This is a genomic window from Shewanella holmiensis, assembly GCF_025370255.1.
In the GTDB taxonomy this organism is placed as follows: domain Bacteria; phylum Pseudomonadota; class Gammaproteobacteria; order Enterobacterales; family Shewanellaceae; genus Shewanella; species Shewanella holmiensis.
Genome location: NZ_JAMTCD010000016.1, coordinates 1 through 57,671, shown reverse-complemented (window position 1 = coordinate 57,671; position 57,671 = coordinate 1). Strand labels below are relative to the sequence as shown.

The 57,671-nt window shown below is 42.1% G+C and carries 43 protein-coding genes, 4 tRNA genes and 1 pseudogene (1 of these 48 running past the window's edge); 28 read left to right on the top strand and 20 right to left on the bottom strand.

What is annotated here, in order from left to right:
• The 3 genes from NE535_RS12670 to cutA form a co-directional block, all read right to left on the bottom strand.
• Positions 1 to 1,275, bottom strand: the 5' portion of a protein-coding gene (locus NE535_RS12670) for a cation:proton antiporter family protein (RefSeq protein ID WP_261298995.1). The gene continues 387 nt to the left of window position 1, outside the view; the window shows 1,275 of its 1,662 coding nt (coding positions 1–1,275); it begins with the start codon at positions 1,273 to 1,275; its stop codon lies off the left edge, out of view.
• Between the two features lie 184 nt (positions 1,276 to 1,459).
• Positions 1,460 to 3,319, bottom strand: a complete 1,860-nt coding sequence (locus NE535_RS12665) for a protein-disulfide reductase DsbD (protein ID WP_261298994.1) — start codon at positions 3,317 to 3,319, stop codon at positions 1,460 to 1,462.
• Complete coding sequence (gene cutA, locus NE535_RS12660; RefSeq protein WP_261298993.1) at positions 3,316 to 3,639, bottom strand: divalent-cation tolerance protein CutA; 324 nt, start codon at positions 3,637 to 3,639, stop codon at positions 3,316 to 3,318. Before cutA ends, NE535_RS12665 begins: the two co-directional genes overlap by 4 nt.
• A gap of 204 nt (positions 3,640 to 3,843) precedes the next feature.
• On the opposite strand from cutA, the gene NE535_RS12655 reads away from it, so the two are divergent.
• A complete protein-coding gene (locus NE535_RS12655; RefSeq protein WP_261298992.1) occupies positions 3,844 to 4,404 on the top strand; it encodes an FxsA family protein in 561 nt (186 codons plus the stop codon).
• Between the two features lie 62 nt (positions 4,405 to 4,466).
• Here NE535_RS12655 and NE535_RS12650 read toward each other — a convergent pair whose 3' ends face one another.
• Both NE535_RS12650 and NE535_RS12645 read right to left on the bottom strand, forming a co-directional pair.
• Entirely contained in the window at positions 4,467 to 4,850 is a 384-nt protein-coding gene (locus NE535_RS12650; RefSeq protein ID WP_261298991.1) for a hypothetical protein, read from the bottom strand.
• A 30-nt stretch (positions 4,851 to 4,880) separates the two neighbouring features.
• Positions 4,881 to 6,248: an MATE family efflux transporter gene (locus NE535_RS12645; RefSeq protein ID WP_261298990.1), complete on the bottom strand. Its 1,368-nt coding sequence runs from the start codon at positions 6,246 to 6,248 to the stop codon at positions 4,881 to 4,883.
• Between the two features lie 208 nt (positions 6,249 to 6,456).
• On the opposite strand from NE535_RS12645, the gene NE535_RS12640 reads away from it, so the two are divergent.
• From NE535_RS12640 to NE535_RS12625, 4 genes are all read left to right on the top strand, one after another.
• Complete coding sequence (locus tag NE535_RS12640; protein ID WP_188842565.1) at positions 6,457 to 6,747, top strand: co-chaperone GroES; 291 nt, start codon at positions 6,457 to 6,459, stop codon at positions 6,745 to 6,747.
• A gap of 57 nt (positions 6,748 to 6,804) precedes the next feature.
• Positions 6,805 to 8,442, top strand: a complete 1,638-nt coding sequence (gene groL / locus NE535_RS12635; RefSeq protein WP_261298989.1) for a chaperonin GroEL — start codon at positions 6,805 to 6,807, stop codon at positions 8,440 to 8,442.
• 397 nt (positions 8,443 to 8,839) lie between these two features.
• Entirely contained in the window at positions 8,840 to 8,965 is a 126-nt protein-coding gene (locus tag NE535_RS12630) for an HNH endonuclease (RefSeq protein ID WP_261298988.1), read from the top strand.
• Positions 8,966 to 8,996: 31 nt separating this feature from the next.
• A complete protein-coding gene (locus NE535_RS12625) occupies positions 8,997 to 9,338 on the top strand; it encodes a hypothetical protein (RefSeq protein WP_261298987.1) in 342 nt (113 codons plus the stop codon).
• Positions 9,339 to 9,529: 191 nt separating this feature from the next.
• On the opposite strand, the gene NE535_RS12620 is transcribed toward NE535_RS12625, so the two are convergent.
• The gene (locus tag NE535_RS12620) at positions 9,530 to 10,537 is read right to left on the bottom strand and encodes an NADP-dependent oxidoreductase (RefSeq protein WP_261298986.1); all 1,008 of its coding nucleotides are present in this window, start codon (positions 10,535 to 10,537) and stop codon (positions 9,530 to 9,532) included.
• 177 nt (positions 10,538 to 10,714) lie between these two features.
• Here NE535_RS12620 and NE535_RS12615 point away from each other — a divergent pair, with 177 nt between their 5' ends.
• Positions 10,715 to 11,632, top strand: a complete 918-nt coding sequence (locus NE535_RS12615; RefSeq protein ID WP_261298985.1) for a LysR family transcriptional regulator — start codon at positions 10,715 to 10,717, stop codon at positions 11,630 to 11,632.
• 479 nt (positions 11,633 to 12,111) lie between these two features.
• On the opposite strand, the gene NE535_RS12610 is transcribed toward NE535_RS12615, so the two are convergent.
• Positions 12,112 to 12,702 (bottom strand): excalibur calcium-binding domain-containing protein, encoded by a 591-nt coding sequence (locus NE535_RS12610; protein ID WP_261298984.1) that lies wholly within the window; start codon positions 12,700 to 12,702, stop codon positions 12,112 to 12,114.
• Between the two features lie 351 nt (positions 12,703 to 13,053).
• Between NE535_RS12610 and NE535_RS12605 the strand changes: the two genes are divergently transcribed.
• Positions 13,054 to 13,743 carry a zinc metallopeptidase gene (locus NE535_RS12605; RefSeq protein WP_261298983.1) on the top strand — a complete coding sequence of 230 codons (690 nt, stop codon included), beginning with the start codon at positions 13,054 to 13,056 and terminating at the stop codon, positions 13,741 to 13,743.
• Positions 13,744 to 13,799: 56 nt separating this feature from the next.
• Here NE535_RS12605 and NE535_RS12600 read toward each other — a convergent pair whose 3' ends face one another.
• The gene (locus NE535_RS12600) at positions 13,800 to 14,834 is read right to left on the bottom strand and encodes a methionine synthase (RefSeq protein WP_261299031.1); all 1,035 of its coding nucleotides are present in this window, start codon (positions 14,832 to 14,834) and stop codon (positions 13,800 to 13,802) included.
• Positions 14,835 to 14,924: 90 nt separating this feature from the next.
• Positions 14,925 to 15,902 (bottom strand): DUF1852 domain-containing protein, encoded by a 978-nt coding sequence (locus tag NE535_RS12595; protein ID WP_261298982.1) that lies wholly within the window; start codon positions 15,900 to 15,902, stop codon positions 14,925 to 14,927.
• 596 nt (positions 15,903 to 16,498) lie between these two features.
• Between NE535_RS12595 and NE535_RS12590 the strand changes: the two genes are divergently transcribed.
• Positions 16,499 to 17,479, top strand: a complete 981-nt coding sequence (locus NE535_RS12590) for a helix-turn-helix domain-containing protein (RefSeq protein ID WP_261298981.1) — start codon at positions 16,499 to 16,501, stop codon at positions 17,477 to 17,479.
• Positions 17,480 to 17,631: 152 nt separating this feature from the next.
• On the top strand, positions 17,632 to 18,933 hold the full coding sequence (locus NE535_RS12585) for an anaerobic C4-dicarboxylate transporter (RefSeq protein ID WP_261298980.1): 1,302 nt from the start codon (positions 17,632 to 17,634) through the stop codon (positions 18,931 to 18,933).
• Between the two features lie 159 nt (positions 18,934 to 19,092).
• Here NE535_RS12585 and NE535_RS12580 read toward each other — a convergent pair whose 3' ends face one another.
• Positions 19,093 to 19,584 carry a TIGR00645 family protein gene (locus NE535_RS12580; RefSeq protein ID WP_261298979.1) on the bottom strand — a complete coding sequence of 164 codons (492 nt, stop codon included), beginning with the start codon at positions 19,582 to 19,584 and terminating at the stop codon, positions 19,093 to 19,095.
• A 388-nt stretch (positions 19,585 to 19,972) separates the two neighbouring features.
• Between NE535_RS12580 and NE535_RS12575 the strand changes: the two genes are divergently transcribed.
• From NE535_RS12575 to NE535_RS12560, 4 genes are all read left to right on the top strand, one after another.
• Positions 19,973 to 20,599, top strand: a complete 627-nt coding sequence (locus NE535_RS12575; RefSeq protein WP_261298978.1) for a hypothetical protein — start codon at positions 19,973 to 19,975, stop codon at positions 20,597 to 20,599.
• 109 nt (positions 20,600 to 20,708) lie between these two features.
• Entirely contained in the window at positions 20,709 to 21,113 is a 405-nt protein-coding gene (locus NE535_RS12570) for a hypothetical protein (protein WP_261298977.1), read from the top strand.
• 608 nt (positions 21,114 to 21,721) lie between these two features.
• On the top strand, positions 21,722 to 22,891 hold the full coding sequence (locus NE535_RS12565; protein WP_261298976.1) for an MFS transporter: 1,170 nt from the start codon (positions 21,722 to 21,724) through the stop codon (positions 22,889 to 22,891).
• Positions 22,892 to 23,202: 311 nt separating this feature from the next.
• Positions 23,203 to 23,724 (top strand): DUF1993 domain-containing protein, encoded by a 522-nt coding sequence (locus NE535_RS12560; protein ID WP_261298975.1) that lies wholly within the window; start codon positions 23,203 to 23,205, stop codon positions 23,722 to 23,724.
• A gap of 95 nt (positions 23,725 to 23,819) precedes the next feature.
• Here the strand turns inward: NE535_RS12560 and NE535_RS12555 are convergent, their stop codons facing one another.
• On the bottom strand, positions 23,820 to 25,106 hold the full coding sequence (locus NE535_RS12555) for an acetyl-CoA hydrolase/transferase family protein (protein ID WP_261298974.1): 1,287 nt from the start codon (positions 25,104 to 25,106) through the stop codon (positions 23,820 to 23,822).
• A gap of 127 nt (positions 25,107 to 25,233) precedes the next feature.
• Positions 25,234 to 26,889: a SulP family inorganic anion transporter gene (locus tag NE535_RS12550; RefSeq protein ID WP_425347460.1), complete on the bottom strand. Its 1,656-nt coding sequence runs from the start codon at positions 26,887 to 26,889 to the stop codon at positions 25,234 to 25,236.
• Between the two features lie 248 nt (positions 26,890 to 27,137).
• On the opposite strand from NE535_RS12550, the gene NE535_RS12545 reads away from it, so the two are divergent.
• On the top strand, positions 27,138 to 28,625 hold the full coding sequence (locus tag NE535_RS12545) for an NAD(P)H-hydrate dehydratase (RefSeq protein ID WP_261298973.1): 1,488 nt from the start codon (positions 27,138 to 27,140) through the stop codon (positions 28,623 to 28,625).
• 56 nt (positions 28,626 to 28,681) lie between these two features.
• On the opposite strand, the gene NE535_RS12540 is transcribed toward NE535_RS12545, so the two are convergent.
• Positions 28,682 to 28,933, bottom strand: a complete 252-nt coding sequence (locus NE535_RS12540; protein ID WP_261298972.1) for a DUF2999 domain-containing protein — start codon at positions 28,931 to 28,933, stop codon at positions 28,682 to 28,684.
• 780 nt (positions 28,934 to 29,713) lie between these two features.
• Between NE535_RS12540 and dgt the strand changes: the two genes are divergently transcribed.
• Positions 29,714 to 31,192, top strand: a complete 1,479-nt coding sequence (gene dgt / locus NE535_RS12535) for a dGTPase (protein ID WP_261298971.1) — start codon at positions 29,714 to 29,716, stop codon at positions 31,190 to 31,192.
• A 207-nt stretch (positions 31,193 to 31,399) separates the two neighbouring features.
• On the opposite strand, the gene NE535_RS12530 is transcribed toward dgt, so the two are convergent.
• The 4 genes from NE535_RS12530 to NE535_RS12515 form a co-directional block, all read right to left on the bottom strand.
• Positions 31,400 to 35,902, bottom strand: coding sequence for an EAL domain-containing protein (locus NE535_RS12530; RefSeq protein ID WP_261298970.1), 4,503 nt, complete (start codon positions 35,900 to 35,902; stop codon positions 31,400 to 31,402).
• 171 nt (positions 35,903 to 36,073) lie between these two features.
• Positions 36,074 to 37,006: an acyltransferase gene (locus NE535_RS12525; protein ID WP_261298969.1), complete on the bottom strand. Its 933-nt coding sequence runs from the start codon at positions 37,004 to 37,006 to the stop codon at positions 36,074 to 36,076.
• A 6-nt stretch (positions 37,007 to 37,012) separates the two neighbouring features.
• A complete protein-coding gene (locus NE535_RS12520) occupies positions 37,013 to 37,948 on the bottom strand; it encodes an acyltransferase (RefSeq protein ID WP_261298968.1) in 936 nt (311 codons plus the stop codon).
• Positions 37,949 to 38,022: 74 nt separating this feature from the next.
• A complete protein-coding gene (locus tag NE535_RS12515) occupies positions 38,023 to 39,546 on the bottom strand; it encodes a YifB family Mg chelatase-like AAA ATPase (protein ID WP_261298967.1) in 1,524 nt (507 codons plus the stop codon).
• Positions 39,547 to 40,093: 547 nt separating this feature from the next.
• On the opposite strand from NE535_RS12515, the pseudogene NE535_RS12510 reads away from it, so the two are divergent.
• Positions 40,094 to 40,336: pseudogene (locus NE535_RS12510) on the top strand (transporter associated domain-containing protein); the annotation flags it as partial.
• Here the strand turns inward: NE535_RS12510 and ilvY are convergent.
• Complete coding sequence (gene ilvY / locus NE535_RS12505; protein WP_261298966.1) at positions 40,333 to 41,205, bottom strand: HTH-type transcriptional activator IlvY; 873 nt, start codon at positions 41,203 to 41,205, stop codon at positions 40,333 to 40,335. The pseudogene NE535_RS12510 and the gene ilvY overlap by 4 nt on opposite strands.
• Before the next feature lie 195 nt (positions 41,206 to 41,400).
• On the opposite strand from ilvY, the gene ilvC reads away from it, so the two are divergent.
• The 7 genes from ilvC to NE535_RS12470 all read left to right on the top strand — a co-directional run bounded on the left by ilvC (position 41,401) and on the right by NE535_RS12470 (position 51,437).
• Positions 41,401 to 42,882, top strand: coding sequence for a ketol-acid reductoisomerase (gene ilvC, locus NE535_RS12500; RefSeq protein WP_261298965.1), 1,482 nt, complete (start codon positions 41,401 to 41,403; stop codon positions 42,880 to 42,882).
• A 514-nt stretch (positions 42,883 to 43,396) separates the two neighbouring features.
• Complete coding sequence (gene ilvG, locus NE535_RS12495; protein ID WP_261298964.1) at positions 43,397 to 45,082, top strand: acetolactate synthase 2 catalytic subunit; 1,686 nt, start codon at positions 43,397 to 43,399, stop codon at positions 45,080 to 45,082.
• The gene (gene ilvM / locus NE535_RS12490) at positions 45,082 to 45,339 is read left to right on the top strand and encodes an acetolactate synthase 2 small subunit (RefSeq protein ID WP_261299029.1); all 258 of its coding nucleotides are present in this window, start codon (positions 45,082 to 45,084) and stop codon (positions 45,337 to 45,339) included. The genes ilvG and ilvM overlap by 1 nt, the downstream gene beginning before the upstream one ends.
• A gap of 71 nt (positions 45,340 to 45,410) precedes the next feature.
• The gene (gene ilvD / locus NE535_RS12485; protein ID WP_261298963.1) at positions 45,411 to 47,270 is read left to right on the top strand and encodes a dihydroxy-acid dehydratase; all 1,860 of its coding nucleotides are present in this window, start codon (positions 45,411 to 45,413) and stop codon (positions 47,268 to 47,270) included.
• Between the two features lies 1 nt (position 47,271).
• Positions 47,272 to 48,837 (top strand): threonine ammonia-lyase, biosynthetic, encoded by a 1,566-nt coding sequence (gene ilvA / locus NE535_RS12480; RefSeq protein ID WP_261298962.1) that lies wholly within the window; start codon positions 47,272 to 47,274, stop codon positions 48,835 to 48,837.
• 427 nt (positions 48,838 to 49,264) lie between these two features.
• Positions 49,265 to 50,401: a pyridoxal-phosphate-dependent aminotransferase family protein gene (locus NE535_RS12475; RefSeq protein ID WP_261298961.1), complete on the top strand. Its 1,137-nt coding sequence runs from the start codon at positions 49,265 to 49,267 to the stop codon at positions 50,399 to 50,401.
• A 271-nt stretch (positions 50,402 to 50,672) separates the two neighbouring features.
• Entirely contained in the window at positions 50,673 to 51,437 is a 765-nt protein-coding gene (locus NE535_RS12470) for a substrate-binding periplasmic protein (RefSeq protein ID WP_261298960.1), read from the top strand.
• Between the two features lie 46 nt (positions 51,438 to 51,483).
• On the opposite strand, the gene ubiK is transcribed toward NE535_RS12470, so the two are convergent.
• A complete protein-coding gene (gene ubiK / locus NE535_RS12465; protein WP_261299028.1) occupies positions 51,484 to 51,732 on the bottom strand; it encodes a ubiquinone biosynthesis accessory factor UbiK in 249 nt (82 codons plus the stop codon).
• Positions 51,733 to 51,875: 143 nt separating this feature from the next.
• On the opposite strand from ubiK, the gene rep reads away from it, so the two are divergent.
• Positions 51,876 to 53,888, top strand: a complete 2,013-nt coding sequence (gene rep / locus NE535_RS12460) for a DNA helicase Rep (RefSeq protein ID WP_261298959.1) — start codon at positions 51,876 to 51,878, stop codon at positions 53,886 to 53,888.
• A 429-nt stretch (positions 53,889 to 54,317) separates the two neighbouring features.
• On the opposite strand, the gene NE535_RS12455 is transcribed toward rep, so the two are convergent.
• On the bottom strand, positions 54,318 to 56,939 hold the full coding sequence (locus tag NE535_RS12455; RefSeq protein WP_261298958.1) for a sensor domain-containing phosphodiesterase: 2,622 nt from the start codon (positions 56,937 to 56,939) through the stop codon (positions 54,318 to 54,320).
• Between the two features lie 220 nt (positions 56,940 to 57,159).
• Between NE535_RS12455 and NE535_RS12450 the strand changes: the two genes are divergently transcribed.
• The 4 genes from NE535_RS12450 (at position 57,160) to NE535_RS12435 (ending at position 57,637) form a co-directional block, all read left to right on the top strand.
• Positions 57,160 to 57,236 (top strand) — tRNA-Arg (locus NE535_RS12450).
• A 49-nt stretch (positions 57,237 to 57,285) separates the two neighbouring features.
• Positions 57,286 to 57,361 (top strand) — tRNA-His (locus tag NE535_RS12445).
• A gap of 49 nt (positions 57,362 to 57,410) precedes the next feature.
• Positions 57,411 to 57,487, top strand: a tRNA-Pro gene (locus NE535_RS12440).
• A 73-nt stretch (positions 57,488 to 57,560) separates the two neighbouring features.
• A tRNA-Pro gene (locus tag NE535_RS12435) sits at positions 57,561 to 57,637 on the top strand.
• Positions 57,638 to 57,671: the final 34 nt, after the last annotated feature.

Genomic DNA, 57,671 nt, shown 5'->3' with positions numbered 1-57,671 from the left:
ATCAACTAACTCTTGTTTATGCTCAATCCCTAAAATTTCGCCATCAAAACGCAAACGAAGCTCGTCATACGCACCACTACCAATTCGCCCCATACCGAATATCAAAAAGCGAGGATTACCAATTTTAATTTGGCGGTCTTCAGGGTGCAGTGGATGTTTTTCCATTTTGACTAAATGGCGTTGAAAGCGCTGGTAGATCTTATTCACACTGGTGTTAAGTGGCGCAGCAAATAAAAAGCTAATGCTTAATGCCACAGCAATAATAATTAACCATGATGCTGGCAACCAACCTTTGTGGGCTGCAACGGCGGCAACAATCAAACCAAACTCACTGTAGTTACCTAAGTTGAACGAGGCTAGCAATGAGGTACGTGAACGTAACTTAAAGCGTGTCAGCAAGTAGATGAACATGACAATTTTTACGGGTACTAACAAGACTAAAATAGCGGCTAAACCTATGTCTGACCAAGTCGGTAAACCGTTAAGGCCAATGGTGAGGAAGAAGGCGACCAGGAAGAGTTCTTTAAAGTAATACATCGACTTGGCTAACTCAGACGACTTAGCGTGTCCGGCAAGTAAAATACCAATAATCAATGCACCTAAATCAGGTTTTAGTCCTACCGCTTCAAATAGCCAAGCGCCAACCACAAGTGCCATCACAAGGCCAAATAACACCAGCATTTCACTGTGACCAACGCGGTCAAAGACCTTGTAAATAAGTGGTCGAGTAAACGGCAGTAATAATAACCCCAGCGCCCAAATGGATGGGATATCACCTTTAGAGATAGTTAAAAACACCACGGCAAAGATATCTTGCATAATCAAGATACCAATAGCGACGCGGCCGTATAGCGACTTCATGTCACCATTATCTTCAATCACTTTTACTGCAAATACGGTACTGGAAAAACTTAAAGCAAAAGAGATCAGCAATAACTGGTTCAGGCTATAACCTTCCAGTTGCTCTAAGCCTGCCATGCCCAATAACTTTAAAACGGGAATAAAAAAGAGGATAGAACCCACTAAGTGGATACTTGATGTGGCCAACACCTCGGCTTTAAATAAACTTTTTAAATCCAGTTTTAATCCAATTGAAAACAATAGAAGGGTGACGCCTAAATCAGCAAGTTGCTTTAATAAAGGTAGGCTTGAGTCTTGAATGCCAAATGTGAATAAAACGAATCCTGCGCCTAAGTAGCCAATAAGTGGCGGTAACCCTACTTTACTCACAAGCAGGCCGCAAAGTAAGGTGATAATTAAGATTGCCGGTTCCATAGCACTCCATATTTAGCGATAAATGAAAGATAGCTAACATTGTATAAGAAAAATCGCCGAAGGGGGATTTTTCGTCACAATATAAAATAAGCACTTGGATGAAAATAGGTGCCTTTAAATACAAAACAAGCGCCTTTGTAGAAAAAGGCGCTTATTTTCATCAAGTAAAGTATTTGCTAAATAACTATTTCAACAGCAAGTCTAAGTGATTCGCGAAGTCTTTAGGCCCCATAAAACCAGTTACACGTAAATCATCGCGTATAGCGCCATTTTTATCGAACATTAATAATGTCGGTAAGCCCAATACTCCGTAATGCTCAAGTAACTCGATATCAACTGCATCACTTTTAGTGACATCGGCTTGCAGTATTACCATCTGATCCATGCGCTCAAGTACTGCGCCATCAGCAAACGTAATCGCTTCAAACTCTTTACAGGCCACGCACCAGTCAGCATAAAGATCTAACATGACAGTTTTGCCACTGATGCTGGCTTTATCCAGCTCAGTTTCTAAATCTGCTAATGATTTAATCCTGATAAAGTGATGGGCTTCAGCTTTTGCTGTGCCATTTGTTGCCGATTGGCTTATTGCTGGCGTTTGGAAGCCAAAGTGGCTCATTACCGCTTGAAAACCGTAAGAGAAACTCGCCAGTAAGGCCAGTAACAGCAACACACTGCGCACAGTTTGTTTCCAGTTAAATTGAGTGAGTTTGTTTTGGTGCATTAAGTAACCCACCAAGCTTACACCCCAAATTGCCCATAGCACATCAGAGACTAAACCTACCCAAATACGGCCAATCATCATGATAGAAACAGAGATCAGTAAGAAGCCGAAGATGGTTTTAATAATATCCATCCACGCACCGGCTCGAGGCAGAATTTTTCCGCCAGATGTTCCTAATACTAATAGCGGAACCCCCATACCCATGCTTAATACATACAGTGCTAGGAAGCCTTGTAGCAGATCACCACTTTGCGCCACGTAAATGAGTGCGCCAGATAAAGGGGCAGTGGTGCAAGGTGATGCCACTAATCCAGAAATAACCCCCATTAAAAATACGCCAACTAAGTTGCCGCCTTTTTGGTTGTTAGATAGCGAGTTCATTTTTTCTTGCCACTTTGATGGCAATTTTAAATCGTACATGCCAAACATCGACAAGCTGAGTAGCACAAACATTACTGCCAGAAATATCAAAATGGCCGGGTGTTGTAGCGCTGCTTGAAACTTCATGCCCGCACTGGCAACCACAAGACCAAGTAACGAGTAGGTAATTGCCATGCCTTGAACATAGGCCATCGACAGAGTGAAAGCTTTTGCCGTTGATAGCTTTTGCCCTTGGCCGACAATAATCCCCGACAAAATGGGATACATAGGGAACACACAAGGGGTTAATGCCAAACCAATACCTAAGCCAAAAAAGATTGCCAACGTCCATAACAGGCTGTCGTTTTGCAGCATTTGGCTTAAGGTATCTTGTTGGGTTATTGGAGTGGTTGAGCTGGAGGCATTATCAGTCTCGGATGCTTCAGGCGCACCGATGACTTTTTTAGCCTGGGCAACTTTGCCATCATTGGTTGCAACTTCAGATAAAATAACATCGCGAGTAGTAGGCGGGTAACACAGTGTGCCTTCAGCACAGCCCATAAAGGTCACTTTAAAGGTGGCTTCTTTACTGGCCTCTTTAATGCCGACGGGGATCTCTACAAATGAGTAAAAGACCTCTTGCTCACCAAAATATTCGTCGTTATGGGTTTTACCTCGGGGTAAATTGATATCACCAATCACCGCACCGTCAGCAGCAAACGTCAATTTGTCACGGTACATATAGTAACCATCGGCAATCACCCAGCTTATCATCAGCTGATTACCTTGCTGTTTAAAATCGAATGAGAAAGCCTCATTCACAGGCAAAAGTTCAGGTTCACTGCTTAAAAAATTAAATTTACTCTTACTAAATACCCCTTCACTTTGCGCCAAAGGGGCAATAGCAATAGAGGACACGAGTAGTAATGAGGTTAAAACAAAGGCGAATATTTTTTTCATGATGTAGTGGTTTCTTTTATCCATGTTAAATAAGGCGCAAGCCCATTGATAATAGGTGTCGCGATTAACTCTGGTACTTCATACGGGTGTAATTGGATCACCATTTGTTCAATTGCTGAGTAATGTAAGCTAAGACATTTGATTTGCAATTGCACTTCTTGTGACTGACACACTTGGTTATCCCAATAATAAACTGACTCAACTGATGGGCTAAGTTGCACACAAGCCGCCAATTTTGCATCCACTAATGCACGCGCAATGTGGTCAGCGGTGGTTTTATCAGGACAGGTTGAAAAAATCAGTAAAAAGTCTGCGGTCATTGTATATCTTCTAAACTTAACGTTAGCTTAAGCTAAAATGGGCAGTATTGGGTTACTTTACGGTTTTTAGATGCAGATTTCACTGTTATGTTTAAGAACCGTGACGTCTCTTGAAAATAGACCGTATAATCCCCATATAGTTTTCATTAACTTTCGATTATTTTATTAATTAATTCCGATAGTCACTGTTTAACCGAGGTTTACATGTTTTTGATTTTATTATTAGTGTTCATTATTGTGCCCGCGCTGGAACTGTCGGTATTAATTCAAGTGGGTGATGCCTTAGGGGTATGGCCAACAATCGGGTTGGTATTCTTTACTGCCATTGTTGGAGTATCACTGGTAAGAAGCCAAGGATTAAACACCCTAATGACAGTGCAACAAAAGCTGGCACGTGGCGAAGCGCCTGGGCAAGAAATTGTTGAAGGTATGATGTTAGCCGCCGCTGGTGTGTTGTTATTAATTCCGGGGTTTGTCACTGATGCGTTAGGGCTATTGCTACTGACCCCGTTTACCCGTGCACCGATTGCAGCCTTTATGTATAAGCGCATGCAGTTACAAGTGGTGGCAAATGGTGGTTTTAAGCCTGGGTTTGGCCAACAAGGGCCGTTTAATCAAGGGCCATTTGGACAAAATCCTTTTGATCCCACTCGTGGTCAAGATAGTCATACCTTTGAGGGCGATTTTGAGCATAAAGACGACCCAAGCCAAAAACGACCTGAAAGCCATCAAATCGATCATCAACAAAATGACGATCGTAAATAATTGAACAAAGCCAGCGAATCGCTGGTTTTTTTATCCAAGAAATATAATGCACCCGCTGCGGTTTATGACGCAGTCTTTTTTGCCACTAGATAAGCCGTAATAATACTGGTTAGCCAATTGGCAACAAATAGCCAGGTTATCCAAGTGCTTATTTGTGCCATATTACCATCAGGTGCCTGAGTAATTTGTGCGTAAATGGCGCTGTATTCTAATGCCACTTCACCAGCTAAAATTTTATCTGCAATAACCTGTGCCCGTTCAATGGCGAAGTTCATCATTACCGCCAAACATACAAAAGACAACGCCATAAACCCAATACCTTGCCATTTTTTTCCTAACCACATTTGGCCACTGCCGGGGCAAATAAGGGCCGACATCAGTGCAGCCTTTAATGGCCGTTTTATTGATGGGGGTTGATTTGATGTTGGGGTATTTGGGATAGCCATGGCATGCCTATACAGTGACGTTGCTAATAATTACTCGACAATGACTGCAGTCGTGTGATGGTGTTTAACGGGCTCGGTTATCTTAGTGGCTAAAATATAGCAAGCTATACCCATAATAGTATTGGTAATGGGTAACGCCAACATCAAGCCTTTTACGCCACCAATGTACGAGCCTAATGCCGCCAAGGGAAGCATTAACAGCATTAACCGACATAAATTAATGACCAGTGAACTCATCGGTCGATGGTATGCATTTAAGCTGGTGGCAAAAATAATCACAATACCTAAAGGGCCATAGGCGGCGGGTAAGGCAATAATATAAAAGGTCAACCAATCAATCACTATTGGATCATTTGAAAACTGCTGGGCAATTGGGTGGGCAAAAAAGTACATCGGAATATAAAGCAAGGTTTGAAACACCAGCACAAACCGCAGTGATGTCAATAATGCATCCTTGGCCCGCACATGCTGACCAGCACCTAAATTTTGCGCAATAAACGGCATCAAGCTAGATGATAACGCCATGACAACCAGTAACAGCACAGATTCTAAACGCATGCCCGCCCCAAAAGCGGCTACCCCCGCATGGTCAATTCTGGCAAGCATGGCCATTAAAATACCGTTAGCGATTGGGTTAATCATATTCATTAATGCGGCCGGTCTGGCAATGTGGGCTAACGCACGCCAATGGCTCACCATACGGTCTTTTACCAGGCTAGCACTGTGCAACAGTTTGCGTTTAACAATCAGTAACCGTCCGGCTAATACTAAGGCGATGACCCAAGACAACATGGTCGCAATTGCCGCACCTTGAACTTCTAAACGTGGAAACGGGCCCAAGCCAAAAATCAGTAAAGGGTCTAAAACCAAATTAACGATGGCGGCAAGCATCATTATTTTTGCCGGAGAGCGGGTATCGCCAGTGGCCCGCAAGGCTTGGTTTCCCACCATTAACAGCACCAGTGCTGGTGCACCGCAATACCACCACATCATATAGTCATGAATGTAAGGTAGGCTGTGCTTATTCGCCCCTAAAAGGCTAAATAATGGCTCAATCAATACGCCACCCAACACACTCAGCACAGTAATGATGGCCAATGTCAGCATTAAGGTATCAAACAAAAACAGCTTGGCTTGCTCAGCTTGCCCCGAGCCGATTAATCGGCCTAAGTTAGTGGAAACCCCCGCACCAATACCAATGCCAATACTGGTAATGACTAGGGTAATAGGGAAAGTAAAGCTGACCGCGGCTAAGGCTTCAGTACCTAACTGACTGATAAAATAGATATCCACTAAGCTACCGCCCAGAATGGTGAGAATACCAATCAGGTTAGGAAGGGTCATGTTAAACAGCACACGACCTATTGGTGCAGTAAGCAACCCGTGTTTATCTTTCATGGCGGCGTCAATTTGCAATATTAAGGAGGCGAATTCTATCAGGCTTTGGGGCGGTTTAATAAAAGAGACATAAAAATTCTGTAGTTTTTTTATGATTTGCCCTTGGAAGTGTGATGTGTCACCCCCATATAACTTCCATCAAAGGTAAAAGCCTTTTCCATAAAACCGCCTCGATTTTTGGGCATCAAATCATTAGGAGAGTTCATAGATGAATATTCGTCCATTACATGACCGAGTTATTGTTAAGCGTTTAGAAGTTGAATCTACTTCAGCGGGTGGCATCGTGCTGACAGGCAGTGCAGCTGAAAAATCAACTCGTGGCGAAATTCTTGCAGTAGGCAACGGTCGCATTTTAGAAAATGGCACAGTTAAACCACTTGACGTAAAAGTGGGTGATGTTGTGATCTTCAACGAAGGTTATGGCGTTAAAAAAGAGAAAATTGACGGTGAAGAAGTATTAATCCTGTCAGAAGCTGACCTGATGGCTGTTGTAGGCTAAGCCTCCAGTATCATTAGACTGTCCACTTAAACTATTCATTTAAAGGAACATCACAACATGGCAGCAAAAGAAGTATTATTTGGTAATGACGCACGTGTAAAAATGCTTGCGGGCGTTAACATTCTAGCCAATGCAGTTAAAGTTACTTTAGGCCCTAAAGGTCGTAACGTTGTTTTAGATAAAAGCTTTGGCGCACCGCTAATCACTAAAGATGGTGTATCAGTAGCCAAAGAAATCGAACTGACAGACAAGTTTGAAAACATGGGCGCACAAATGGTGAAAGAAGTTGCTTCTAAAGCCAACGATGCCGCCGGTGACGGTACCACTACTGCAACAGTATTAGCTCAGTCTATTGTTGTTGAAGGCTTAAAAGCGGTTGCAGCGGGTATGAACCCAATGGATCTTAAGCGCGGTATCGACAAAGCGGTTATCGCAGCAGTCGCTGAGCTTAAACTACTTTCTCAAGAATGTGCTGACACTAAAGCGATTGCGCAAGTAGGTACAATTTCTGCTAACTCTGATGAGTCAATCGGCGACATCATTGCTACCGCAATGGAAAAAGTCGGTAAAGAAGGCGTGATCACCGTTGAAGAAGGCCAAGCGCTTGAAAACGAATTAGACGTTGTTGAAGGTATGCAGTTTGACCGTGGTTATTTATCACCATACTTCATCAACAAGCCAGAAACAGGCAGCGTTGAATTAGACAGCCCATTCGTTTTATTAGTAGACAAAAAAGTCTCTAACATCCGCGAATTACTGCCAATCCTTGAAGGTTTAGCTAAAACCGGTAAGCCATTACTTATCGTTGCAGAAGACGTTGAAGGCGAAGCATTAGCAACGCTAGTTGTTAACAACATGCGCGGTATCGTTAAAGTTGCAGCGGTTAAAGCGCCAGGTTTTGGTGACCGTCGTAAAGCGATGTTACAAGACGTAGCTATCTTAACTGGTGGTACAGTTATCGCAGAAGAAATCGGTCTAGAGCTTGAAAAAGCGACCCTAGAAGATTTAGGTACAGCGAAGCGCGTTATCATCACTAAAGATAACACAACCATTATTGATGGTAACGGTGACCAAACTCAAATCTCTGGTCGTGTTAGCCAAATCAAACAACAAATTGAAGAATCAACTTCAGACTACGACAAAGAAAAACTACAAGAGCGTATGGCTAAACTAGCTGGCGGTGTTGCAGTAATCAAAGTTGGCGCAGCAACAGAAGTTGAAATGAAAGAGAAAAAAGCCCGCGTAGAAGATGCATTACACGCAACTCGCGCAGCGGTTGAAGAAGGTGTTGTAGCAGGCGGTGGTGTTGCACTGGTTCGCGTAGCAAGTAAAATCAAAGATGTTGAAGTGCTAAACGAAGACCAAAAACACGGTGTGGTAATCGCATTACGTGCAATGGAAGCGCCATTACGTCAAATCGCGACTAACGCTGGTCAAGAAGCATCAGTGGTTGCAAACACAGTGAAAAACGGTACTGGTAACTACGGTTACAATGCGGGCAACGACACCTACGGTGACATGTTAGAAATGGGTATCCTAGACCCAACTAAAGTAACCCGTAGTGCACTACAGTTCGCCGCATCGATTGCAGGTTTGATGATCACTACCGAAGCTATGATTGCTGAAGTACCACAGGATTCTGCGCCAGATATGGGCGGAATGGGTGGTATGGGCGGAATGGGCGGCATGATGTAATCTAACTGGTTAAAATGGGTTATAGCTGCGTTACTTTGCAGCTCGTGTAGAAAAACGCTACACGTCGCTACAAAAAGCCTTGCTTTAAGCCCATTTTTCCTGCGTTAGATGATTATTGTTGATGCTGGTCTGAAGCCTAAAAGCTAAAGCCTGAATTAGTTGTAAAAGAATTGAAAGCCCCGATACCTAACAGTATCGGGGCTTTTGTTATTGGTTATTTAGGGATTTAAGAAAAAGTTTACTCTGACCCCATTTATTGTTGATGCTGGTCTGAAGCCTAAAAGCTAAAGCCAGATTAGTTGTAAAAGAATTGAAAGCCCCGATACCTAACGGTATCGGGGCTTTTTGTTATTGGTTATTTAGGGATTTAAGAATAAGTTTACTCTGACCCCATTTATTGGGATGGAATGTCCATCATATTGTGGAAAGGGGGAAAGGTGGCAGTGATGAAATGGAGAATCTGGTGTTGTTGCACCCCAATTGTCATAGGCAATTACATGCTCGGAACTCTGCAACCTCATGATATAATGTGTTATCTATTGAGGAGGGTTATTATGAATAAACATGCTGAAACCTTGAAACTGTTAAGCAAAGAAGGCGATATCATAGAATCTATCTCGGATAAGTTCGAACACTTTGATTCGCTCAAATGGTTACATAGTGAGGGTTTCATAAATGGCAAGCGGTCAGTAACTGATACCAGTGATGCCTTTTGGCATGTATCTATAACCCAAGCTGGCATCGAATATATAGCTCGTTACAAGAAGTCTAACGCTCCGTGGTATAAGAAGTTGTTCTATTGGGATACCTTTGAGCGGCTGATGAAAACAACGAAGTTTATATATTGGTTCGTCTTTGTAATGGGTGTTGCAATCCTTAATTATGCAAACTCATAGACGCTGGTCTGTACTTAGGTACTGACTTATAAAGGCTTGAGCCGTATGCGGGGAAACTCGCACGTACGGTTCTTAGGGGAGGGACAAGTAGTAATGCTTGTTCCTTACCCGACGTAGAGTTAAAACTCTATAATTATAGCTCTAACTATTTAAAAGAAGCCCAAATATTACCATTTGGGCTTCTTATCTATTTAGTCAACAAAATTAATAACGATTTTTCCTTTAGCACGTCCTTTTACTAAACTATTAAATGCTTCTACGCTGTTATCAAACTTGTAAACTGAGTCAATTACTGGGGTGATTGTATTGGCAACATATAAATCAGCTAGGGCAGATAGTTGCTGACCATTAGGTGACATTAATACAAAGCGGTACAATGCTTTCTTTTGCTCTGCTGCTTTTGTTACTTTTCTAGCTTTTAAGGCGAGTAATCCGCGAATAAAAAAGCTTAATCCTAAATTTTTAGTTGTTTGACCATCAAGCTCACCAGAAACAGAAACAACGCGTCCACCCATTTTTATAACTTTAAATGCGTCTGCTGTGTAGTTTCCACCTAAAGTATCAAACACGACATCAAAGTCTTTAACTTCATTGAGGTAATTTTCAGTTTTGTAATCGATCACTTGGTCAGCACCAATTCTTTTGACTAAGTCAACATTTGCTGTGCTTGTTGTGGTTGCGACAAAAGCGCCTAAACTTTTTGCTAACTGAATGGCAACCGTGCCTAAGCCACCAGAACCTGCATGAATTAATACTTTTTCACCTGATTGCAACTTAGCAATATCGATTAACGCTTGGTATGCGGTTAGGCCAACTAACGGTATGCTTGCTGCTTCTTCATGGCTCAAATTGTTTGGCTTTTTAACGATATGATCGGCATCAGAAACAGCATATTCCGCTAGTGTGCCTGCATAAGGTTCAGCGACTCTTGAAAAAACTTCATCACCAATGGCTAGTCCTTTTACGTTTGACCCAATTTCTGCAACAACGCCACTGACATCACGGCCGATACCTGCAGGGAATGTAAGTTTTGAAAAAGCTTTCATATCGCCTCGCAACACTTTGTAGTCAATCGGATTAATACTTGCAGCATGCGTTTTGATTAATACTTGGTTGTTGCTAATTTGTGGTTTGGCTACCGTTTGAAATGCTAAGCTAGTATTTACATCGCCGTATTGGGTCATCATTAATGCTTTCATGTTTTTATTCCTAATTTAATATTTTATAAGGGAGCTAATGCATTGCTGCAACTCGATTGAGATGAATGTTACAGATAAGCTGTCTAAAGAAAAATAGGTAAAACGGCAAATCACTATTGTCTTTAAAACAACAATAGGGCATTGTTTGGCATTATTGATACAGGTTATGTGGGTATTATGGATAAAATGAGGGCTCTGCGTTACTTTAAACGTGTAGCGGAATTAAAAAGTTTTAGTTTAGCAGCGCAAGAATTTTCAGTGCCGTCTTCTTCTATTTCGCGACGAATTAAAGATCTTGAATCAATACTAGGGTTAGAGTTATTAAAGCGCTCAACCCGTATTGTTGAGCTAACAGAACTTGGCTCACTCTATTACGACATGATTATTGAGGGGCTGGAGAAGCTCGATGATGCGGATGAATTGATGATGCAGCGTATGAGTACACCCGAAGGGATACTAAGAATAAGTGCCATGCCTAGCTATGGTGAGCAAATACTGTCGCCTATATTAGAAAAATTCCAGCAAGATCACCCGTTAATAACCCTTGATTTAGACTACACTGATAGCCTGACCGTGTTAGGTAAAGACCCCATTGATATTGCTATTCGTTCTGGTTTTACACCTGATGAGCGCGTTGTGGCGAAACAATTAAGTAAAAATAACTTTAAATTAGTAGCGTCGCCAAAACTGCTGTATTCACTTCAACTTTTGTATAACAAAGAGGTGTTATCTTTTCAAGATTTAGAACATTGCCCGACCTTACAACATAGAGTCGCCAGTGGTGTGCTCCCTTGGTGGGTTAACGAAAACAGTCACTGGAAAAAAATTGCTATTAACCCTGTTGTTATTTGTAACAACGGGAAAACATTATTAAATGCGGCGTTGGCTGATCGAGGACTGATGTTAGCGCCGTCTTGGGGAGTAGATAAATATATTGAATCAGGGGAGTTAGTTGAAGTGGCAACTGACTTTCCAATAAATATTACTCAGCGTGCTGATGCCGGTATTTTTATATTGTATCAACGCTCAAAGTATCAAATTTCTAAAGTAAAACTATGCATAGATTTTATCATGCATCAACTCAATATTGATTAATTTTATTTAAATTTTTTAAAAAGTTATTGTCATCCTCCCTCTGGGCTAACCAGTGTTCTATCTCACTTTGGCCAATTAATGTAACTTATAACTCGGGGGCGTTATGCCTTATGAAAATAATACTTAACCTCAACTCGGGTTAATGAACGAGTATAAAATCCGTTAACTATCTAATAATTTAACAAAAAACAATTTATTGAATAAATGGAATGCAAGTAATTGGCTTTAGTTGGATAAGTATTTATATATAAAAATTTCAAATATAGCACTAAGAATAAGTGGGGTCAGATCAAACTTTATGCCTTTGCCTTAACATACATATCCTATGGTGAAGGTCGGTAATTCGAAGGTCATGTGGATGAGTAAATACCTCATAATGTCTATTGTGCAGACTAAAAAGCCAGCGTTAATTCTATAAAGCAGGGTAAGATCAGTTTAAAAGAGTCAAATGTTACACCCTCTTTCGCTATACCAAAAAATCAATTACACCACTGTCTTTCACACGGCACACCATCACCATCTCCATCCATTTCAGTATTTGGGCAATTTCTAATGTAAAAGGTAGCCTCTTCACATGAGCGCATGTGGCTACAGTGTGTTTTTCCTGCTTCACAGCGAAATGATTGTTTGATAATTGATTTTATAGGACTTGCTGTGGGTTGCCACTTTATGTTCTCTGCATCGTCATGAGTTATAACTGACGTGTCATTGAATTGTTGATACTTTGAATATCCAAATGCCGCGACGACGACAAGTGCAACAGGCATCAGTTTGGATATGAATGATCGAGGCTGGCGACTTTTGTATGCTTGATTACTACTATTAGTGCGAACGTGTTTGGTACTTGCAATAACTGCAACACCTTCGATACTGGCTTTAATGGCTTTTACTTTACCGTCAGGTTGCTGTTCACGCAGATACAGAATTTCATCACCGACTTTGGGTTTTCTTGCCATGTGTTTCAGTTCTGAGATATGAATAAACACTTCTGTTTTATCAATACTCATTGTCGGTTTGATAAATCCAAACCCTTTGTCATCTTTCCAGCGAATAAGCGTGCCTTTTTCCATGAATTCCTTTTCCTTAGTACCTTCTTCTACGAACTTACAGTATTTTTTAGGATATCGGTTAACTTGAGATAATGCGCTGCGAAATGGCAATTTAATGTGATTGAGTATTGATAAGCTTTTGCTAACAGCATCCATTCATAACTTGATAAAAATCATTACCATAATACCCAATTATAGATTGATAAAGCTATGATTATTGATTGAATTTGTATAAAAATAGCAGTCAATTTAAACCGTTAATAAAATCATCCTCAACGACACACATCCATGATCAAAGGCTTCGCGTAACTGTCAAAGGCTTTGGCTAAAAGCGGTGAGAGTTATACCAATGTTTATGGCATACTGGTTTGCATGCTATGGATCATTCTAATTATTGTCATTGCAGGCTGCGTGTTCTTGCCTGGCTTGTGGGTCAAGCACATCATGAGCAAGTACCAACAGCCCACCGATCGCTACCGTCAGCAAGGTAGCGGTTGTGAACTTGCGCGTCATCTTCTAGATAGTTTTGGCCTAAATGACGTTAAGGTTGAAGAGACGCCTGACGGTGATCATTATGATCCCGCGGCTAAGGCTGTTCGCCTTTCGCCGGATAACTATTCCGGTCATTCCCTAACAGCTGTGACTGTCGCTGCCCACGAGGTTGGGCATGCGCTGCAGGATTCTCGCGGCGAGTCTTTGTTTTTGATGCGGCAGAAGCTGGCTAGAGCTGCAATGGTCGGTGAGCGTATTGCCGGCATAATGATGTTCGCGGCGCCAGTGGTCTTAATGCTTACCCGTATACCACAGGCTGGCGCGTTGACCATGTTGATTGGCTTGCTGTCGATGGGGTTGAGCACTGTTGTGCATCTGGTGACCTTGCCGGTGGAGTTCGACGCCAGTTATGGCAAGGCGCTGCCCATACTAAAAGAGGGCAACTACCTGCACGATGGGGACCTAAAACATGCGGAGAAGATTCTCAAGGCTGCGGCGCTAACCTACGTGGCTGGCTCGCTGGCCAGCTTACTCAATCTTGGCCGCTGGATAGCGGTGCTGCGTCGCTAAAAGGTTTTATTTGCGAGCCTGTGTATCATGATTGTGTTCGACTAGTTAGCTAGTTGCTAGTTCGTTAAAGTAAGCTCTTTTCGAACAATATCAGCTCCTGCTGTTAATGCTTGTAACTTTCCTCTTGCGACATCTCGAGATAATGGCGCCATACCGCAATTAGTGCATGGGTACAGTTTATCTGCATCGACGTATTTGAGCGCTTCACGTAAGGTGTCGGCAACTTCTTCAGGTGTTTCAATGTTGTTAGTGGCAACATCAATAGCACCGACCATGACTTTTTTACCGCGAATAAGCTCAAGCAGTTCAATGGGCACATGGGAGTTGTGACATTCAAGCGAAATAATATCGATATTAGATTGTTGTAGCTTGGGAAAAGCTTGTTCATATTGGCGCCACTCAGTACCCAAGGTCTTTTTCCAATCTGTGTTGGCTTTAATGCCGTAGCCATAGCAAATATGCACCGCTGTTTCGCATTTAAGTCCTTCTATTGCTCTCTCTAAACAAGCAATACCCCATTCATTCACTTCATCAAAAAACACATTAAATGCCGGCTCATCAAATTGAATAATATCAACGCCTGCAGCCTCTAATTCTTTCGCTTCTTGGTTGAGAATTTTGGCAAACTCCCAAGCCAGTTTTTCACGGCTTTGATAATGGGCATCATAAAGAGTATCTATCATGGTCATAGGGCCAGGGAGCGCCCATTTGATCGGTTGATTGGTTTGTTTTCGCAGTATTTTTGCATCTTCAACAAACACAGACTTTGGCCGAGAAACCGCACCAACTACTGTTGGAACGCTGGCCTCATAGCGGTCACGAATTTTAATGGTTTTACGCTTTTCAAAATCCACACCGGTTAAGTGCTCAATAAAGGTGGTGACAAAGTGTTGGCGGGTTTGCTCACCATCGCTGACGATATCAATGCCAGCTTGCTGTTGCTCATGTAGTGATAAACGTAGCGCATCGTGCTTACCGTCAATCAACTCTTTACCCTGTAATTTCCACGGTGACCAAAGCGCTTCTGGTTCTGCCAACCATGAAGGTTTAGGTAAGCTGCCAGCCGTTGATGTTGGCAGTAATCGTTTCACTGTATTCGTTGTCATAAGTGCTGCTGTCCGTTTTGCTAAAAGTGTTTTGATTGCGCTTGTTTATTCATGCACTGTTATTAGTGCTGCTGATTACAGTGAGTAGCTAGCAGACCATTGCTCTAAAATGGCTTGATACGGTTTGATGAAGTATTCCTCAGCAAACTTACCCTGTTTAATGGCTAATTTACTGCGCTCATCTCGGTCATAAACAATCTGAGTTAATGAGTGATCTTGATTGTTCAAGTTAGGTTGATAACAGTTACCTGCGACAGCATTAGCATTATAAATTTCAGGGCGGTATATCTTTTGAAACGTCTCCATGGTGCTGATGGTGCTGATTAACTCAAGATTGCTGTAATCATTAAGTAAATCTCCAAAGAAATAGAATGCCAAAGGCGCCACACTTTTAGGCGGCATAAAATAGCGCACTTGTAGGCCCATCTTTTTGAAATACTGCTCAGTTAACGACGACTCATTTGGTTGGTACTCATAGCCCAGTAATGGATGTTGATTGCCTGTGCGCTGATAGGTTTTGTTATCTGACACACTCAGGCATATTACGGGTGTTTTTTTAAAGTGCTGTTTATAGGTGTCTGAATTAACGAAATACTTGAACAGCTTACCGTGTAAGTCGCCGAAGGTATCAGGAATGCTAAATTGGCTTTGGCCTTTATTATGCTCAGACAGTAATACGCTAAAATCGTAATCTCGCACATAAGAAGAGAAGTTATTACCGACTATGCCTTCAATACGCTCGTTAGTTTGATGATCAATAATATGGGTTTTTAATACTTCAATCGATGGGAACGTCTGGCCACTGTTTTCAATTTCCATATCAACAGAGACAATTTCAAGCTCAACGGAATAACGGTCAGCTTTTGGATTGTCCCAATAAGCTAACGCATTAAAACTATTATCAATCATCTTTAACGCTTTACGTAAGTTCTGCTGGCGGCTTTCACCTCTGGCCAAATTAGCAAAGTTAGTGGTAATGCGAGTACTGTCTGACGGCTGGTAGTTCTCATCGAGACAGATGTTTTTAATCGTAAAAGTAAATTGGTTATTCATGATGTTCTGGTATTCCATCTTGTGTAATCAAAGCTGAATATTGGCTAATTTTTTTAGCATTTTGCTGTTTTCTGAACACTGCCAATCAGTCGTATCAAGTTTTTCTAAGCTGTGTTTGATTTATACGTGTTTCATTACTTGATGAAAATTGATTAAATTTCTGCAGCAACATGAGCGCTATTCATGTTGAGTTTTTGGAGCAGGAAATGGTTGAGATAGCGCGGTATTAAAACGCTAATAACGGGAGCGTTAAGTGTAGGCGTAAATTGCTGTAATTAACGTTCACTGCGTTGCTTAATCATTCTTGAAATGATGGCTTGCAGAACTATTGCAAAAAGGCTTATAGCAACAAAAAATTAGCGCCTCGACACCATAATATGTCGGGGCTTTTTAATATCGATAGGGTGGAAGAGTGTTATGCACCGTGTTTCAGATTCTGTGCTAAGTATAGCGATTAGATACAAAAAATAGCCAAATTATGGCTTAATAATCAATAATGCAACTGCTGGTTGACAGATTAACAAGCTGGCTTGCTAGTGAGCAACTGGCTGATTTCTTATGCTGGCTGCTCAATTATTGATTAAAAGGATTCACTAATGATACTTGCAGATAAGATTATTAGATTAAGGAAAAAACTGGGCTGGTCGCAAGAAGAATTGGCCGAGAAAATGAATGTTTCTCGTCAGTCGGTTTCTAAATGGGAAGGGGCAAATAGCATTCCTGATTTGAATAAAATCATTTTGCTTTCACAGATTTTTGATGTGTCTACAGACTTCTTATTGAAGGATGAGAACGAGCAGTTTGAGGCTGTGAATGAAGCCAAAGAACTAGGCATTAATCATATCAGCCTAGAACAAGCGACTGAGTATGTTGAGCATAAAATTGCAATGACCAATGCTGTCACCAAAGGCGTGGTGTTGTGTGTGTGTTCTGCTATGCCGTTATTTTTCTTTATGGCGATGGCGCAAACGAACCGATTTAATATGACGGGTGATCTGGCTGTTGCACTGGGTATTGTCAGTGTGTTGATTTTGGTGGCCATTGGGGTGAGCTTTTTTATCAAAACAAACCAATATCAAGATGAAATATCAGCGATAGAAGATGAGCCATTTGAACTCGCTTATGGTGTTCACAGTGCGTTTTATGAAAAACGTAAACAGTTTAGACCCACTTATAATCGTCGCTTATCTATCGCTATTTTCTGTTTTATTGTGAGTTTTTTTCCGTTGATGTGTGTGAGTATCTTTTCTTTTGAGCAAGACATTGTTTTATTAATGGTCGATGTTCTGCTGTTTATGATTGCCGTTGGTCTATGTATTATTTTGCCCGTGTCAGCTAGATATGATGCCTATAGCAATGTCTTAAATGAAACGGTTAAAGAGACTGAAACAACTAAACGCGCTAAACGCGCAGAGAAGTTGGCTGAATTTTATTGGCCCTTGTTAACCGCTATCTATCTTGGTTGGAGCTTTTGGACAATGGCTTGGGGTGTCACTTGGATCGTTTGGCCTGTCGGGGCTGTGCTGTTTGGCGCATTAGTGGGGTTAATGGAATTACTTAATAAAGACACTGCCTAATGTGAGGTCTGTGAAATCAGTGGGCGATGTTACCTGCTCAAGTTAACACTTACGGTCTTTTGTGCTGCTAATTGATATTTTATTGATTTAATCATCTATTGCCTATTGAGGTTTTGCAGTAAAGTGCGCCGCAATTAAGGCTTGGAGGATTTATGGTAACAATTGAGTTAGTGGTGGTATTGGTCGCCATTTTTATCGGCGCACGAATAGGCGGCATTGGTATTGGCTTTGCTGGCGGTTTGGGTGTGTTGGTGTTAACTCTGGGCTTAGGGATGACACCTGGCATCATTCCTATTGATGTTATTCTGATCATTATGTCTGTTATCGCAGCTATTGCGGCGATGCAAGTTGCCGGTGGTTTGCAGTTTTTAGTCAATATCGCTGAACGTGTTTTACGTAAAAACCCTAAGCAGGTGACTTTTTTAGCCCCGATTGTTACTTATACCATGACACTGTTTGCGGGTACGGGGCATACGGCATTTTCTACTTTACCGGTTATCGCCGAGGTGGCGAAAGAGCAGGGTATTCGTCCTTCGCGCCCTTTAAGTATTGCGGTTGTTGCCTCGCAAATTGCGATTACCGCCTCACCGATCTCTGCAGCGGTTGTACTGATGAGCGGTATGCTTGAAAGCAAAGGCGTGGGCTATATCAGTTTATTGATGATTTGTATTCCGGCTACCTTTTTGGCTTGTATGGTGGGCGCTTTTGTTGCCCAATTTATGGGTAAAGAGTTGCAAGATGATCCCGTTTATCAAGACCGTTTAGCACAAGGGTTAGTCAGCAAACGCGATATGAATAACACTGAGTTACCAGCAGGAGCTAAGCGTTCGGTAATGGTGTTTCTGGTGGCAATTGTGGCGGTGGTGTTTTACGCCACGGCGATTAGTGATGCGGTAGGTCTGATTGATAATCCAACATTGCCACGAAATGAAGCCATCATGGTGTTTATGCTCACCGCCGCCACGGCGATTACCTTGTTTTGTAAAGTCGATACCGCCGAGGTGCTTAACGCGGCGACGTTTAAATCGGGCATGAGTGCGTGTATTTGTGTTTTGGGCGTGGCGTGGCTGGGTGACACCTTTGTTGCTGGGCATTTAGAAGAGATTAAAGCGCTATCGGGCGGCTTGTTAGAAGAGCACTCGTGGATGCTGGCTATCATTTTGTTTTTAGCGAGTATGTTGCTATATTCGCAAGCCGCAACCACAGCAGCGTTAATGCCATCGGCCTTTATGTTAGGGGTTAGCCCTGAGGCTGCGATAGCTTCTTTCGCAGCGGTCAGTGCCTTATTTGTATTGCCGACATATCCCACTTTGTTGGCGGCAGTTGAAATGGATGACACTGGGTCGACCCGAATTGGCCAATGGGTATTTAATCATCCTTTTGTGGTGCCCGGTGTGGTGTCGATTGTTAGTTCGGTGATAATTGGATTTGTATTAGCCGAGATTATTTTGTAGGCCTATTTATCTAAGACGTTTCTGTGTGCCAACATTGCACTGCAGAATAGAGGTAATTAGCTTCAAAACCAATAAACAAAAGCCCCGATACTTAATGGTATCGGGGCTTTTGGTTTTTTGTTTGAGTTTTTTAGATAAATTTAATCACGACTAGTATTGCTACTTGTTACGGCTAATTTTATCCAAATACCCCATCGCGAATGCAGATAACACAAAGGTGATGTGGATAAGTAAGTACCACATGATTTTATCGTTTTCGATATTTTCGGCATTCATAAACACTTTAAGTAAGTGTATAGACGATATTGCAACAATAGATGCGGCCACTTTGTTTTTAAGTGAGCCAGAATCCATTTTGCCAAGCCAGCCGAGTTTTTCACTGTCTTCACCTACATCAAGTTGCGAGACGAAGTTTTCGTAACCTGAAAACATCACCATAACCAGTAAACCACCCACTAAAGTGATATCGATAAGAGAGAGTGTTATGAGGATTAAGTCGACTTCTTTTATTTCGAAGATGATAGGTAGAATGTGAAAGATTTCTTGGAAGAACTTTATGCCCAAGGCGAATAAAACCAGGCTTAATCCTAAGTAAATAGGCGCCATGATCCAGCGGGATGCATACATTAACTTCTCAAACATTTTTTCCATACAAAACTGACCCTTCAAATGAAATACACTAAAAACAGACAAGCGACTTAGGGTTAAACCATAAGCGAATGAACTTTAACTGTGCTTAGGCGCAGTAGCAAGCTTGAAGACATATCTTTGGTGTGTTTTGTGTTAGTGGAAGCAATTTATGCTGCACAGACTTGTCATGAGTAATAAAAAGTCATAACATGAGAGTTAGATTGCGCACAATTAAATTGCCATCTATTTAAAGTTTGTCTAATCTAAATGTCATCTGTTTAATTAATTGTGCAATATCGATAGGTACAAAATGTCGATAACACCAAAGCTAAAGCGTCAATGCAGTTAACAACCGCGATAAGTAGAGACTGACATTTGCTTTAATGAATAACGTTTACCAAGGAATACCATGAAAACCCTATTAATAATTGCCCAAAGCACAGCAATGCTTTTAATGACGTTGATGGGAAGTACAGCATATGCCGCATCACCTGGAAACGCTGTTGTTAATATCAATGAAGCCAGTTTTAGTTGTATTCGACAAATGACGCCAGTGCGCCATTTTTATGTTGATAATGTACTGGGCAATATTGATGCGACGTTGGCCGCGGCCAATGCCCCCGAAGGCGCAATTTATCCGACAGGTTCAGTAGTGCAGTTGGTACCGACTGAAGTGATGGTCAAGCGTGAACCAGGTACTTCTCCAGTCACTGGCGACTGGGAGTTTTTCGAATTAGAAGTCGATGAAACAGGGTCAAAAATTGCTAAACGTGGATTTATAGATGTAAATAATCGTTTTGGCGGTAATTGCTTTGCTTGTCATTTACCCGCGAAAGAGAAGTGGGACTTTATTTGCGAGTCTGGGCATGGTTGTGAACCTATCCCGATTGACCACAAAATGACTGGCGCATTGCAGCGCTCCGATCCCCGTTGTGGTGAGCCCGCTTTAGAATCAGGCGACACTATGGCACTGTTCAAGCTTAAAGTGATGGTGAGTTTAGGCACCGCCAAAAAATGGTTTGAAGACTTGTTTTAATAAATTGGGTCATTTAGTGGAGAGCTTGATAAATTTTTAATCTTTGCCTCAGGTTAGTTTATTACACTGCTTTAATGGGGATAAATTTAAGCGTAAGAGAGCTCAAATAATGGATGAACATCAAACAAACAAGACTGCTAGAAAACCGTTAATGGTGTTTGGCGTCATTGCCGCGATAGTAGCTTTATTAGCGGTTCTTATGATGGTGATGCCAAAGGGGTTTAACACTACCCATGAAGAAATTGGCATGGGTAAGCCTGCGGTAGTGTTTGTGTATGATCCCAACCTGACGGTGAGTAATAGTCAAACAGAACAGATGAACGAAGCCCGTGCTCATCTTGGCGATAATGTTGTGTTTTTACTTGCTAGAGTCGGTGATCCTAATGGCGAGAAACTGATTGCTAAATATCGCGCCAACTCAACCGAGTTACTACTTTTTGATCCTGTTGGTAATCTGGTAAAAAGACAGTATGGCGTGATAAATGCCAATGAACTAATGCTGTGGGTACGTTAACCGGTTTAGTCTGTTGGCTAGAGATTGTTAGTTCAATAAATGCCCTGATTTTACAGTAAATCAGGGCATTTTCTTTTAATAACTGATTTCGATGAATAAAAATCATTTATGCTTGAGTTAGGCTCAAATAGAACATTACACGATGAAACGATTGATATTGTCTCGATGAGGGATATTGATCTGATTAGGGGCAATATCGTCGGGAGCATAAGATAGCCACGAGGTATTAATTGTTTGAGGATGTAATAAATTCTGTGTTATTTGTTCGTTTCAGTTCATTTATAGCAATATTGCTTTATAAGTGTTGCTTAATATTATTTTTGTCAATTTTAATAAACAGTTAAACATAAATTATTTAACGTTAGCATTTCATTTTTGGGTGTTTTTTGTTACGTTTTAATGCCAATTTCTCGGTCTTATACATAACAATTTATGATCTTAGTAACATATTCGCTCTAAATCTTCATTAATATACTTTTGGAAGTGTATTTTTGCTTTACTTGTTTGCCCTTCAAGATTAAATTCGCCGCCGATAATCCTAGGGAATACCCCCCTAAATAAACCCATTGTCTTAAACACGCTTCATCTTCACGTTAAGTAGTCCTAAATTGTCCAAAATCATCCATGAAAATGTTGAAAACAGCATAGCTGCGCCTGTAATTGGTCTGACTTTTTTTGCTATCGCATCAGGCTTTTTAATGAGCCTGATTCCGTTGTCGTTATCCTATTTTGGTATCAGCCAATCACTCACGCCTTGGTTGGCGAGTGTGTTTTATTTTGGTTTATTATTAGGTGCAACATGCATTCAAAAAGTCATTAAATACCTTGGCCATAGACGAGCATTTATTTTGTTCTTGAGTCTGGTGGCGATAACCGTAGTGGTTATGTTGCTATTGCCCAACCCGGTAACATGGATAGCCGCACGTTTTGTTGCTGGTATGGCTATTGCTGGGGTATTTGTGGTGGTGGAGTCGTGGTTGTTAATGGCTAATTGCCCTAAAAAGCGAGTTAAACGTTTAGGGCTGTATATGGCCGCGCTTTATGGCGGCAGTGCAGCAGGCCAATTGGCGATTTCATTGTTTGGTACTCAAGGGATTCAACCCTATTTGCTGGTTTTGGGGTTATTGTTTTTAGCCACACTGGCACCATTAATACTGCGCTCTGGTCAGCCTGTTAGTGAAGAATTACAACGGATTAATCGTAAAGAGATCCGTCATATTAATCGACCAGCCATTATTGGATGTATCGTTTCGGGGTTATTATTAGGGCCAATTTACGGGCTAATGCCACTGTATTTATCCCAATCAACGGCTTTTTCGGGTCAGACTGGCTTACTCATGGCGAGTGTAATTTTAGGTGGAATGGCTGTGCAACCTATTGCCAGCGCGCTTTCAACTCGCATGAGTAAAAGTTTATTGATGGCGATATTTTGCTTATTAGGCTGTATCGCGGTAATGGGCATCCTCGAATCATCAAGTTTGTTAATGATGGCAATCAGTTTATTGCTATTAGGGGCTAGCAGTTTTGCCTTGTACCCAATAGCGATTACCTTGGCATCAGATACCTTACCGATAGAAAAAATGGTGTCAGTGACCGAGTTAATGCTGTTGTGTTATAGCGTCGGTTCGGTGCTTGGACCGTTAATGGCGACATCATTTACGGCTGCTGATGACGGGCTGGTGGTGTATTTAGGTGTGTGTTTATTGGCAACATGCATCTATATGTTAATTAAGAGTATGGCGGCCATTTCATCAGGGCAAAAACCTATCGCAGGTTAATACCCATTATCATAAAACGGCTCATTCTAGCTTGTGAAAATATTCGATAACGGCGTTAGATTTTTCGATTGTAGGATAACTACTTATCGAAAAATCTGCCTTGTTATCACGCATTTTCCTACGCGATGTTTGAAAACTTAATGACTGTGATTGGTATCAGGTGCTCACTTAGCCATTTATTTTTTGAGATGCCTAATTGTATAGGTAGATAAGGTTATCGGCTTTAGGAGTGTTAATTGGCTTGCTATCTTAGCTGATATCACTAACTATCTAAGCGCTGTTGATTTGCAGCGCTCAATAAGGACTTTGCCATGCTTTACGATCTGACTGTCGTACAATTCAGCAAAATGTTGAATAATTTAAATCATATTCTTGATAAAGGTGAAGCTTTCGCCGCCCTTAAAAGAGTGGATGTTTCGGTGTTATTGAATGCGCGCCTAGCGCCTGATCAGTTTAATCTTATTCGTCAGGTACAAATAGCCTGCGATACCGCTAAAATTGGTGTGGCGAGATTAACGGGTAACATGGATACCGTGCCTAAGCATGATGATAGCGAAACCACACTTGAAGCATTACGTGCGCGCATTGCATCAGTGCTTGAATATTTGGCAAGCTTTAATGAAGCTGACTTTGCTAATGCGGCGAATGAGCATGTGTCACAACCGCGTTGGGAAGGTAAGTACCTTACAGGGTATGAGTTTGCCATTGAACATGCCATACCAAACCTCTATTTTCACGTGACTACGGCGTATGCCATTTTGCGTCACAATGGTGTTGAAGTCGGTAAAAAAGATTATTTAGGGGCGATGCCATACAAGGCGCCAATAGTCTAAAGTCTATTGATGAATGACCTTGCACTAACTAAGTGGCGCCGCCACTTAGTTTTTATGGAGGGTAGCTTAAAAATATCAAGCCATAATGCTGTTGATTAAACCCTGAGTTGCCAGATCTCAAATGCTTCTATGCAAAGCTGCTCTCTAAATTTGGGGTGGGCAATATCAATCAGTGCTCTAGCCCGTTCCCGTAATGATTTTCCGCGTAAATTAGCCACACCATACTCTGTAGCAATATAGTGTACATGGGCGCGTGTAGTGACGACGCCTGCACCAGGTGATAATACCGTAGCAATACGTGACACTGTGCCATTAGCTGCTGTACTGGGAAGCGCAATAACAGATCGACCACCTTCAGATAACCCTGCACCACGAATGAAATCCATTTGCCCACCCACACCTGAATATATCCGCGTGCCTAGCGAATCTGCGCAAATTTGTCCTGAGATATCCACTTGTAAGGCAGAATTGATTGCCATTACATTGGGGTTTTTACGGATAATAGAGGTGTCATTGACCTGTTCAATATCCATAAATATAACCGAGGGATTATCATCGACAAAGTCATAAAGTCGTTGGCTACCTAAGGCAAAGCCAGTAACTAATTTGCCAGGATACACTTTTTTGCGACTGTTATTGATGACACCTAACTCAACAAGATTGAGTACCCCGTCAGAAAATAGCTCCGTATGCACACCAAGATCTTTGTGCTCGGTTAGGCAGGCTAAAACCGCGTCGGGAATAGCACCAATACCCATTTGCAAGCAGTCACCATCTCGAACCAGTTTTGCGACATGTTGCCCAATGGCAAGGCTAGTCGCATCGCTGGCAGCAAGTGGGTGTTGAGGTAACGGTACACTTTGTTCGTACACCGCAGCCAGTTTATGGTAATGAATAAAGCCATCGCCATGGGTGCGTGGCATCATGGGGTTGATGTGGGCAATAATCCTCCGTGCCATTTGACAGGCCGCCAATGTTGCCTCTACTGAGATCCCTAAAGAGCAAATGCCATGTTTATCGGGAGGGGAAACCTGAATGATGGCGGTATCGATAGCTTGCTCACCAGAGCGAAATAATTTAGGCACTTCTGATAGAAAAATAGGCACATAATCGGCATCACCTTGTTGTAACAGCGTGCGCGTTGGCACGCCGCCAAAGAAACACCGATGGCGAAGATGGCCTTTTAATCGTGGATGACTGAGTGATTCGGCGTGTTCAGTGTGTAACTGTAATAACGTGAGATTTTTTCGAGTCAGTGCATGTTCGGCTAATGCATCGAGTAATATTTTTGGGGTGGCCCCCATAGAATGAGTCCATAGGGTTTCATTGTCTTCAATTAACGCTACGGCTTGCAAAGCACTACTACAAATAATAGGGGGCATTTTAATCACTCACGTTAATTATACTGTTGGTAGTGTAAGGCTAACTTGTACATTTTGACAGCATTAACCAACATGTATTTTATTTAAAACAAAGACATAAACCCCTACGCAGTGCACTCTTGTCGATTTACTTTTCTTTAGCTTGTACGTGTTTCAATGCCGCTTGTAATGCTTCATAGCGGAACCGGAATGCATTCTCATCAGGTAAGGAATCTATCACATGAAACTTACGTAATTGGTCTTGTGTTTGTTGATTTGGGCAAAGTAAAAAGACTTCGCAATCCGCATCCTGTGCATCTTTTATCGCGTTTTCAAGTGCTAAGCCTACCGTTACATCAATCATGGGGACGTCGGTTAAATCGAGGATCATCGCTTCATATTCTGCAATACTGGCGTGTTGTCTTGATATGGCTTTGGATACGCTGAATATCATTGGTCCAGATAAGTAGAAAAACAACACCTTACCATTGGCTTGATCCAGTAAGCCGCGCTCACTTTGGGTGAGTGGCACATCGTTTTGATCGGCATCACTGATGGCTTTTACTTGCCTTGCTTGTTCGCGGCTTAAGCGTTCGATAATCAAGATATTAGAAATAAATACCCCAAGACCAACCGCGACAATGAGGTCAACAAATACCGTGAGCAGCATAACACCGTACATAATTGCCATGCCTTGAACACTGACTTTGTGGGCACGCTGAATGAAACTCCAATCTAAAATATTAAAACCGACATAAACCGCAATGCCTGCTAACACAGCCATAGGGATAGGTTCAGTTAAACCGCCAGCAACTAATACGACTAAGGCTAACACCGCCGCACGCGTAATACCTGATAAAGGTGAACGCGCCCCAACCTGAATGTTGGTCACAGTGCCCATGGTTGCACCTGCGCCAGGAAGGGCGCCAAATAAGCCTGAAATCATATTGGCTAAACCTTGCCCGCGTAATTCTTTATCTGAGTCGTGTTCTTTACGGGTAAGCGAATCACCAATAACCGCAGTCAGTAATGTATCGATACAGCCTAAAGTGCCTAATACCAGCGCATCAATGACCATCGTCATGAAAATATCTGTATTAATGTGCGGAATTACTAAAGAGGGCAATCCTGCAGGGATTTCACCGATGCGGCGAATGCTGTCAGTATCGAATACGATAATAGAGAGTAAGGTAACACCGACTAAAGCGACTAACTGGGCTGGAACGTATTTACGTAGGTGTTTAGGGAACAAAAATAAGGTAGCTAAGGTGAGTAATCCTAACAATAACTCGCTGAATTGAATGTTGGCTAAAGTATCAGGTAATGAAGATAAAGTTCCGAGAACACCGCCTGCTGGTGCGGCGTGTCCTAGCAGAGGTGATAATTGCAAGATAATCAAAATGACACCAATGCCTGACATGAAACCTGAGATTACACTGTAGGGCATTAAGGTGACGTATTTCCCCAGTTTTAACGTACCGATTAAAAATTGGAAACCGCCAGCCATCATCACTACCGTGAATGAGATTGCCATTCCTGACTCAGGATATTTGGCCACCATACTGGTTAAAATCGCGGTCATGATCACTGTCATTGGACCGGTAGGTTCAGAGATTAGCGTTGATGAACCGCCAAATAATGAGGCAAAAAAACCAACAAGAATCGCGCCCCATAAACCGGCTTCAGCGCCTGCGCCAGACGCCACACCAAAGGCCAGTGCTAAGGGTAAGGAAATGATTGCTGTGGTAACGCCACCAAACAGATCCCCTTTGATATTGACATCTTTAAAGCGTTCTCTAAACACAATTGCAATCTCTTAACCAAAAGTTCGCGAGACTTTAGCAAAAAAACGACCGATTTGTATAGCTTAGATAACCTAGCTAGGCATTGGATAGACCAGTAAAACCTAGGCATTCGCCTGATTAAAGCAGCAGTCACTTGTAGAACTGTAATCCATGTTTTAGCCAAAGAGTAAGATAGTTTGTTTGTCGGCTTATGATGATTTTTGCGATATGCTGATAACATCTCATCTATCACATAGGTTGTAGCCATATGATGTTACCCAATGAATTCTATACCGCGAAACAGGTGAAAGAGGGTGAAATACTGGCGGCAAAGCAAGCGGGTATAAGCTTGTATAGCTTGATGCAACGAGCTGGCTCAGCTGTTTTGGACATCCTTAGACAATATTACCCAATGCCAAAGCATGTTTTAGTCTGTTGTGGTGGCGGTAATAATGGCGGTGATGGTTACGTGTTAGCGACGCTATTGCTGAAAGCCGGAATTAAGCTAACTGTGTGGTCAACTCATCAACCGAGCCAATTAACAGGTGATGCTCATCAAGCTTATTGTGACTTTGTGGCAGCAGGTGGCAAGGTTAATGCTCAAACAACTCATGTTGCTGACGATGTAGATGTGATCGTTGATGCACTGCTGGGTACCGGTCTTAGTGGTGTGGTTAAGGAGCCAACCGCGGCCTTGATTAGTCTTATTAATATTAGTGCTGCTCAAGTGATCGCCGTCGATATTCCCTCTGGTTTATGTGCTGATACCGGAGCGGTATTAGGCGAGTGCGTTGCGGCCAACCATACCGTGACTTTTATTGGTATCAAACAAGGGTTAGTTACTGCTAGAGCCAGAGATTACCTTGGCAAATTACATTTTCATGGGCTGGGTGTGGAGGATGAGTTCACATACCTGCAACACGCAAAAGTGTTGGCGATTGACGAATCATTATTAACCCGCGCAGTGATTACCCGTAAGCACACCGCGAATAAAGGTCACCATGGCAAGGCCATATTAGTGGGTGGTGATATGGGGATGGGCGGCGCAATTATTCTCAGTTCATCTGCTTGCGCCCGCAGTGGTGCCGGATTAACGGCTGTATTAACTCATCAAGCAAACTATTCTGCGCTGTTATCTCATTGTGCTGAAGTGATGTGTAATGACTGGTGTAAGAGTGAAGTCATTGCATCACGTATCACTTGGGCAACTGCGATTGCATTGGGCCCAGGCTTAGGCGTTAGTCCCCAAGCCAAATCACTCTTTGAACTGATTTGCCAGATCAATAAGCCTAAAGTATTTGATGCCGATGGGCTAAATCTGCTGGCATTATCTCCCAACTATGACGCTAAGCGTATTATTACCCCTCACCCAGGTGAGGCCGCGAGGTTATTGGCTTGCACTGTGGCCGACATTGAAGGTGACCGTTATGCAGCAGTGCGAGAATTGCAGCATCGATTTGGCGGTGTCACGGTTTTGAAAGGTGCTGGCACGCTGGTGTGTGACGGCAACCAAGTGTATGTCTGTTTAGCTGGAAACTCGGGGATGGCCTCTGGTGGCATGGGGGATGTATTAACCGGCGTGCTTGTCAGTTTGCTTGCTCAGGGTTACGCGCTTTTAGATGCGGCATTAATAGGAGTGCAACTGCATAGTCAAGCCGCTGATGAGGCGGTAAAGATATCGGGTAAAATCGGCTTGCTTGCTAGTGATTTAGTGCCGTTTATTCGTCAGAGTCTGAATAAGTTAACAAGTGGGTAGCTAAAATAATAAAAGAGTAAAGTCACTGAATACTTTACTCTTTTGATGCGCCAATATTATTGCTGTAATTGCGCTTTGGCTGCTTCGACTTTAGAAAAATCTAATCCTAATTCCACCACGGCTTCTTTGATAAGCGCAGGGTTTTGCATGACTAACGCCATTAATTGCTGTAACTTTTCAGCGGGAATACCTAATTGGCCAACAATACTCATTGCCATTAATGGATTTTGAGTCAACGCTTGAAATAGCTCGTTAATTTTTGCATCGCTGACATCGTGTTCTTTTAGGATGGCAATAATTGGATTCATGACATTAGCCTATATTAATGGTTGAAGTTAAGTAGAGGCTAATTCTATCACAAGTCCAACACGACACTAGGGGAATTACTCTTTGGTGGTCAAATCTTGTACGAGTTAATTCGATAAGTACTTCTTTTTGTTGGTCAATCAGGTCTTGTTGGTTTTTTATCGGTAATATCAAAAAACATACTTATCATATTCAAAGGTTTACTATCGTAGGCACACTTTATTAGGCTAACTACTTAAGGGGTGAATGTTCAAAAGGCAGGTATTCAGCAGCATATCACGCATATTTACCGGACCTTGGTCCTTGAAACTGTTCAAACACAGTGGTGGCATTGTTTTGAGTCGTTGTATATTCATAAAATTTAACCAGACTTTGTCGGTATATCATTTTTTTAGCAAATTTTGCCGTCAATAAGCACTATGATTTTATCTTGAACATAAAATAAACCAGCGTGGGCTAAGCAGTCATAATAAAAGATACTAATAGCTGCATTATCTGCAACTAAGTCCAATAATGCGTATAGCCTTTCTATCTCACTTTGTTTGCCTATCGGCATAATCAGGCTAATTTTTATTAAATGAGCATTTGCTTTTTCGGACAACCGAATACATCAATTAAAGCCATTTAGGCCTACTTTTAGCGTAATAAATCATAGTTTATTATGTGACTTTTGCTGGTTTTTCAATTATTTCAGTCTGTAGCGACTTATTTAATTCATTGATAATAAAAGAATACTGCTGTAACTTTATCCTATGAAATATAGATATTGCTAGGTTGTAGATATGCATTTTAACCGTAAAATTAAAGCCGAAAGACCTTTTCAATATAAACCATCAATTGGGCCCATTTTAAGGCAATTTGAAAGTGACCGCGGCCGTATTATTAATTCTGCAGCCATTAGACGATTACAACAAAAAACTCAGGTGTTTCCACTTGAGCGCAATGCCGCAGTGCGCAGTCGGTTAACGCATTCTATGGAAGTGCAACAAGTTGGCCGTTATATTAGCCAACTTATTTGTGATGGTCTGTCTCGTTTCGATTCAGAAGAACAACACTTCGGTTTAAAGACATTAGCGCGAGAGTTAGAGACGATCGTTGAAATGTCCTGTCTAATGCACGATGTGGGTAATCCTCCTTTTGGCCATTTTGGCGAGGCGGCGATGATTGATTGGTTGCAAAATCATATTGCAGCTGTGTACACACAGGTGCATGGCAAAACACTTCCTGAAGAAATTGCCAGAGATTTGATTCATTTTGAAGGTAATGCTCAGGGCATCCGCTTGATACATACCTTACTCAAGCTTAATCTTACCTATTCACAAGCTTCAGGGATCATGAAATATACCCGTTGTGGTGTCGAACCCAAACCCCATAAAGCGGACAATGATCCCCATAGTTATTTGAAGAAAAAAGTCGGTTATTATCTCAGTGAAAGTGGGTTTATTGCCGAGTTACAAAAAACGCTTGAGATAGCGCCCCATTGCCGTTCACCTTTTTCTTACATTATGGAAGCGGCCGATGATATTTCATACGGCATTGCTGATTTAGAAGATGCGGTCGAAAAAGGGGTATTAACGTTATCGCAGATGAAGCAGGCCTTAGTGGCAAAATTTAGTGACATAACCACTCATTTAACTGATGACGAACGTGACGTAATGAGGTTAATGCTAGATAAAGCCAGTAAAAGTGCCAAGGGTAGTGACAGCATGTTTTTTGTGTTTTTACGTGTTGGGGTGAATAGTCGTTTACCGCAACATGCCCAAAAACGCTTTATGGATAATATTGCAGCCGTGTTTAATGGCAGCTTTAATCATGCTTTGATTGAAGACAATAGCGTTAATCATATGATTGTGGAGACCTTTAAACGGGTTGCATTAGAGCAAGCGTTTTGTCACCCAGAGGTTGAAGCACGTGAGCTGCAAGGTTACCGAGTGATCAGCGGTTTACTCGAGTGCTATAAACCACTGCTTGCATTAAGTCGTCAGCAATTTAATGTATTGGTGTATGGGAAGCAAACTGACTCAGACAAACAGATTACTATTCCTATTTACCCTAAACGCTTATTTAAAAAGCTCTCTTCCAAGCATATCGCCGCCTATGAATCAGCTATGACCGACGGTATTTTAGCAGCACAAATTACCGATGAAGATTGCCGTGAGTTTTATTATCGTACTCGGCTGATTATTGATTATATCAGCGGCATGACAGATCAGTTTGCCTATGATGAGTATCGTGCTTTTCATGTCATTGATGAGTTTTGATCTTTGGTTAGCTGCACGGCAAAGCTTTTGTCTTGCATCAATGGCCAACCATTCGCGGTTAAAACTATCTTGAAGGTCAACAGACCTTGATGATTGAGTTTTTAGTAGAGGATAAGCGTGCTAGCCACCTCAACCCATCATACGGTTTTTTGTTTGTATCAATGGGCGCTACATAACGCGAAAAATAAGCGTAACAGGTCAGTCGACTCAGGTTTCCTGACGAAGTCGTGCAAGACACTCATCTACCTTTAATGGCTTGCTTAGTAAGAAGCCTTGCACTTGATCGCAGCCACCATTCTTTAAGAATTGTAGTTGCTCATTGGTTTCAACACCTTCTGCAACCACATTTAATTCTAAGCTGTGAGCCAGGGTAATAATGGCGCTGGTTATGGCTGCATCATCGGGATCTTCAGTGATATCGCGTACGAATTCGCGATCAATCTTTAAGGTATCAATCGGGAAGCGTTTTAAATAACTTAAGCTTGAATAACCAGTGCCAAAGTCATCGATTGAAATCGTTAAGCCGATGGCTTTAAGCTGGGTTAAAATGTCGACGGAATCCTCAGGGTTACCCATGATCATTGATTCAGTTAATTCTAACTCTAACGCATTTGCGGGTAAGCCTGATACCGCTAATGCAACCTCAATGGTGGAAATAATGTTGGCTTTTAATTGTCTGGCAGACAGATTTACAGCGACTGATATATGGTTAAACCCTTCTTGATGCCAAATAGCGAGTTGTCCGCAAGCCTGGTTAATGGCCCATTGACCGATTTCATTAATCATACCGGTTTCTTCTGCCAGCGGAATAAACTCAGCCGGAGAAATAAAGCCTAGCTCTTTACTGTTCCAGCGCAATAAGGCTTCTAACCCAATAATCTTCTCTGTTTTAACATCAAATTTGGGTTGGTACACCAACGATAATTCATTCAACTCAATGGCTTGTTTTAAGCCAGCTTCTAATAACACATGACGAGTGGCATACTGGTTTAATTCAGAGGTATAAAACTGGAAGTTGTTTCGCCCCAATGCCTTAGCATGATACATGGCAGTATCGGCATATTTAATCAACGAGGTCGCATCGATGGCATCGTTGGGATACAGGCTGATACCGATAGAAGGCGAGATAGTTAGCGTTTTATCATCCAGTAAGAAAGGCGTTTCAAACGCTTGCAGCACTTTATCGGCAATAATCGTGGCCGATTCTGACTTTTTAACCCCTTCTAATATCAGGGTGAACTCATCCCCGCCCAATCTTGCGACTGTGTCGCCTTCGCGGACGGCATTAAGTAAGCGGCTAGATACCGCTTTAAGAAGAAGATCGCCAACATGGTGGCCCATAGAATCATTAATATGTTTAAAGCGGTCAAGATCGAGGAACAATAGTGCCACAATATGCTGGGCCCTATGCGCTTTGGTGATGGCATGATTGAGTCGGTCTTGAAATAATGTTCGATTAGGCAGTCCCGTTAATGGGTCAAAATTAGCCAGCACTCGTAAATCTTCTTCGGCTTTTTTACGTGCAGTGATATCGGTGAATACCGCCACAAAATGACTGGTTTCACCTTTGTTATCGATAACTTGGTTGATTTCAAGCCAGGCTAGAATGCCTTTACGATCGCGAGTTCGAATTTGAGTTTCACCCGACCAGTGCTTATGACGTAATAATTGAGCTTCAATGTCTAAGTAAAACTCTCGGGTTTGCTTACCCATGGTTAAAAATAAGAAATGTTTGCCTGCAACGTCGCGAGGTTTAAAGCCTGTGATCCTGCTAAATGCAGGGTTAACAGAGCGCACACTGTAATCTAACTCACCTACCACAACGGCCTCGTTCATACTGAACAGTACCTGTGATGAAAGTTTTAATTCATTTTCTGTTTCTTTACGGCTAGTAATATCCTTATGCGTGCCGGCCATACGTATAGGGTTGTTTTTAATATCACGCTCAACCACTTGGCCTCTATCTAATAGCCAGGTGGATTTACCGTTATCCATTTCAACACGGTATTCAGCTTCAAAAAACTCACTATGTCCGTCAAGGTGTTCTTGTAATAATTTCGACACTCGATCACGATCTTCGGTATGAATATTATCAATCAGAAGTTTATCCGACTTTCCAAAACTCATCTGTGGCACCATATTCGTGCGATAGACTTTATTTTCGATAATATTCCAGTCCCACATACCGTCGCCTGAGGCCCATAATGCAAGTTTAAGGCGCTCTTCTGATGCACGAATGCTTTGTTCAAATTCCCTTTGTTTTTCATGCTTTTGATGTCTTGAATACATAAAATATGACAACAAACTAAAGCTTAATATCCCGTAAAGCATGTAAGCTAAATGGCTCATATAAAATGGCGGAATAACCGAAACTGGCACTGTGAGGGTATACTCGTCGTAGGAGTTTAACCCCAGTGAATGACGAACGATAAGTTCATAATTACCTGGCGGTAAATTGGTATAGGTTATTTTACTGCCGGTGGGTAATTTATGCCAAACAGAGTCAAATCCTCTTAAAAAATAGCTGTATTTACTGAGGTTTTGATAGCTAAAGTTGAGCGCACCAACCTCAAAACTGATTAGCTGTTTTTCATAGGGCATTTCAATTTTAGGGGTGTGGCTGAGATCTAAAACCGGGTAGCTACGATCACCAATAGTATATTGAGTTAGTGCTAATTTGATTGATGGTCTTTGCTGCGGGATCTCACTTGGAACAAAGTAATTTATGCCGTTTACGCCACCAAACCACATATCACCATTGGGGTCTTTAAAGCGAGCAGCGCCATTAAACTCAAGTGCTTGTAAGCCTTCATTAGTGTTAAATGAGGTAAAGCTTTTGGTTTTAGGGTTATAGCGGGAAATCCCAACATTGGTGCTGAGCCATAAATTTTGGTCATTGTCTTCCAGCAGACTATAAACGGTATTAATAGCTGAATCATTGTTTACATCTAAACGCTCAAATTTAAAAATGCCGTAATCAGTGGTTAATTTGTCAATTCCGCCATGTGTGGCTACCCACAAGTCACCGCTCTGGGTGCGAAGAAAATCTCTTACGCGATTATCACTTAAGCTATAAGGGTTATTGGGTTCATTGCTGACAAACACTAATTCTTTTTCTTCGGGGTTTAGACGAGCTAAGCCACCAATAGTACCAATCCATAAATAACCCTCACTAAAATGTAAGGTCAGAATTTGATGCTTATAAGGAGAATATTCTTTTTGAAACCCAAAGTTATACGGCAACATTTGTTGATTATCTTTAGAGATAAAATATAAACCTAGGGTACTGGCTAACCAAATTCTGTCTTTATCATCCATGGCAAGACTGCGGAAGTTTAAGTCATTATGCAGTGCAGGGTTATGCGGCTTAATTGACACTAACGTATCTTGCGGGTCTAAAACGAACACGCCTTGGGTGGTTGCAAACCAAAGATTGTTTTGGCTGTCTTCCATAATATCATTTACATGAATATTGATATCTGATTCAGGCACTTGCATTAACTTAGCAAATTGACTATTGAGGTAAACATATTCATTTTTATAATTTAAATATTTAGCCCCATCACCATCAGTACCTATCCACAAGCGTTGTTTGTGGTCGCGATATATTGAACGGATCATATTACCCATTCGGGTGTTGGAGGCTGTACTGTCATACAAATGAGCAAAGTATTGATGGCTTAAGTTGATTTTATCAATACCGGAAAAACTGGTTCCTAACCATAGTGTGCCATTTGGATCTAGCATCATGGTTTGTAAATCATTTTCAGTTAAGCTATCGCGATTGTTGGCTTTATTCTTATGGTAATGGCTCTGCCATTGCTTACCATCAAAATTAAGTTGGATTAGCCCTGAGCTATTGCCAATGGCCCAAATTTCATTGGCATTGACTACGGCAAAATCTTTGATGATTTTTTGTTTTCCGGATGTGCTTGGTCGTTGCCATATCAGTTCTTTTTGATGAGTATCGAGGTTATAACGCCAAATTTTGTCATCAATAGCTAACCAGACAGCAAAAATGGAGCTGGCTTGTATACGATTGACTTGTGCGTCACCAGGAATGTCTAAGCGATTAATTGTATTAGTATCAATCGCATAGGTACCTACTTTATCCGTGCCAACAATCACATATTTATCATCGATATTCGCTAAGCTAGTAATTTTGGGTTCTAGGCTATTACCTAAGCCGACACGATTAATTTTGAAGGTTTTGAGCGACATCATAAACAGACCTGAGCGAGTGCCGATCCATAAGGTTTCGCCGATCACGGCAAGATGAGAGACTTGATTATCAGTTAAGCCGTGGTCATTACTGTAGCGTGCAAACTTACCTGTTTTTAGGTCAAGTCGGTTTAAGCCACTATTTAGTGTACCTATCCAAAGTGCACCATCGGGGGATTGAATAATATCGGTGATGAAGTTATCTGAAATGCTTTCAGGGTCGCCAGTTCGTTTGAGGTACATTTGGAAGTCGACACCGTTATAGCTGTGTAAGCCATCCTGGGTGCCAATCCATAACATACCTGCGCTGTCCATAAACAGATCTGTGATGCTATTTTGGTTTAGGCCTTGTTCACTATTAAAATGTTCAAATTTGATCTCAGAGATACTGCCATATTTACCTTTGTATTGTGCAGTACTTGGTGTTGCATACAATAATGCTGCAAAGAATAAGCCTGTACAGACAAATGTAAATAAGCGTGAAATCAAATGACACCTTTTTATTATTGTATTGTTATCATTATTAGGAGAAGTGCTAAAAAACAATACTACCCTGTAAGGGTCAGAATTCAATCATTAATCATACATCATTGCTTTATATTTTAGCTATTCCCCCTGACACGTCATTATAGTCAACTCTAATGAATATGTAATATGAGGTTATTGTTGTTTATTTTGCAGATGATTATTGCCGTATTGCTGCATAATCGCTTCGATTTGATCGTCTTTTTTAAGCCATAAGTCGTTCAACCAACGTTGGAATTCCGCTCGGTACTCCGCTTGAGAAAAATAGGCATCAGAATCGACTTCAGGAACAGGCATCACTTCCACCTTCATGACCACTTTTTTCACTCTGCCATTCATTACACCATATAGAATATCTTCATCGGGCTTTGAGTCAGGATAGACTAAAGTGATGTTCAATAGATTGGTGAATTGTTCACCCATTGCCGATAACGTGAAGGCTATGCCACCGGCTTTGGCGCGCAATAAATGCTTGTATGGAGACTGTTGACGTTGATGTTTTTCTGAAGTAAATCGACTACCTTCCACATAGTTAATGATCGAGGTGGGTAAATGTTTGAAACGAGCACAAGCTTTGCGCGTTGTGGCTAAATCTTTGCCTTTGAGTTTAGGGTTTTTACGCAATTTAGCTGCGCTGGTACGGTGCATGAACGGCATATCTAAGGCCCAGCAGCCTAATCCCATAATTGGCACATACATTAACTCTTGCTTCAGAAAAAACTTCAGCATGGGAATATGGTTTCGCAGTAAATAAGTCTGTGCTGCAATATCAAAACCACTTAAATGGTTGCTGATAAGTAAATACCAACCATTTTTGTCAAGTTGTTCAAGTCCTTCAACATCCCATTCAATATTAGAGATAATGGCAAGAATACCGCCATTACACAGTGCCCAACACCACATAAAACGATTCATTAGGTGCGATAGCCCCAAGCGAATTGCTTTAATCGGTAGCAATAATTTAATAATGCCACCAATACTAATTAACGAGCCCCAAAGTGCGGTATTGATAATCAGCAATGTCAGGCTAATTAAATATAAAACTGGGCCGGGTAAAAACGATAACATTGAAGCTTATACCTCTTTTTCAGGCTTGCAGCTCTTAGTGCTGAGGCTTTCCTTGGCACTATGACTGGAATAATATTGTTGTAACTGTTTATCTTTATTGAGCCAAAATTGATTTAATTGCTCTTGAAAATCAATTTTAAACTGACGATCATTAATATAATCACCGCGCATAGTTGGCGGAATATCAGTTATTTTTATATCTACTTTAATGTGAGTTGTTTGTCCACAGAGATACTCCCAGAACGAAGGCACTTTTTCAGGGTAGTAAATGGTGACGTTGACCAGCTTATTAATGTGTTCACCCATGGCTGATAATGCGAAGGCCATGCCGCCTGCTTTAGGTTTTAATAAATGTTGAAAAGGCGAGCTTTGCTTGTCATGTTTACTTTGGCTGAAGCGTGTTCCTTCAACAAAATTCATCACACTTACTGGCTTAGTTTTGAATTTTTCACATGCTTTACGCGTGATCTCAATATCTTTACCTTTCAGTTTCGGGTTCTTCTTTAACTGTGCATTGCTAAAACGGCGCATAAACGGAAAATCAAGCGCCCACCAGACTAATCCGAGTACGGGTACATATAATAATTCTTGTTTTAGAAAAAATTTCAAAAAGGGGATTTTGCCATTTAATATACGCTGCAATACCAAAATATCGACCCATGATTGATGATTGGCAATCACCATATACCATTGTTTACGGTCAAAATTGGTGTCACCTGTAATTTCAAATGTTACTGGATGGAGGATTTTTTCGGTAAGCGTGTTGCCATAAATCCAGGCCGAGGCGCAGTTGTCCGTAATATAACTGCAGATTTTGTCTATTATTTTCAGTGGGATAAGTTTTATTATCCCAAAAAACAAAATGGGAATAGCCCAAAATAGCGTATTCAATAGGTAGCATAAAAAAGCTAACGAGCCTTTCAATTGTGAAAACAACGACATTTATCCCTCCTGCAAATGGAGGCCTATGTTACTCGTTGTACAGGTTTAGCTCAATCAGTAGCGATTTTATTTTGCTATTGCCTGCTTAAACTGGCCAATAATCGATCCATTGCGCGGTAACCCAATGCTTGGGCGATATGGCTTCTTTCGGTGTGTTGGCTTCCCTGTAAGTCGGCGATAGTTCTGGCAACCCGTTGAATACGATGAAAGCTGCGGACAGATAACCCTAACTTAACTACGCTTTGCTCTAAAAAGGCTAAATCTTGTGGGCTGATCCCGCTATGTTGGTTGAGTAATTTAGGGCTCAGTTCACTATTCAGGATCCCGCATCTGCCCAGTTGTGTCTGTCTGGCCTGTTTTACTCGCTCAGCAATACTGGCACTGGTTTCAGAATGTGTTTGGGGTTGAGTCAGTGAACCAGCCGGTAATTTGGGAACATCAATGGTTAAGTCGAATCTGTCTAAAAATGGACCGGATAATCGTGATAAATACCGTTGTATTTGATCAGGTGTAGCTCGGGCGTGTTCAGTATCACCACAAGGGCTAGGGTTCATCGCCGCAATTAATTGAAACCGGCTTGAAAATGTCAATTTGGCGGCTGCGCGCGATATAATCACTTCACCACTTTCCATAGGTTCCCGTAAACAATCTAATACTTTGCGTGGAAACTCTGCGATTTCATCAAGAAATAAAATACCACGATGGGCGAGCGATATTTCACCAGGTTTGGGGTGAGCGCCACCACCGACTAATGATATTGATGAGCAAGTATGATGCGGTGCACGAAAGGGGCGATTCAGAAAATTGGCAGGTTTTATTGGCAAGGCTGCCACTGAATGAATGGCGGCAACCTCAATAGCTTCTTCATAGCTGAGCTTGGGCATTAGCGGGATGATGCGATTGGCTAACATGGATTTCCCCGTGCCGGGAGGGCCTAACATCAACATGTTATGACCGCCTGCGGCAGCAATTTCTAGTGCGTGTTTAGCTTGGTGTTGTCCAATCACTTCGCTCATGCACAGGTAACTCTCATCTGTTGGGGCATCATCAATCCATTGTGGCAAATTATCGAGCTTTGGCAGCTGTGACTGTCCATGCATAAAGGCGGCTAAATGTTGTAAGTGGGCGACAAAGTAACACTGTTCATATCCCACTAGATCAGCTTCATAACGATTATCCAGTGGCATAAACAAATGATGGTATTGATTTTTCGCTGCAATAATTGCGGGTAAAATACCGCTACAGGGTCTCACCTGCCCTGATAGAGCCAGTTCGCCAATAAACTCATATTGCGCCAGATGTTTAGTGGGAATTTGCCCAGATGCGGCTAAAATACCGATTGCGATGGGCAAATCATAACGGCCACCTTGCTTAGGTAAGTCAGCGGGAGCCAAATTAACGGTTATTCTTCGTTGAGGCACTTCAAAACCGGCATTAATCAACGCACTGCGCACGCGCTCTTTTGCTTCTTTAACCGAGGTTTCTGGCAAACCGACTAAATTAAATGCAGGTAAACCATTACTTAAATGCACCTCAACAGTGACGATAGGGGCATCAACGCCACAACTGGCGCGAGTATTGACACAGGCAATTGCCATAAACAAATCCTTTGCGGTGATTAATCCTACTTCCATGGATTAATTGTGATAACTCAACAGAACATCAATATTCATTAAGTGTAGACTATTTTGTTGATAATTCTTTTAGTAACATACGCCGATCTTGGCAGCCCCTTTATTTGGATTTAAATGCACTGAGTTTATGAATTAAGTGATACGAGTTATTCATTTTTTCGGTTAGCGCTATTTTCTGTTGGCTGCCATGGAATAACATTGAAAGTCATGTCATGCATTCGATCTAATGTATTGGCAGTTTAGCCAAATAAGTGCCTTTCTGTGTCCGGTTTAAGAAACATCAGTAGAGTAATGATAGATTCAGTTCGTTGGTAGGCTAAGTAACTGAATAAATGGTGCATAACAAGCCTAAGCCCGCAAAGACAACCTAACGACTTTGTTGGCAATATTTTCAGTGGAGTCAACAGTGCAGAAACGGCTAAATGACTCAGTGAATGATTTGAATGGGTATAACACCGCCTGTAACTAGGTAGGCAGAGGTAGCAATGGGTTTTGTAGACAATTTTTTGATAATGATAGCTCGTGGTTAGTCGACGGTGTTACACCGATCACTGATGTGATGCGAGCGTTTAATATTGAGGCGTTTCCCCAAAGCCAGAATTATGAAACCATCGCGGGTTTTATGATGTATATGCTAAGGAAGATCCCTAAGCGTACCGACTTCGTTAATTTTGCGGGATATAAGTTTGAAGTGGTCGACATTGATTCGTACAAAGTCGACCAATTATTGGTTACTAAAATAGATTCGCTTTAAATGACCTGTAAAAACGCATTGATGATGGGATCGTCAGTGCGTTTATCTTTGCAACAACAGCCTAGTTCAAATCCAGGTATCTCTACCGGTGAAGCGACCATTTGAATGCGTCCTCGCACGGGACTATTTTGAATCACAACATCAGGGCTAATACCTACCCCGCAACCTAAGGCTACCATGGAGGCGATAGCCTCCTGTCCTGCGACTTGCGCATAAATATTAGGTTTTAAACCCATCTGCTTAAACCAATTATCAATACGACGTCGCCCAGGACCATGATCAGGTACAATAAACGGCAATTTATCCCATTCTATTTCAGCTTGCGACACCATCTGCTGGACTTGGCATGGCATGGTTGGCGCGATGATAGATAGCGGCACTGAGTCAATTTTACTGAAATGAATACTTGGCGCTAAACTTTCGGGCATAGCTAAAATGGCAACGTCAGCTTTATTTTGCTGAATTTCATTAATCGCATTGGCAGGATCACCTGTGGTTAAATTGATTTCTACATGGGGATGCTCACGCCTAAAGCGTTCTAGTAATGGAGGTAAATGGCTATAGGCAGCGGTAACAGAACAGAAAATATTCAATCGACCGCGTAAGACATTTTGTTGTGGGTCGATGCGTTGTTTCAGCTGTGCCCACTCAGATAAGGTTTGTTCGGCAAAACGTTTAAACTCAATACCGGCATGGGTTAAGCTGACGCTGCGATTGTCTCGCTCAAGCAATTTACAGCCCACTTCCTCTTCTAATCTTTGCATGGCTCGGCTAAGTGTTGATGGGCTGACGTGGGTTTGCTCGGCCGTTTTGGCAAAGTGCAAACTGTCGCATAAATGCAAGTAAAGCTTAAGTGATCGAATATCCATAATGCCCCATGACACACTGTTGCTGATGTTTTATATCGCAAACTATATCATTTCATTTATTGCAATTACAAATGCTAAATATATCATTTTAAGCAATCATATGCTTGCGCTATAGTGAACTCAATCACAACTTCCGATAAGTTTACTTGCCAGAATGTTGCGTCTCAAATTAATGAATTTTATAGGTGGTATCAGATGGCTAACTATTTTAACTCTCTGAATTTACGTCAGCAATTATCTCAATTAGCACAGTGTCGCTTTATGGACCGCAGCGAATTCTTAGACGGCTGCAATTATATTAAAGATTGGAACATTGTTATTTTAGGCTGTGGTGCACAAGGTCTGAACCAAGGCTTAAACATGCGCGATTCGGGTCTAAATATTTCTTTTGCTTTACGCCCTGAAGCCATTGCTGAAAAACGTGCCTCTTGGAAAAAAGCGACTGATAATGGTTTCACCGTTGGTACCTTTGAAGAGCTTATTCCTGCAGCCGATTTGGTATTAAACCTAACGCCAGATAAGCAACACACTAACGTTGTTAATACGGTTATGCCATTAATGAAGCAAGGTTCAACGCTTTCATATTCACATGGCTTTAATATCGTTGAAGAAGGCATGCAAGTGCGTTCAGACATTACGGTAGTTATGGTGGCACCTAAGTGTCCGGGTACTGAGGTACGTGAAGAATACAAACGTGGTTTTGGTGTACCAACCTTGATTGCGGTCCACCCAGAAAATGATCCAAATGGTGATGGTTTAGATATCGCTAAAGCCTATGCTAGTGCCACTGGTGGTGACAGAGCTGGCGTATTGTTGTCATCGTTTATTGCTGAAGTTAAGTCTGACTTAATGGGCGAGCAAACGATTTTATGCGGCATGTTGCAAACAGGTGCCATTTTAGGTTACGAGAAAATGGTGGCTGATGGTGTTGAACCAGGATACGCAGCTAAATTAATTCAACAAGGTTGGGAAACCGTTACCGAAGCGCTGAAGCACGGCGGTATCACCAACATGATGGACCGTTTATCAAACCCAGCTAAAATTAAAGCCTTTGATATGGCTGAAGAGTTAAAAGAAATTTTAGCGCCTTTATTTGCCAAACATATGGACGACATTATTAGTGGTGAGTTTTCTCGCACTATGATGGCTGACTGGGCAAATGATGATGCGAATTTACTTCGCTGGCGTGCTGAAACTAATGAAACCGCATTTGAAAATGCACCCGTTTCTGGTGAACACATCGATGAGCAAACCTACTTTGATAAAGGCATCTTCTTAGTTGCGATGATCAAGGCGGGCGTCGAACTGGCCTTTGATACCATGGTTGCCTCAGGCATCGTTGAAGAATCAGCCTATTATGAGTCATTGCATGAAACGCCGTTAATTGCCAATACAATTGCTCGTAAGCGTCTGTATGAAATGAATATTGTAATTTCAGATACCGCTGAATATGGTTGTTACTTATTTAACCATGCAGCAGTACCATTATTACGTGATTACGTTAATGCCATGTCACCAGAGTTTTTAGGTGGTGGTTTAAAATCAGCATCAACAGGCGTTGATAACTTACGTTTAATTGAAGTGAATGACGCGATCCGTAATACCGATGTTGAATATATTGGTGCCGAATTGCGTGGCTACATGACCGATATGAAAAGTATTGTTGAAGCCAGTTAATGCCTTGAAGTGGCTACAAGGGTAGTCACTTCAATTGTTGGGCTTGTTTTGTAAATATGTACTGATTGAGTACCTGTTCAGTTTAGGTTGTTAAGTTAACAATGAGTTGTCGGACAGGCATCAAGGGAAGAGGAATCTTCCGGACTAAGTTTTTAGTTTGTTGTTTGCATTGTCTCGGCAGGGAAGCTGAATTTTTTTTACAAAGTCGATTTTTACTTGTGTTGGATGAAGTTTGTATGGTATCACTTATCACTCAGTTGATATTCAACACTCAAATTAGGAATTCAGTCTTTATATGTTTAACCAAGTAGCCCTACTCATTATTTCGATTATTACCGTAGTGATTATTAAATCACAGCGGGGGCTGCATTTGGCAAAAAGACTGACCTAGAGGTCACAAAATTCCAAAAACCCCCGCTCCGAAAGGACCGGGGGTTTTTTGTTTTAAGGCGTTTGAACATTCACTGAACATACACATTGTCATCAAGTAGCGTTAATAAGTAGAGAGTACATTATGGAAGTAGGGCAAAAAATGAGAGGCGCAGACGCCGTAATCAAAGTACTAGCCGCACATGGTGTAACCACAGTGTTTGGTTACCCAGGTGGGGCTATTATGCCGATTTATGATGCCCTTTATGGTAGCCCTGTTGAGCATCTGTTAAGTCGCCATGAACAAGGTGCAGCTTTTGCTGCGGTAGGCTATGCAAGAGCAAGTGGTAAAACCGGCGTTTGTTTTGCAACATCAGGGCCTGGCGCGACGAATTTGATCACTTCGCTTGCCGATGCGCTGCTCGACTCTGTGCCTTTAGTGGCGATCACCGGCCAGGTTTCAACCAGTGTGATTGGTACAGATGCTTTTCAGGAAATTGATGTGCTTGGGATGTCTCTGTCCTGTACTAAACACAGCTTTATGGTTACCGATATCAATGAGCTTATTCCCACGTTATATCGCGCCTTTGAAATTGCCGCATCTGGCAGACCGGGTCCTGTGTTGGTTGATATTCCAAAAGATATTCAAATTGCGGAGCTTGAATACAAAACCCCGTTGCAATCGGTTGAAGCTGAACTACAAGCGCAGTCTTGCGATCTTGCTGCCGCAGCGGAGCTTATCAAAGCGGCCAAAAAACCTATGCTTTATGTCGGTGGCGGTGTTGGAATGGCAGGTGCTGTTGCGCATTTACGCCAGTTTATTAACCAAACAAACATCCCTTCGGTCGCGACGTTAAAAGGCCTTGGCAGCATCGCCCATGACACACCGGGTTACCTTGGTATGTTAGGTATGCATGGTGGTAAGGCGGCTAACTTAGCGGTACAGGAATGTGATTTATTAATGGTGGTGGGCGCAAGGTTTGATGACCGAGTCACCGGACGGTTAGCCAGTTTTGCCAGTAACGCAAAGGTGTTGCATCTTGATATTGATGCCGCCGAGCTTGGCAAGTTGCGTCAACCTGATGTTGCCATCGCAGCTGAGCTGCGCTATGTACTACCTGCGTTAGCTGAAGCCGTTGTCGATGCCGTACATATTCAGCCCTGGTTGCAAGACATCACAGATATGGCACGTCAATATCAATGGGATTATAACCACCCAGGTGAATTGATTTTTGCCCCTTCAATGTTACGCCGCTTAGCCAATAAGTTACCAGAAGACAGTGTGGTCAGTTGTGATGTGGGTCAGCATCAAATGTGGGTTGCACAACATATGTGGTTTAGACGACCAGAAGATCATTTGTCTAGCGCGGGTTTAGGTACTATGGGGTTTGGTCTTCCTGCGGCAATTGGTGCACAAGTCGCCAGACCCAATGCGACAGTAGTCACCGTTTCTGGTGATGGATCCTTTATGATGAATGTGCAAGAGCTCACCACCATTAAGCGCCGTAAGTTACCGATTAAAATTTTGCTGGTTGATAATCAAAAGTTAGGCATGGTGAAGCAGTGGCAACAATTGTTTTTTGAAGAGCGCTATAGTGAAACCGATTTATCAGACAACCCTAACTTTGTGTTAATGGCATCCGCTTTTGATATCCCTGGCCGCACCATTACGCGTGCTGATGAAGTGGAACAAGCATTAGATGAAATGATCAATACCCCAGGCCCATTTATGTTACATGTGGTCATTAATGATGCCTTTAACGTTTGGCCGTTAGTGCCACCAGGGGCCAGTAACAGTGACATGATGGACCAAATGGAGAAACAAACATGATGATGCATAACCTTGAAATCACCGTTAAGCAATGTCCTGAAGTATTAGAGCGTGTATTACGGGTAACCCGTCACCGCGGCTTTAAAGTGACGCAAATGCACATGAATACCCAAGATGATAGTAGCTTGGCTATTAATTTGTGGGTTGAAGCCGAACGTGCTATCGAATTATTAAGTAACCAATTAGATAAGCTGATTGATGTGACTCAGTGTAAAGTATTACCTGCCGCGCAATTAGATAAAACTGTCAACGCTTAGGTTTTTGTTAGCGCCAGTTAACAAGTTTGAAGATATCCTAAGCCGCAATGAATTAAACAAGGAATGATGCAATGCCAAAATTACGTTCAGCAACCAGTACCGAAGGCCGTAACATGGCGGGAGCACGCGCTCTGTGGCGTGCAACAGGCGTGAAAGAAACCGATTTTGGTAAGCCGATTATCGCGATTGCTAACTCATTTACCCAATTTGTACCGGGTCATGTGCACTTAAAAGACATGGGCTCGTTGGTTGCCAGTGCCATAGAAGAAGTGGGCGGTATCGCCAAAGAATTTAATACTATTGCGGTCGATGACGGTATTGCGATGGGCCATGGCGGTATGCTTTATAGCTTACCATCGCGTGAGCTAATCGCCGACAGCGTAGAGTATATGGTTAATGCCCATTGTGCTGATGCATTAGTGTGTATCTCCAACTGCGACAAAATTACTCCCGGCATGTTAATGGCGGCATTACGTTTAAATATCCCTGTGGTATTTGTATCGGGGGGCCCAATGGAGGCGGGTAAAACTAAGTTGTCAGATAAAATCATTAAGCTTGATTTAGTTGACGCAATGGTGGCTGGCGCTGATACCAACGTGAGTGATGAAGACAGCAAACAAATTGAGCGTAGCGCGTGTCCAACGTGTGGCTCTTGCTCTGGTATGTTTACCGCAAACTCAATGAACTGCCTAACCGAAGCCTTGGGGTTATCCTTACCTGGTAATGGCTCAATGTTGGCGACCCATGCTGATCGCCGTGAGCTGTTTTTAGAAGCCGGTCGTCGTGTTATGAAACTGGCAGAACGTTATTACAAGCATGATGATGAAAATGCACTACCACGTAACATTGCATCATTTAAAGCATTTGAAAACGCCACCGCATTAGATATCGCCATGGGTGGCTCATCAAACACCGTATTGCATTTATTGGCCGCAGCGCAAGAAGCTGAAATCGATTTCACCATGGATGACATTGATCGGATGTCGCGCTTAGTGCCTCATCTTTGTAAGGTGGCGCCATCTACGCCTAAATATCACATGGAAGATGTGCATCGCGCGGGTGGCGTTATGGGGATTCTAGGTGAGTTAGACCGTGCCGGCTTACTTCACAACGATGTACCACATGTGGCAGCTGATAATGGTGGCGGCTTGAAGTCAGTATTGGCAAAATATGACATCAAACAGACCGACGATGCACAGGTCAGACGCTTCTTTAGTGCTGGCCCTGCTGGTATTCCAACCCAAAAAGCGTTTAGCCAGGATTGCCGCTGGGACTCGGTTGACGACGATCGTGAAAACGGCTGTATTCGTAGCCGTGAATTTGCCTTCAGCCAAGAAGGTGGCCTAGCGGTGTTGTCTGGCAATGTTGCTGAGAATGGCTGTATTGTAAAAACTGCAGGCGTGGATGAGTCAAACTTAGTGTTTGTGGGTAGTGCGCGTATTTACGAAAGCCAAGATGACGCCGTAAGCGGTATTTTAGGTGGGGAAGTGGTTGCAGGTGATGTTGTGGTGATTCGCTACGAAGGCCCTAAAGGTGGCCCTGGTATGCAAGAAATGTTGTATCCAACCACTTACCTTAAATCTCGTGGTTTAGGCACTCAGTGTGCGTTAATCACCGATGGACGTTTCTCTGGTGGCACATCTGGCCTGTCGATTGGCCATATATCGCCTGAGGCGGCATCAGGTGGCACTATCGCTTTAATTGAAAACGGCGATCAAATTGCTATCGATATTCCACGTCGCAGCATCAAATTGAACGTCAGTGATGACGTCTTAGCAACACGTCGTCAGGCGATGGAAGCTAAAGGGGTACTCGCGTGGAAACCCCTTGCACGTGAACGTTATGTGTCGCTAGCATTGAAAGCCTATGCATTATTAGCCACCAGTGCTGATAAAGGCGCGGTGCGCGATCGCAGTAAGTTGGAGGGGTAATATGTTAGCCTTGGCATCTCAAACGCAGTTAGATTTGGCCCATTATTATTTACAGAAGATTTTGCTGTCGTCAGTCTATGACATTGCCAAGGTCACCCCATTATCTGGCATGAAAAAACTGTCAGCACGCTTAGGTTGCGATGTCTTTTTAAAACGAGAAGACATGCAGCCTGTGCACTCATTCAAACTGCGTGGCGCCTATAATCGCATTGCTGAGTTAACGCCTAAGCAATGCGATGCTGGCGTGGTATGTGCCTCGGCAGGAAATCATGCTCAAGGCGTGGCTATGTCGGCGGCAAGTCGCGGCATAAATGCTGTGATCGTCATGCCAAGCACCACCCCAGATATTAAGATCGATGCAGTAAAACGACTTGGCGGCACAGTGGTGCTGCACGGGCAAGCGTTTGATCAAGCCAATGATTATGCCAAAGCGTTATCTGAACAAGAAGGTAGAGTGTATATCGCTCCCTTTGATGATGAAGCCGTTATTGCTGGGCAAGGCACGATTGCCCAAGAAATGCTCCAGCAACAACGTGGCTTAGAAGTGGTGTTTGTACCTGTTGGCGGCGGCGGATTGATTGCGGGGATCGCGGCGTATTACAAAGCAGTGATGCCGCAGGTAAAAATCATTGGTGTTGAGCCTGAAGATGCAGCATGTTTAAAGGCGGCATTAGAAGCAGACGAACCTGTCACATTAGGCCAGGTTGGACTATTTGCCGATGGCGTGGCTGTCAAGCGTATTGGTAATGAGCCCTTTCGCCTTGCCAGAGAATATGTAGACCATGTCATTACTGTTACCTCAGATGAAATTTGCGCTGCAGTAAAAGATATTTTTGAAGATACCCGAGCAATTGCTGAGCCTGCAGGGGCGTTATCAATCGCCGGGCTAAAAAAGTACATGCTTCAGCACGAATCTGATACAGACAAACCCCTAAAAGTGGCGGCCATTTTAAGTGGTGCCAATGTCAACTTTCATAGCTTGCGTTATGTGTCCGAGCGTTGCGAGTTAGGTGAGCAGAAAGAAGCGGTATTGGCCGTTAAGGTACCTGAGCAGCCTGGTAGCTTTTTACGTTTTTGTGAATTACTTGAAAAACGGGTGATGACAGAGTTTAACTACCGATTCAGCAGCCGAGACATGGCGGTGGTGTTTGCGGGTATTCGCTTAAGTGGTGGCCAAACTGAACTTAAAGGCATTATTGCCAAGCTAGAGTCTGAAGGCTTTGAAGTGCAGGATTTATCTCAAGATGAAACCGCAAAATTACATGTGCGTTACATGGTTGGCGGTCATCCACTTGAAGCGTTAGAAGAGCGTTTATTCAGCTTTGAGTTTCCTGAGCACCCAGGAGCATTGTTGAAGTTTTTAACCACATTACAAAGCCAGTGGAATATCAGCTTATTTCATTATCGTAATCATGGTGCAGCATTTGGACGTGTGTTGGCAGGATTTGAAGTGCCGGCAAGCGATGATATTCCTTTTGCGCGCTTTTTAACGGATTTAGGCTTTGTCTATCAAGAAGAAACCCAAAGTCCGGCTTATAAATTGTTTTTAAATGCCAATAAACCTTAAGTTAAGGTGATATAACATTGTTAGCTCACCTTTAGCTGTTGACTAAATGCGAGGTATTGATGTGTTATTTGTTTGCCGCGATTTTGGGATGAATTTGAAAGGCGAAAACGGGACTGAAATTGGGTTGAAACTGAGCTAAAACAACTAAGTTGAAACTAAGCCAAGTAGTAAAACAAATGGACATATTAACTGAATATGTTTATTCCAGAGTGCCAGTTGAGTCGAGGGTAGCATAATTTTTTTGCATACTGGCGTGATTTAGTCTGTCAGTATGCTAAGTTAGCTGACTCACTTCTTTTGAGGTGACGTCAGCTCATTTTATTGCCAAAACGAGAACATACTCGTCGGTAAGTTGTGTTTTTTATGTAGGGTAAAGTTTTGACTCACACTATTTTAAAGATAGTTATATCCAGTTAAGGAGACATTGATGTTGCCCGTACCGCAAATTTCCACTTTTAACCCTCCACGTCGTATTTTGATGGGCCCAGGGCCGTCCGATGTTTATCCTGAAGTCTTAGCGGCTCAAGCTAAACCCACCATTGGCCATCTAGATCCTCTTTTCGTGAATATGATGGATGAGTTAAAACAACTTATTCAATATGCGTTTCAGACTAAAAATGAGATGACATTAGCTGTTTCGGCGCCAGGCAGTGCTGGCATGGAAACCTGTTTTGTTAACCTTGTTGAGCCAGGGGAAAAGGTCATCGTTTGCCGCAATGGTGTTTTTGGCGAGCGTATGCGCCAAAACGTTGAGCGTGTCGGTGGTGTTGCCGTTGTGGTGGATAACGAATGGGGTCAACCTGTTTGTCCACAAGCAGTCGAACAAGCTTTGGTGGCGCATCCAGATGCAAAATTTTTAGCATTTGTACACGCTGAGACCTCGACTGGCGCCTTATCTGATGCGCAAACCTTGTGTACTTTGGCGCAATTGCATAATTGTCTGACCATTGTAGATGCCGTTACTTCGCTCGGTGGTGTTGAATTACGGGTTGATGAATGGGGAATTGATGCTATTTATTCCGGTAGCCAAAAGTGTTTGTCTTGTGTGCCGGGATTGTCACCTGTGTCGTTTTCAGACAAAGCGGTTGCCAAACTAAAGAGCCGCCAAACACCTGTACAAAGCTGGTTTTTAGATCAAACGTTAGTGATGGGATATTGGGGTAATGCCGCTGGTGGTAAGCGCAGTTATCACCACACCGCCCCGGTGAATGCACTATATGCATTGCATGAATCATTTAGAGTGTTAGCCAATGAAGGCTTAGAAAATGCCTGGGCGCGTCATCATAATATGCACGTGCTGTTGCGTGATGGTTTAACGCAGCTTGGGCTAAGGTTTGTGGTAGATGAAGCTTATCGTTTACCGCAACTTAATGCCGTTTATATTCCAGAAGGCATAGATGATGCTTTAGTGCGTAAGCAACTATTAGAACAATACAATCTTGAGATTGGTGCTGGTTTAGGGGCATTAGCCGGTAAAGCATGGCGTATTGGGCTTATGGGCTTTGGCGCAAGGAGAGAAAATGTCGCTTTGTGTCTTAAAGCACTGGAAGATGTAATGCGTTAATTAATAGTGACGAATCGGCTTTTTGAAACAGGTACCTACAAGGTGCCTGTTTGCCTGTTTGCCTATTAACGGTTTGTTATTTGATTTTTTTTATGGGTAACCGCTATGCTTAATGTCTGCAACCGAATGAAATGCTTTGTTGGTTCAGCGCCTTAATGGTGACACGTTAGGCGGTCATTGAATGATTCAGCCCTAATAAAATAATTCTGTTAGGTATAGCTATTAAGGTAAATATTCGTCTATGCGAAGGTCTTGGTACAAGGCTCATCAATTGAGCACACGCTTGATTGCATTACTGTTGCCTGCATTATGTTTTGGTCAGTTTGTTTATGCTGAAAATGCAGTTTTGTCAGGGCATAAAAAAGTCATCAAAATAGCCTCTGCAGATTCCCGTCCCCCCTATATTTTACAAGATGAGCGTTCAGGTCTTGAGTTAGACATTATTCGTTTAGCATTAGCTGATCAGGGGATTGAGGTGCATTTTCAATTCTCATCACGTAATCGGCAAATGTTGCACTTTGAACAACATAAAGTCGATGCCATTATTACCGTTAATCAGCATTCAGGTGTCAGTGGCTTTTTCTCTGATAATTACATCAGCTATCAAAATGTTGCTATTAGTTTGGCTAAAAATAATTTAAGAATAAAAGATATCAATGATTTGTCTGAATTTGGCGTGGTCGCGTTTTTAAATGCGAAGAATGTGTTGGGGGATGTATTCCATCAAATGGCTGATTCTAATTTGTCCTATTTAGAGGTGTCACCGCAACAAAAGCAAAATAAAATGCTTTATCTAAAAAGGGTAGATGTGGTGATTGCTGATAAGTACGTATTTCAATACTTAAATACATTGATCGCTAGAGAGGTGGATGTCAGTGAGAATCTGCACTACCACATGATTTTTCCTGCATCAGAGTATTTTGTCAGTTTTCATGATAAAGCATTAAGAAATACCTTTAACCAAGGGTTAAAGAATATTCGTAATAACGGCGTTTATCGACAGCTTGAGCAAAAATATGTCGGTTCTGCTCAATAAAATAAAGCCTCATGTTGAGGCTTTATTTGTGTGCGGTTATCGCTGACTAATCAGCTAAGCGCTTTTCTAATTCGTTGACTTGAGCTTGAAGCGCTTCTAGTTTTTCTCGAGTTTTTAATAACACGTGTTGCTGTACTTCAAATTCTTCGCGAGAGACAACATCTAACTTCATTAACTGGCTTTGTAAAACTTGTTTACTGCGTTCTTCAAACTCTGCGGCAAATTGTTTAACGCCGCTAGGTAAGTTTTCGCTCAGCTGTTTGGCGACTTCTTCAATTTTCTTTGGATTAATCATCATTTGTCTTCCTACACCAATATTGCTGCCATTGTAGCTCAGCGATACCTTAGTCGCAAAATCTGACGACAAAATTGTTAACTCTACCAAGTTGCCATCTGCTATGATCCGCCTTCGTGTTGAATAGTGGGAATGCAATTAAAATGAAACTCAATCCAGGACAAAATGATGCAGTGCATTATGTCTCCGGCCCTTGCTTGGTATTAGCAGGTGCAGGTAGTGGAAAAACGCGAGTTATCATTAATAAAATAGCCTACCTCGTTGAAAAATGCGGTTATAAAGCCCGCAATATTGCCGCTGTCACCTTTACCAATAAAGCCGCACGTGAAATGAAAGAGCGTGTGGCACAATCTATGGGCAGAAAAGAAGCCCGTGGTTTATGGATATCCACCTTCCATACCTTAGGTTTAGAAATTATTAAACGTGAGCATAAAGTATTGGGGCTTAAAGCTGGTTTTTCATTATTTGATGACCAGGATACGTTTGCGTTATTAAAAGAATTAACTCAGGACGAATTAGACGAAGATAAAGATTTAATTAAGGCATTAGCGTCAGCCATTTCAAATTGGAAAGGCGGCTTGGTTATCCCTCAGCAAGCACGCAAAATGGTGAAAGATGAGCAGGGCCAGCTTTTTGCTATGTTGTATCAACGTTATGCCCAGCATATGAAAGCTTATAACGCGCTCGACTTTGATGATTTAATTTTGATCCCCACTTTGTTGTTACGCATGAATGAAGAAGTTCGTACCCGCTGGCAGACGCGGATTCAATATTTGCTGGTGGACGAATATCAAGATACCAACACCAGTCAATATGAGTTGGTTAAATTGCTGGTCGGTGAGCGAGCAAGATTTACCGTGGTAGGAGATGACGACCAGTCTATTTACTCATGGCGCGGTGCCAAACCGCAAAATTTAGTATTGCTGGGTACCGATTTCCCTAAGCTGAAATTGATTAAATTAGAGCAAAATTATCGCTCCAGCCAACGGATTTTGCGTGCGGCCAATATTCTGATTGCCAATAACCCTCACGTGTATGAAAAAGCCCTGTTTAGTGAGTTAGCCTATGGCGAGCCTTTAAGAATATTAATTGCCGCCAATGAAGAGCAGGAAGCTGAGCGTGTGGTGGCTGAAATAATCCGTCATAAATTTGTTGGCCGTACTCAGTTTGGGCAGTATGCAATTTTGTATCGGGGTAATCATCAGTCGCGATTACTTGAACGTGCCCTAATGACAAACCGTATTCCTTATAAACTCAGTGGTGGTACGTCATTTTTCGCCCGTGCTGAAATTAAAGACATCATGGCTTATCTGCGTTTAGTGGTAAATCCTGATGATGATAATGCATTTTTAAGAGTGGTTAATTTACCCAAGCGTGGGATTGGTCCGGCAACGTTAGAGCGATTGGGTAACTTTGCGAATCAAAAACATATTTCAATGTTTGAAGCGATTTTTGATGCTGGTCTAAACCACGAGCTAGCGCCAGCTGCCGTTAAATCGCTGTACCAATTTGGTCAGTTTATCGTTGATACTGGCGAAATTGCTAAGCGAGGGGAATCGGTTGATGCGATTAAAAAACTGATCCGCAGTATTAATTATGAAGATTACCTATACGAGACCAGTACCAGCGCCAAAGCTGCTGAAATGCGCATGAAAAACATTTCAGAACTGTATCGCTGGGTGACTGAAATGCTCGAAGGTGACGAGCTTGATGAGCCAATGACGTTACCGGAAGTCGTGACTCGCTTAACCCTGCGTGACATGATGGAGCGTAACAGTGAAGATGAGGGTGGCGATCAAGTACAGCTAATGACCTTGCATGCCTCCAAAGGGCTCGAGTTTCCATTTGTATTTATGGTAGGCGTTGAAGAACGTATATTGCCTCATCAATCCAGTATCGATGAAGATAATGTTGACGAAGAGCGACGACTCGCATATGTGGGAATTACCCGAGCTCAACGTGAATTATGGTTTGTTATTTGTCGCGAACGACGTCAATTTGGGGAAACCATGCGCTGCGAACCAAGTCGGTTTTTGATGGAGTTGCCTCAAGACGATTTAATTTGGGAAAATCGTAAACCACAACAAACTGAGCAACAAAGAATGGCAACCGGTAAAAGTAATATTGCTAACCTTAGGGATATGTTTAAAAAGTAGTGAAGTTATTTTTGATGTGGCAATAAGACGAGTGAAGTTCGCGTTATGCCACATAATGTGAAGTCTTATTTGAAGAACACGCTATTAGGGCCTGTTGATCTTTCAAGGTTGTTTTTGCAGCGAATTGTTGGTCATTTGTACAAGGCAGAGACTTTGTGGTGTAGTTATTCTACATAAGAAGTCGATAACGCAGTACAAATGACCAACAAACGCTGCCCGAAGGGTTCGGCTAAAAACGTTTTACTCTTTGTTGAATGAACTTTTTGAGAACAAAGAGTGCTTAGATGACTAGGCATCAATCCATTCGCCTCAATTAAAACGTTTTTAACTCGAACAAAATTAAACCAGCAAAGATCAACAGGCCCTAGTAACAAGGGGCAAAATACTCAGGGCTATCTTGGACATGAGACTCTTGACGATGAATGCTTTTTAAGCACATGAATTCATAACGTTAGCTATGTTTACTGTTTTTTTTTCCAATGTTCTTCCTTTACCCACCTTATAACCCAATTCAATAAATTGTAGTTTTTGTTGCAAGGTATCAACGCCGGTGGCAACCATGTTGATGCCCAATGCTTCTGCTGATAATCGGTAAGCTTTGACTAATTTCAATTGATTGTCATTAAGCAAATGTTTACTGATTTCCTGATCAAGCATTAAGGTGCTGATGGGTAAAAAACTCAAGCTACTTAATGAGCTATAACCGGTTCCGAAATGATCTAGACCGATATTTGTGCCCAACTGCTTGAGGATTTCAAAGGCATTAAGATGATTCTCGGTGTCTTTAACTAATGATTTTTCGTTGAAGAAAACCGTCAGTTTTGATAAATCAATTTTGCTACTTTTTAGCGTGTTTTTGAGACCACGCAAGGCATATTTATGGTTCACATGCTGGCTTGATATCGACATATAAAGTTGAGTTACAGCACCATATTGCTGTTTTAATGCCGGATAATCTTTGTTTAATTGTTGAAAAATATAGCCGTCAAAAATTAAAGATAATTGTGCATTTGATGTCAGTTGGAGCAGTTTATTATGATCCCAAAAGCCATGCTTTTCATGCTGCCACTGAGCTTGTGGCTCTATTGCAATAATGGTTTTTTGTACTAAATCATAAATTGGGCGATAACTCACCTGAATAAGGTTTTGGCTGAGCGCTAGGGTGAGTTGCTCATCCAAATCATTGCGCTGCTCAGACTGGTAGCTTAATTCACTGTCAAAAATAACATAACAACCCTTACCATTTGATTTCGCTTGGTACATGGCTCTGTCAGCATCACGTAAAATCGACTCACTGGTTTCTAATTTATCGTTGCGACTAAAAGCGATGCCAATACTGGCGCCAGACAGAAAGTCTTTATTTGACAATGAATAAGCTTGACTGACTTGATGCAAAATGCGCTCGCTGACTTCTATCGCATCTTGAGTGCCGCGAATTGAATCAAGTAAAATAACAAATTCATCTCCGCCCATTCTGGCCAGAGTATCGTTTTCACGAATACAGCTTTTTAGACGTTTAGCGGTTTCAATTAAAAAGCGATCGCCTTCAAGATGGCCGAAGGTATCGTTAATCACTTTGAAGCGATCTAAATCGATGAAGAGTAGGGCGAATTGATCTAATCCGTGGCGTCTGACGTGCTTTAACGCTTGCGATAATCTGTCCATTAAGAAATTACGGTTTGGCAGTCCGGTTAATCCGTCATGTTGTGCATCATGTACCAACTGAGCTTCAATTTTGCGACGTTGATTTATTTCTGTTTGTAAGTTGCGATTGACTTGAGCCAGGGCTTGAGTACGGGTAGACACTTTATCTTCTAGCAATTCATGACTGCGCTTTAATGACTCAACCGCATGTTTGCGTTCAATCGCATTGGCAATGTGTTGTGATACAAATGTCAGCAGTTCAAGGTCTTTAATTTGATAGTTTTGTTTGGCATCTAAACTGTAAATAGTCAGTGCGCCAACAACGTGTTCATTAATAATTAAGGGCACACCTATCCATTGATGCATATGCTCGGTACGGTTTAATTCAGGTGATTTGGCATAGATATCACCAAACTCTACTAGTTTCTTTATGTCGGTATTACTGAGCAATCTTGGCTGCTTGTGCTGTAAAATATACTCGGTTAAACCATCTTGTACCGGACGCGTTGAGGGGTAGTCATTGTCTAGCTGCGAAACATAAAAAGGAAAAGACAACATATTGTTATCAATTAATGAGATAAAACAGTTTTCAGCGGGTAATAACTGGCTAATGATTTCATGAATTCGGGTATAGAAATCTTTTTGGGCAAGTTTAGATGAAGAAAGATCTGCGATTTGAAATAAAGATTTTTGCAGGTTTTCTGCTTTAACGCGCTCTTTTACTTCTGATTTTAGGCTGTTGTATGCCTGGCTTAATTCTCGAGTGCGTTCTTCAATGGCTATTTCAAGTTGTTCATTATGAAGCAATCGCTCCATGACACCTGAAATATGTTGACTAATAAAGCCCATTAATTCAAGTTCAAGCTCACCATAGTTAATTTCAGTGTTATAACTTTGGACGACTAAAACACCGTTTACAACCTCTCCGTTTTTAATCGGCACACCTAACCATTGATGACATGGAGAGCCTAGCCCTTGAATTTTACCTTGCGCAATCAGTTTACAAAACTCATCTTCATTGCATAATAACGGCTGCCCTTGTCTAAGCACATAACCGGTAATACCGCGATTTAAAATTTCAGAAATTTCTTCGTCTGGATAGAGTTCGCTGGGATGAGAGTCTTTTTCATCGGCAAAAAAAGGCAGGCTAATCAACCCAGTTTTAGGGTTTTGTGCGGCGATGAAAAAGTTATCTGCGGGAATGAGGCGCTGCAAGTGTTGATGAACACCTGTGTAGAAATCGTCTAAACTGTTTACATTATTAGCTATATTAGATATGCCTAATAGTGCGTTTTGCACGATTTCAGCGCGCTTATATTTTTTAGCTAAACGCTTTAGTCGAGCAATTCGACGCTGAAGAGAATCAACGTCAGTAGGTAACTTGGGGCTATTAACTTCCTTATCCATACCTGCAGCCACACTATCCTATTAACAATACTCAGAAATGTTCAAAGCTAACATGTATATTTAACACAATTTAAAATGTGATCCAAGTAATATAATTTGACGTAATATGGAGATAAATCGCGCTGATTAGTCAAAACTTAATCACTCAGATAAAAAAAGTGAATCATCACTAGACGTAGAGGTAATTTATCCCTACTATATGCGTCGCTAACCAAGGCGAGCGCCCATAGCTCAGCTGGATAGAGCGTACCCCTCCGGAGGGTAAGGCCGAAGGTTCGAATCCTTCTGGGCGCACCATTCGGTATCTATGCTTTTCGGATTTGGTTGGTAAGATTGAAAGTCAGTGGTGATTGTAGCTCAGTTGGTAGAGTCCCGGATTGTGATTCCGGTTGTCGTGGGTTCGAGCCCCATCAGTCACCCCATTCAATCTAAAAGCGTTATTGATAACGTAATATGTTAAATATCAATATTCGGTGATTAGCGCAGCCCGGTAGCGCATCTCGTTTGGGACGAGAGGGTCAGAGGTTCGAATCCTCTATCACCGACCACATTTACGCTTTTAATAGCGTGTTTATCCTGAGAGGTTAAACAAATATTAAACTTGTCAGCAAGTAAAAACTTCGGTGATTAGCGCAGCCCGGTAGCGCATCTCGTTTGGGACGAGAGGGTCAGAGGTTCGAATCCTCTATCACCGACCACATTAAGCAAAAAGCCACTCTTATGAGTGGCTTT

Excerpts from the sequence above, each read along its gene's own strand:
- NE535_RS12595 (WP_261298982.1), bottom strand. The coding sequence starts at position 15,902 with ATGAATAACCAATTTACTTTTACGATTAAAAACATCTGTCTCGATGAG.
- NE535_RS12475 (WP_261298961.1), top strand. The coding sequence starts at position 49,265 with ATGTTGCCCGTACCGCAAATTTCCACTTTTAACCCTCCACGTCGTATT.
- NE535_RS12555 (WP_261298974.1), bottom strand. The coding sequence starts at position 25,106 with ATGCCCCCTATTATTTGTAGTAGTGCTTTGCAAGCCGTAGCGTTAATT.
- NE535_RS12570 (WP_261298977.1), top strand. The coding sequence starts at position 20,709 with ATGGATGAACATCAAACAAACAAGACTGCTAGAAAACCGTTAATGGTG.
- NE535_RS12645 (WP_261298990.1), bottom strand. The coding sequence starts at position 6,248 with ATGAAAGATAAACACGGGTTGCTTACTGCACCAATAGGTCGTGTGCTG.
- NE535_RS12640 (WP_188842565.1), top strand. The coding sequence starts at position 6,457 with ATGAATATTCGTCCATTACATGACCGAGTTATTGTTAAGCGTTTAGAA.
- NE535_RS12665 (WP_261298994.1), bottom strand. The coding sequence starts at position 3,319 with ATGAAAAAAATATTCGCCTTTGTTTTAACCTCATTACTACTCGTGTCC.
- NE535_RS12560 (WP_261298975.1), top strand. The coding sequence starts at position 23,203 with ATGCTTTACGATCTGACTGTCGTACAATTCAGCAAAATGTTGAATAAT.
- NE535_RS12590 (WP_261298981.1), top strand. The coding sequence starts at position 16,499 with ATGATACTTGCAGATAAGATTATTAGATTAAGGAAAAAACTGGGCTGG.
- ilvA (WP_261298962.1), top strand. The coding sequence starts at position 47,272 with ATGTTAGCCTTGGCATCTCAAACGCAGTTAGATTTGGCCCATTATTAT.
- NE535_RS12620 (WP_261298986.1), bottom strand. The coding sequence starts at position 10,537 with ATGAAAGCATTAATGATGACCCAATACGGCGATGTAAATACTAGCTTA.
- rep (WP_261298959.1), top strand. The coding sequence starts at position 51,876 with ATGAAACTCAATCCAGGACAAAATGATGCAGTGCATTATGTCTCCGGC.
- ilvY (WP_261298966.1), bottom strand. The coding sequence starts at position 41,205 with ATGGATATTCGATCACTTAAGCTTTACTTGCATTTATGCGACAGTTTG.
- ilvC (WP_261298965.1), top strand. The coding sequence starts at position 41,401 with ATGGCTAACTATTTTAACTCTCTGAATTTACGTCAGCAATTATCTCAA.
- ilvD (WP_261298963.1), top strand. The coding sequence starts at position 45,411 with ATGCCAAAATTACGTTCAGCAACCAGTACCGAAGGCCGTAACATGGCG.
- NE535_RS12515 (WP_261298967.1), bottom strand. The coding sequence starts at position 39,546 with ATGGCAATTGCCTGTGTCAATACTCGCGCCAGTTGTGGCGTTGATGCC.
- ilvM (WP_261299029.1), top strand. The coding sequence starts at position 45,082 with ATGATGCATAACCTTGAAATCACCGTTAAGCAATGTCCTGAAGTATTA.
- cutA (WP_261298993.1), bottom strand. The coding sequence starts at position 3,639 with ATGACCGCAGACTTTTTACTGATTTTTTCAACCTGTCCTGATAAAACC.
- NE535_RS12575 (WP_261298978.1), top strand. The coding sequence starts at position 19,973 with ATGAAAACCCTATTAATAATTGCCCAAAGCACAGCAATGCTTTTAATG.
- NE535_RS12610 (WP_261298984.1), bottom strand. The coding sequence starts at position 12,702 with ATGGAAAAAGGCACGCTTATTCGCTGGAAAGATGACAAAGGGTTTGGA.
- ilvG (WP_261298964.1), top strand. The coding sequence starts at position 43,397 with ATGGAAGTAGGGCAAAAAATGAGAGGCGCAGACGCCGTAATCAAAGTA.
- NE535_RS12655 (WP_261298992.1), top strand. The coding sequence starts at position 3,844 with ATGTTTTTGATTTTATTATTAGTGTTCATTATTGTGCCCGCGCTGGAA.
- NE535_RS12545 (WP_261298973.1), top strand. The coding sequence starts at position 27,138 with ATGATGTTACCCAATGAATTCTATACCGCGAAACAGGTGAAAGAGGGT.
- dgt (WP_261298971.1), top strand. The coding sequence starts at position 29,714 with ATGCATTTTAACCGTAAAATTAAAGCCGAAAGACCTTTTCAATATAAA.
- ubiK (WP_261299028.1), bottom strand. The coding sequence starts at position 51,732 with ATGATTAATCCAAAGAAAATTGAAGAAGTCGCCAAACAGCTGAGCGAA.
- NE535_RS12650 (WP_261298991.1), bottom strand. The coding sequence starts at position 4,850 with ATGGCTATCCCAAATACCCCAACATCAAATCAACCCCCATCAATAAAA.
- NE535_RS12605 (WP_261298983.1), top strand. The coding sequence starts at position 13,054 with ATGCTATGGATCATTCTAATTATTGTCATTGCAGGCTGCGTGTTCTTG.
- NE535_RS12615 (WP_261298985.1), top strand. The coding sequence starts at position 10,715 with ATGGATAAAATGAGGGCTCTGCGTTACTTTAAACGTGTAGCGGAATTA.
- NE535_RS12540 (WP_261298972.1), bottom strand. The coding sequence starts at position 28,933 with ATGAATCCAATTATTGCCATCCTAAAAGAACACGATGTCAGCGATGCA.
- NE535_RS12625 (WP_261298987.1), top strand. The coding sequence starts at position 8,997 with ATGAATAAACATGCTGAAACCTTGAAACTGTTAAGCAAAGAAGGCGAT.
- NE535_RS12585 (WP_261298980.1), top strand. The coding sequence starts at position 17,632 with ATGGTAACAATTGAGTTAGTGGTGGTATTGGTCGCCATTTTTATCGGC.
- NE535_RS12580 (WP_261298979.1), bottom strand. The coding sequence starts at position 19,584 with ATGGAAAAAATGTTTGAGAAGTTAATGTATGCATCCCGCTGGATCATG.
- NE535_RS12455 (WP_261298958.1), bottom strand. The coding sequence starts at position 56,939 with ATGGATAAGGAAGTTAATAGCCCCAAGTTACCTACTGACGTTGATTCT.
- NE535_RS12525 (WP_261298969.1), bottom strand. The coding sequence starts at position 37,006 with ATGTTATCGTTTTTACCCGGCCCAGTTTTATATTTAATTAGCCTGACA.
- NE535_RS12520 (WP_261298968.1), bottom strand. The coding sequence starts at position 37,948 with ATGTCGTTGTTTTCACAATTGAAAGGCTCGTTAGCTTTTTTATGCTAC.
- groL (WP_261298989.1), top strand. The coding sequence starts at position 6,805 with ATGGCAGCAAAAGAAGTATTATTTGGTAATGACGCACGTGTAAAAATG.